Origin of the sequence: Flavonifractor hominis, from assembly GCF_040095835.1 — a bacterium.
Taxonomy (GTDB): domain Bacteria; phylum Bacillota; class Clostridia; order Oscillospirales; family Oscillospiraceae; genus Flavonifractor; species Flavonifractor hominis.
Genome location: NZ_JBBMFT010000004.1, coordinates 1 through 57,671, shown reverse-complemented (window position 1 = coordinate 57,671; position 57,671 = coordinate 1). Strand labels below are relative to the sequence as shown.

General features: G+C 59.6%; 48 protein-coding genes and 1 tRNA gene (1 of these 49 running past the window's edge). 35 read left to right on the top strand and 14 right to left on the bottom strand.

Annotated features, from left to right (window positions below; translation table 11 throughout):
• A protein-coding gene (locus WMO45_RS07905) for a cation:proton antiporter (RefSeq protein ID WP_349140090.1) crosses the window boundary here: on the top strand, positions 1-783 show its 3' portion. Its footprint begins 402 nt before the window's first position; the window shows 783 of its 1,185 coding nt (coding positions 403-1,185); the start codon falls outside the window, past its left edge; its stop codon occupies positions 781-783.
• A 45-nt stretch (positions 784-828) separates the two neighbouring features.
• Here the strand turns inward: WMO45_RS07905 and metG are convergent, their stop codons facing one another.
• The 3 genes from metG to WMO45_RS07890 form a co-directional block, all read right to left on the bottom strand.
• Positions 829-2,799, bottom strand: coding sequence for a methionine--tRNA ligase (gene metG / locus WMO45_RS07900; RefSeq protein ID WP_349140089.1), 1,971 nt, complete (start codon positions 2,797-2,799; stop codon positions 829-831).
• Positions 2,789-3,610, bottom strand: coding sequence for a hypothetical protein (locus tag WMO45_RS07895; protein ID WP_349140088.1), 822 nt, complete (start codon positions 3,608-3,610; stop codon positions 2,789-2,791). The genes metG and WMO45_RS07895 overlap by 11 nt, the downstream gene beginning before the upstream one ends.
• Positions 3,611-3,742: 132 nt before the next feature.
• Entirely contained in the window at positions 3,743-5,344 is a 1,602-nt protein-coding gene (locus WMO45_RS07890; protein ID WP_349140087.1) for an ABC-F family ATP-binding cassette domain-containing protein, read from the bottom strand.
• Positions 5,345-5,506: 162 nt separating this feature from the next.
• Between WMO45_RS07890 and WMO45_RS07885 the strand changes: the two genes are divergently transcribed.
• From WMO45_RS07885 to WMO45_RS07825, 13 genes are all read left to right on the top strand, one after another.
• On the top strand, positions 5,507-6,364 hold the full coding sequence (locus tag WMO45_RS07885) for a putative RNA methyltransferase (RefSeq protein ID WP_349140086.1): 858 nt from the start codon (positions 5,507-5,509) through the stop codon (positions 6,362-6,364).
• 150 nt (positions 6,365-6,514) lie between these two features.
• Positions 6,515-7,699 (top strand): DEAD/DEAH box helicase, encoded by a 1,185-nt coding sequence (locus WMO45_RS07880; RefSeq protein ID WP_349140085.1) that lies wholly within the window; start codon positions 6,515-6,517, stop codon positions 7,697-7,699.
• Between the two features lie 90 nt (positions 7,700-7,789).
• Positions 7,790-8,002 carry a PspC domain-containing protein gene (locus WMO45_RS07875; RefSeq protein WP_349140084.1) on the top strand — a complete coding sequence of 71 codons (213 nt, stop codon included), beginning with the start codon at positions 7,790-7,792 and terminating at the stop codon, positions 8,000-8,002.
• A gap of 107 nt (positions 8,003-8,109) precedes the next feature.
• Positions 8,110-9,021 carry a DUF2156 domain-containing protein gene (locus WMO45_RS07870; RefSeq protein WP_349140083.1) on the top strand — a complete coding sequence of 304 codons (912 nt, stop codon included), beginning with the start codon at positions 8,110-8,112 and terminating at the stop codon, positions 9,019-9,021.
• Between the two features lie 43 nt (positions 9,022-9,064).
• Positions 9,065-9,943, top strand: a complete 879-nt coding sequence (locus WMO45_RS07865) for a GNAT family N-acetyltransferase (RefSeq protein ID WP_349140082.1) — start codon at positions 9,065-9,067, stop codon at positions 9,941-9,943.
• Between the two features lie 390 nt (positions 9,944-10,333).
• Positions 10,334-11,275 carry an ABC transporter permease gene (locus WMO45_RS07860; protein WP_349140081.1) on the top strand — a complete coding sequence of 314 codons (942 nt, stop codon included), beginning with the start codon at positions 10,334-10,336 and terminating at the stop codon, positions 11,273-11,275.
• Between the two features lie 3 nt (positions 11,276-11,278).
• Positions 11,279-12,586: an ABC transporter permease subunit gene (locus WMO45_RS07855; protein ID WP_349140080.1), complete on the top strand. Its 1,308-nt coding sequence runs from the start codon at positions 11,279-11,281 to the stop codon at positions 12,584-12,586.
• 19 nt (positions 12,587-12,605) lie between these two features.
• A complete protein-coding gene (locus WMO45_RS07850) occupies positions 12,606-13,661 on the top strand; it encodes an ABC transporter ATP-binding protein (RefSeq protein ID WP_349140078.1) in 1,056 nt (351 codons plus the stop codon).
• Positions 13,654-14,688 carry an ABC transporter ATP-binding protein gene (locus WMO45_RS07845; protein WP_349140076.1) on the top strand — a complete coding sequence of 345 codons (1,035 nt, stop codon included), beginning with the start codon at positions 13,654-13,656 and terminating at the stop codon, positions 14,686-14,688. The genes WMO45_RS07850 and WMO45_RS07845 overlap by 8 nt, the downstream gene beginning before the upstream one ends.
• A gap of 282 nt (positions 14,689-14,970) precedes the next feature.
• Positions 14,971-16,707, top strand: coding sequence for a peptide ABC transporter substrate-binding protein (locus WMO45_RS07840; protein WP_349140074.1), 1,737 nt, complete (start codon positions 14,971-14,973; stop codon positions 16,705-16,707).
• 171 nt (positions 16,708-16,878) lie between these two features.
• A complete protein-coding gene (locus tag WMO45_RS07835) occupies positions 16,879-17,742 on the top strand; it encodes an ABC transporter substrate-binding protein (protein WP_494337558.1) in 864 nt (287 codons plus the stop codon).
• Positions 17,743-17,822: 80 nt separating this feature from the next.
• Positions 17,823-18,542: an amino acid ABC transporter permease gene (locus tag WMO45_RS07830; protein ID WP_349140070.1), complete on the top strand. Its 720-nt coding sequence runs from the start codon at positions 17,823-17,825 to the stop codon at positions 18,540-18,542.
• Positions 18,529-19,251, top strand: coding sequence for an amino acid ABC transporter ATP-binding protein (locus WMO45_RS07825; RefSeq protein ID WP_349140068.1), 723 nt, complete (start codon positions 18,529-18,531; stop codon positions 19,249-19,251). Before WMO45_RS07830 ends, WMO45_RS07825 begins: the two co-directional genes overlap by 14 nt.
• Positions 19,252-19,302: 51 nt before the next feature.
• Here the strand turns inward: WMO45_RS07825 and WMO45_RS07820 are convergent, their stop codons facing one another.
• On the bottom strand, positions 19,303-20,952 hold the full coding sequence (locus WMO45_RS07820) for a DAK2 domain-containing protein (RefSeq protein WP_349140066.1): 1,650 nt from the start codon (positions 20,950-20,952) through the stop codon (positions 19,303-19,305).
• A 35-nt stretch (positions 20,953-20,987) separates the two neighbouring features.
• Positions 20,988-21,338 (bottom strand): Asp23/Gls24 family envelope stress response protein, encoded by a 351-nt coding sequence (locus WMO45_RS07815; protein ID WP_349140064.1) that lies wholly within the window; start codon positions 21,336-21,338, stop codon positions 20,988-20,990.
• A gap of 220 nt (positions 21,339-21,558) precedes the next feature.
• Here WMO45_RS07815 and WMO45_RS07810 point away from each other — a divergent pair, with 220 nt between their 5' ends.
• Positions 21,559-21,756 carry a hypothetical protein gene (locus WMO45_RS07810; RefSeq protein WP_349140062.1) on the top strand — a complete coding sequence of 66 codons (198 nt, stop codon included), beginning with the start codon at positions 21,559-21,561 and terminating at the stop codon, positions 21,754-21,756.
• 44 nt (positions 21,757-21,800) lie between these two features.
• On the opposite strand, the gene WMO45_RS07805 is transcribed toward WMO45_RS07810, so the two are convergent.
• The 8 genes from WMO45_RS07805 to WMO45_RS07770 all read right to left on the bottom strand — a co-directional run bounded on the left by WMO45_RS07805 (position 21,801) and on the right by WMO45_RS07770 (position 31,742).
• Positions 21,801-23,438, bottom strand: a complete 1,638-nt coding sequence (locus WMO45_RS07805) for an acyl-CoA dehydratase activase (RefSeq protein WP_349140060.1) — start codon at positions 23,436-23,438, stop codon at positions 21,801-21,803.
• The gene (locus tag WMO45_RS07800) at positions 23,435-24,709 is read right to left on the bottom strand and encodes a 2-hydroxyacyl-CoA dehydratase subunit D (protein WP_349140058.1); all 1,275 of its coding nucleotides are present in this window, start codon (positions 24,707-24,709) and stop codon (positions 23,435-23,437) included. The genes WMO45_RS07805 and WMO45_RS07800 overlap by 4 nt, the downstream gene beginning before the upstream one ends.
• A gap of 70 nt (positions 24,710-24,779) precedes the next feature.
• Positions 24,780-24,855, bottom strand: a tRNA-Gly gene (locus WMO45_RS07795).
• A 58-nt stretch (positions 24,856-24,913) separates the two neighbouring features.
• On the bottom strand, positions 24,914-25,978 hold the full coding sequence (locus WMO45_RS07790) for a hypothetical protein (protein WP_349140056.1): 1,065 nt from the start codon (positions 25,976-25,978) through the stop codon (positions 24,914-24,916).
• Between the two features lie 11 nt (positions 25,979-25,989).
• Positions 25,990-26,580, bottom strand: coding sequence for a lactate utilization protein (locus tag WMO45_RS07785; RefSeq protein ID WP_349140054.1), 591 nt, complete (start codon positions 26,578-26,580; stop codon positions 25,990-25,992).
• A gap of 21 nt (positions 26,581-26,601) precedes the next feature.
• Entirely contained in the window at positions 26,602-27,468 is an 867-nt protein-coding gene (locus WMO45_RS07780) for a YitT family protein (RefSeq protein ID WP_349140053.1), read from the bottom strand.
• Positions 27,469-27,495: 27 nt separating this feature from the next.
• Positions 27,496-29,739, bottom strand: a complete 2,244-nt coding sequence (locus tag WMO45_RS07775) for a DNA gyrase subunit A (RefSeq protein WP_349140051.1) — start codon at positions 29,737-29,739, stop codon at positions 27,496-27,498.
• 14 nt (positions 29,740-29,753) lie between these two features.
• The gene (locus tag WMO45_RS07770) at positions 29,754-31,742 is read right to left on the bottom strand and encodes a DNA gyrase/topoisomerase IV subunit B (RefSeq protein WP_349140049.1); all 1,989 of its coding nucleotides are present in this window, start codon (positions 31,740-31,742) and stop codon (positions 29,754-29,756) included.
• A gap of 374 nt (positions 31,743-32,116) precedes the next feature.
• On the opposite strand from WMO45_RS07770, the gene WMO45_RS07765 reads away from it, so the two are divergent.
• From WMO45_RS07765 to WMO45_RS07700, 14 genes are all read left to right on the top strand, one after another.
• A complete protein-coding gene (locus WMO45_RS07765; RefSeq protein ID WP_349140047.1) occupies positions 32,117-32,368 on the top strand; it encodes a DUF2508 family protein in 252 nt (83 codons plus the stop codon).
• A 38-nt stretch (positions 32,369-32,406) separates the two neighbouring features.
• Complete coding sequence (locus WMO45_RS07760) at positions 32,407-32,697, top strand: pro-sigmaK processing inhibitor BofA family protein (protein ID WP_349140045.1); 291 nt, start codon at positions 32,407-32,409, stop codon at positions 32,695-32,697.
• A gap of 118 nt (positions 32,698-32,815) precedes the next feature.
• Positions 32,816-33,436 carry an S-layer homology domain-containing protein gene (locus WMO45_RS07755; RefSeq protein ID WP_435387683.1) on the top strand — a complete coding sequence of 207 codons (621 nt, stop codon included), beginning with the start codon at positions 32,816-32,818 and terminating at the stop codon, positions 33,434-33,436.
• 31 nt (positions 33,437-33,467) lie between these two features.
• On the top strand, positions 33,468-33,923 hold the full coding sequence (locus tag WMO45_RS07750) for a MarR family winged helix-turn-helix transcriptional regulator (protein WP_349140041.1): 456 nt from the start codon (positions 33,468-33,470) through the stop codon (positions 33,921-33,923).
• A gap of 8 nt (positions 33,924-33,931) precedes the next feature.
• Positions 33,932-34,978, top strand: a complete 1,047-nt coding sequence (locus WMO45_RS07745) for a putative glycoside hydrolase (RefSeq protein WP_349140039.1) — start codon at positions 33,932-33,934, stop codon at positions 34,976-34,978.
• Positions 34,979-35,246: 268 nt separating this feature from the next.
• Positions 35,247-35,561 carry a hypothetical protein gene (locus WMO45_RS07740; RefSeq protein ID WP_349140038.1) on the top strand — a complete coding sequence of 105 codons (315 nt, stop codon included), beginning with the start codon at positions 35,247-35,249 and terminating at the stop codon, positions 35,559-35,561.
• Positions 35,561-37,567 (top strand): V-type ATP synthase subunit I, encoded by a 2,007-nt coding sequence (locus WMO45_RS07735; protein ID WP_349140036.1) that lies wholly within the window; start codon positions 35,561-35,563, stop codon positions 37,565-37,567. Before WMO45_RS07740 ends, WMO45_RS07735 begins: the two co-directional genes overlap by 1 nt.
• A 1-nt stretch (position 37,568) precedes the next feature.
• A complete protein-coding gene (locus WMO45_RS07730; protein ID WP_349140034.1) occupies positions 37,569-38,063 on the top strand; it encodes a V-type ATP synthase subunit K in 495 nt (164 codons plus the stop codon).
• A 16-nt stretch (positions 38,064-38,079) separates the two neighbouring features.
• Positions 38,080-38,667 (top strand): V-type ATP synthase subunit E, encoded by a 588-nt coding sequence (locus WMO45_RS07725; RefSeq protein WP_349140032.1) that lies wholly within the window; start codon positions 38,080-38,082, stop codon positions 38,665-38,667.
• Positions 38,668-38,697: 30 nt separating this feature from the next.
• Positions 38,698-39,696: a V-type ATPase subunit gene (locus WMO45_RS07720; RefSeq protein ID WP_349140031.1), complete on the top strand. Its 999-nt coding sequence runs from the start codon at positions 38,698-38,700 to the stop codon at positions 39,694-39,696.
• Positions 39,689-40,003: a V-type ATP synthase subunit F gene (locus WMO45_RS07715; protein ID WP_349140030.1), complete on the top strand. Its 315-nt coding sequence runs from the start codon at positions 39,689-39,691 to the stop codon at positions 40,001-40,003. The genes WMO45_RS07720 and WMO45_RS07715 overlap by 8 nt, the downstream gene beginning before the upstream one ends.
• A gap of 61 nt (positions 40,004-40,064) precedes the next feature.
• A complete protein-coding gene (locus tag WMO45_RS07710) occupies positions 40,065-41,843 on the top strand; it encodes a V-type ATP synthase subunit A (RefSeq protein ID WP_349140028.1) in 1,779 nt (592 codons plus the stop codon).
• A complete protein-coding gene (locus tag WMO45_RS07705) occupies positions 41,840-43,222 on the top strand; it encodes a V-type ATP synthase subunit B (RefSeq protein WP_349140027.1) in 1,383 nt (460 codons plus the stop codon). The genes WMO45_RS07710 and WMO45_RS07705 overlap by 4 nt, the downstream gene beginning before the upstream one ends.
• A gap of 3 nt (positions 43,223-43,225) precedes the next feature.
• Positions 43,226-43,939, top strand: a complete 714-nt coding sequence (locus tag WMO45_RS07700) for a V-type ATP synthase subunit D (protein ID WP_349140025.1) — start codon at positions 43,226-43,228, stop codon at positions 43,937-43,939.
• Between the two features lie 204 nt (positions 43,940-44,143).
• Here the strand turns inward: WMO45_RS07700 and WMO45_RS07695 are convergent, their stop codons facing one another.
• Positions 44,144-45,229, bottom strand: a complete 1,086-nt coding sequence (locus tag WMO45_RS07695; RefSeq protein ID WP_349140023.1) for a substrate-binding domain-containing protein — start codon at positions 45,227-45,229, stop codon at positions 44,144-44,146.
• Between the two features lie 299 nt (positions 45,230-45,528).
• Here WMO45_RS07695 and WMO45_RS07690 point away from each other — a divergent pair, with 299 nt between their 5' ends.
• The 6 genes from WMO45_RS07690 to WMO45_RS07665 all read left to right on the top strand — a co-directional run.
• Positions 45,529-50,937: a polysaccharide lyase family 8 super-sandwich domain-containing protein gene (locus WMO45_RS07690; protein ID WP_349140377.1), complete on the top strand. Its 5,409-nt coding sequence runs from the start codon at positions 45,529-45,531 to the stop codon at positions 50,935-50,937.
• 409 nt (positions 50,938-51,346) lie between these two features.
• Entirely contained in the window at positions 51,347-51,646 is a 300-nt protein-coding gene (locus tag WMO45_RS07685) for a toxin-antitoxin system toxin subunit (RefSeq protein ID WP_349140022.1), read from the top strand.
• Position 51,647: 1 nt separating this feature from the next.
• The gene (locus WMO45_RS07680; protein WP_349140021.1) at positions 51,648-51,785 is read left to right on the top strand and encodes a hypothetical protein; all 138 of its coding nucleotides are present in this window, start codon (positions 51,648-51,650) and stop codon (positions 51,783-51,785) included.
• A gap of 34 nt (positions 51,786-51,819) precedes the next feature.
• On the top strand, positions 51,820-52,449 hold the full coding sequence (locus tag WMO45_RS07675) for a M15 family metallopeptidase (RefSeq protein WP_349140019.1): 630 nt from the start codon (positions 51,820-51,822) through the stop codon (positions 52,447-52,449).
• Complete coding sequence (locus tag WMO45_RS07670; protein ID WP_349140017.1) at positions 52,446-52,649, top strand: hypothetical protein; 204 nt, start codon at positions 52,446-52,448, stop codon at positions 52,647-52,649. Before WMO45_RS07675 ends, WMO45_RS07670 begins: the two co-directional genes overlap by 4 nt.
• 280 nt (positions 52,650-52,929) lie before the next feature.
• Positions 52,930-57,671 (top strand): Ig-like domain-containing protein (locus WMO45_RS07665; RefSeq protein ID WP_349140015.1); only part of this gene is annotated, 4,742 nt, incomplete at its 3' end.

Below are 57,671 nucleotides of genomic sequence, written 5' to 3'. Positions count from 1 at the left end.
CGGCTCATGGAAGAGGGATACGGAGTAAAAAAAGGCATCCCGCAGATGATTTTGGCAGGGGCATCGGTGGACGATGTGTTCGTCATTGTTCTCTTTACATCCTTTACCTCCATGGCCCAGGGCGGCTCCTTCTCCCCCGCCGCCCTGGTGGGGGTGCCGGTGTCCATCGTCCTGGGGGCAGCCTTGGGGCTGGCCGTTGGCTTTTTGCTGGCCCGGTTCTTTGAGACCCTCCACATGCGGGATTCGGTAAAGGTGGTCATTTTGCTGGCCCTGGCCTTTCTGCTGGTGGCGCTGGAGGATGCGGTGGAAGCCTATGTCCCCTTCTCCGGCCTGCTGGCAGTACTGGGCATGGGCCTGGGCCTGCGCCGGTGGCGGCTGCCGGTGGCTCAGCGGCTCACGGCCAAGTTCGGCAAGCTTTGGGTGTGGGCGGAAGTTATGCTGTTTGTGCTGGTAGGGGCCGAGGTGGATCTGGGCTATGCCGCGGCGGCGGGACTGGCTGCTGTGGTTACCGTGCTGGGTGTGCTGTGCTTCCGGGCGCTGGGGGTACTCCTGTGTGTGGCGGGGAGCAAGCTCACCAAAAAGGAGCGGCTCTTCGCTGTGCTGGCCTATCTGCCAAAGGCTACGGTCCAGGCGGCGATCGGCGGCGTGCCGCTGGCCATGGGGCTTGCCTGCGGGCAGGTGGTACTCACCGTGGCGGTCATTGCCATTCTGGTCACTGCTCCCCTTGGGGCGCTGGCCATCGATGCCAGTTACAAAAGACTGCTGGAACGGACCGGGGAATAAAAAGAGAGGCGCTGCAATGCAGCGCCTCTCTTTTTTTGTTTTTACTCAGCACAGGCCGTAACCAGCGGGGACTTTGTCGTCCAGCATGATGAGGTGGAGCTTCTCGGAGCCATCGGGTTCCTCCTTGACAGCCGAGATGAGCATGCCGTTGGACTCCAGACCCATCATCTTCCGGGGGGCCAGGTTGGTGCAGGCTACTACCGTCTTGCCCACCAGCTCCTCGGGCTCGTAATATTCATGGATGCCGGAGAGGATCTGCCGGGGGGTGCCCTCTCCGCAGTCCAGGGTGAAGCGGAGCAGCTTCTTGCTCTTCTTCACCGGCTCACAGGCCAGGATCTTGGCGGTGACGAAGTGGACCTTGTTGAAGTCGTCAATGGTGATATACTCGGGGGCCTTGGGCTCCTCGGGAGCGGGCTCCGCGGCAGCTTTGGCGGCCGCCTCCAGGGCGGCGAGCTCCTCCAGCTCCTTGGCGGCGTCGATGCGGGGGAAGAGATTCTCGCCCTTGTTCACTGCCGCGTCCATGGGCAGCAGACCCCACTGCCCGGCGGAGTCCCAGGTGCGCAGCTCTTCGCCGGCACCGATCTGCCCAAAGATCTTCTCGCAGGTGTCGGGCATAAAGGGGGTGAGCAGCACGGCGGAGATGCGCACGCACTCCAGCAGGTTGTACAGCACCTGGGCCAGGCGAGCCTTCTGGGTCTCGTCCTTGGCCAGCAGCCAGGGCTTGTTCTCGTCGATATACTTGTTGGCCCGGCCGATGAGTTTAAAGACCTCCATCAGGGCGTTTTGGAAGGCATAGTGTTCCATCTGCTCCTCGTAGACGTCCCGCAGACCCTTTGCCAGATGGAGCAGCTCATCATCCAGGGCGGAGTCGGCAGCCTCGGTCACCGGCAGATGAGCGCCAAAGTACTTGCCCACCATGGCGGTGGTGCGGCTGACCAGGTTGCCCAGGTCGTTGGCCAGGTCGGTGTTGATCCGGCCGATGAGTGCCTCGTTGGAGAAGTTGCCGTCGGTGCCGAAGGGGAACTCCCGCAGCAGGAAGTAGCGCAGCGCATCCACGCCATAGCGCTCAGCCAGCAGATAGGGGTCCACCACGTTGCCCTTGGACTTGCTCATCTTGCCGCCGTCCAGCAGCAGCCAGCCGTGGCCGAACACCTTCTTGGGCAGGGGCATGTCCATGCTCATGAGCATGGCGGGCCAGATAATGGAGTGGAAACGGACAATTTCCTTGCCGATAAAGTGGACGTCGGCAGGCCAGTACTTGTCGTAGTCGTTGTGCTTGTCGTTCATAAAGCCCAGGGCGGTGGTATAGTTGAACAGTGCGTCGATCCACACATAGACCACGTGACCCGGATCAAAGTCCACCGGAATGCCCCACTTGAAGCTGGTGCGGGACACACACAGATCCTCCAGGCCGGGCTTGATGAAGTTGTTCACCATCTCGTTGACCCGGCTGCGGGGCTCCAGGAAGTCGGTATCTTCCAGCAGATGCTGGATGCGGTCGGCGTACTTGCTCAGACGGAAGAAGTAGGCCTCCTCCTCAGCATCCTGCACCTCACGGCCGCAGTCGGGGCACTTGCCGTCCTTGAGCTGGCTCTCGGTCCAGAAGGACTCGCAGGGCTTGCAGTACTTGCCCACATACTTGCCCTTGTAGATATCTCCCTTGTCGTACATGGCCTTGAAGATCTTCTGGATAGCAGCGACATGGTAGTCGTCCGTGGTGCGGATGAACCGGTCGTTGGAGATGTTCATCAGCTTCCACAGATCCTTGACCCCCTGAGGACCCTCCACGATGCGGTCCACATATTCCTTGGGGGATACCCCGGCCTCCTTGGCCTTGTCCTCGATCTTCTGGCCGTGCTCATCAGTGCCGGTGAGGAACATGACGTCATAGCCGGTGAGGCGCTTGTAGCGGGCCATGGTGTCGGTAGCCACGGTGCAGTAGGCGTGGCCGATGTGGAGCTTGTCCGAGGGATAGTAGATGGGGGTGGTAATGTAGAATTTCTTGTCAGGATTCATCGGGTATTCCCTCCGTCGTATCGTTTTCGGCCCGGACCGGCGGTTCCGGCCGGCCGGCGTTGTACAGAAGCGCCCAGACGGACGCCAGCAGATAGAGGATCGTAAAGCCGTAGAGCAGCCGGGTGGCCAGATCATGGCTGTCGGCCATGGTCACCAGGGAGAAGTAGATCCCCAGCAGAGAGAACAGGCTGGCCCGGAAGGGCTTGGCCCGCTCAAAGGAGAAGCCGGCGGTGAAATAGAACCCCAGCAGGCTGGCAATGATGGCAAACAGCTCGTATACATAGTCCAGCTGCACCGGGTCTCCGGCCCGCACCTGGTAGGCGGCGATGAGCCACACGCAGCAGGTGTATGCCGGCATGAGCAGCAGGAAGTTATACTTCCCCTGGCCCTGTCCCCGGTAGTTGCCCTGGACCGTGCGCAGCACACACACGCCCGACACCACCGCCAGCACGGCCACCAGCAGGCGGGTATACACCTGGTTTTCCCCCTGAAGGAAACTTACCACTATGGCCACCGCTCCGGCCAGCAGCAGCAGGGCCGCCGCGGTGCCCACTCCGGCGTAGAGGGTGCAGCCCCGGGCGGCAAAGGCCTGGTCATAGCCGGAGAACGCGGGATAATGTCCCCGGCACAGCAGCGCCAGCACCGCGACCATCACCACGGAAAACAGAATGAGAGCCAGGGTAGCGGGTGCTCCGGAGATGGGCAGGCCGGTGTCGGCTTCAAACGCGGTGGCCAGCTCCCAGCGGCGCAGGGCGAAGCCTACCGCGCCCCCCGCGACGGCCGCCGCGGGCAAAACAAATTCTTTTCGCATGATCGGCATCCTTTCCGGATGAAGAATAATACCAATATATGATTATACCACGTACTGGAAGAAAACGCACGGGATTTTTCAGGAAAAAGCAGGGGCGGGCGGCCTTCCGGCCGTCCGCCCCGAGCGGCTCATTCAGTTGGCCCCGGCGGCCTGGCTCTCCAGGTACTCGTCGTAGGTCATCTTCCGGTCGATGAGCTTGCCGTCGGAAGTGAAGTCAAACACCCGGTTGGCCACGGTCTGAACCAGCTGGTGGTCGTGGGAGGCGAAGAGCACGTTGCACTTGACCGCCTCCAGGCCGTTGTTCAGGGCGGCGATGGACTCCAGGTCCAGGTGGTTGGTGGGCTGGTCCAGCAGCAGCACGTTGGCCCCCGAGAGCATCATCCGGGACAGCATGCACCGCACCTTTTCACCGCCGGAGAGGACCTTTACGGGCTTGTAGACCTCGTCGCCTGAGAAGAGCATCCGGCCCAAAAAGCCCCGCAGGTAGGCCTCGTGGGGGTCGCTGGACCACTGGCGCAGCCACTCCACCAGGTTGTCGTCACAGTCCTTGAAGAACTTGGTGTTGTCCTTGGGGAAATAGGAGAAGGTGGCCGTCTGACCCCACTTCACGGTGCCCTCGTCGGGCTCCATCTCCCCGGTGAGGATCTGGAACAGAGCGGTCTGGGCGTTCTCATTGTCGCCCACAAAGGCAATCTTGTCGCCGTGGCCCACGATGAAGCTCACCTTGTCCAGCACCTTCACCCCGTCGATGGTCTTGCTCACGTCGGTGACGAACAGGATGTCCTTGCCTACCTCACGGTCGGGGGAGAAGGCCACCCAGGGATAGCGGCGGGAGGAGGCGGGGATCTCCTCCAGGGTGATCTTTTCCAGCAGCTTGCGCCGGGCGGTGGCCTGCTTGCTCTTGGACTTGTTGGCCGAGAAGCGGGAGATGAACTCCTTGAGTTCCTGAGCCTTCTCCTCGTTCTTCTTGTTCTGATTCTTCATCAGGTTCTGCATCAGCTGGGAGGCATCGTACCAGAAGTCGTAGTTGCCCACGTACATCTTGATCTTGTTGTAGTCGATGTCCACAATGTGGGTGCAGATGGTGTTGAGGAAGTGCCGGTCGTGGCTGACGACGATAACGGTGCCCTCAAAGTCCAGCAGGAAGTCCTCCAGCCAGTTCACCGCGTTGATGTCCAGGTTGTTGGTGGGCTCGTCCATCATCAGGATGTCCGGGTTGCCGAACAGAGCCTGGGCCAGCAGCACCTTCACCTTCAGGCGGGGGTCCAGGGTGGCCATGTCGTTGTAGTGGTACTCGGTGCCAACGCCCAGACCCTGGAGGATCCGGGAGGCGTCGCTCTCGGCCTCCCAGCCGCCCAGCTCGGCAAACTCCTCCTCCAGCTCACAGGCGCGGATGCCGTCTTCCTCGGTCATCTCCTCCTTGGCGTAGAGGGCTTCCTTCTCCTTGCCGATGTCATACAGACGCTGGTTGCCCATGATGACGGTGTCCATTACGTTGTAGGCGTTGTAGGCGTTCTGGTCCTGCTTGAGCACCGACATGCGGGTCTTGGGCAGAATGGACACCTCGCCGGAGGTGGGCTCCAGATCGCCGGAGAGAATCTTCAGAAAGGTGGACTTGCCAGCGCCGTTGGCGCCGATGATGCCATAGCAATTGCCCTTGGTGAACTGCAGGTCCACATGGGAAAAGAGAGGCTGGCCGCTGTAGGCCAGGCCCAGGTCGGAAACTGTGATCATGTCGTACTCCTTCTAGCGGATAATCATTATACGCACGGCATTATATCATAAATCCACCGGCGCGCCTAGAGAAAAATGGACGAGTTGCAGCCCGAAATGTCCGGGGCTTGTTTCCGGAGACGGGGTGCGGTATGATAAAACAAATACACAGGAAAGGACGGGATGAGCATGAGTCTGTTTTGCTGTCCCCTCTGCGCCGCGCCTCTGGAGCGGGGCCAGAGCGCCTACACCTGCCCCAACGGGCACTGCTTTGATATTGCCCGGGAGGGGTATGTCCATCTGCTGCCCGCCAACCGCAAGCATTCCAAAGCGCCCGGCGATGACAAGGGGATGGTGGCGGCCCGCAACCGCTTTCTGGACAAAGGCTACTATGCGCCGCTGCGGCAGGCCCTGTGCCGGCTTGCCCTGGAACGGGTGGGGCCGGGGGCGGCCCTGCTGGACTCGGGCTGCGGCGAGGGATATTACACCGCCGGGCTCTGGGGGGCGCTGGGAGTAGCCGGGCGGGAGCCCCGCCTGGCAGGCATTGATTTGTCCAAGCCCTCGGTACGTCTGGCGGCCCGGCGTATCCCCCACGGGGAGTTCGCTGTGGCCTCGGCCTATCACCTGCCGGTGGCGGACGGGAGCATCGATCTGCTGCTCAACTGCTTTTCTCCCCTGGCGCTGGAGGAGTTTCGGCGGGTGCTGCGCCCCGGCGGATGGTTTTTCTATGTAGTGCCGGCGGCTGACCACCTGTGGCAGCTCAAGCAGGTGCTCTACGACACCCCCTATCCCAACCAGGAGCAGGAGATCCCCTACGAGGGGTTTGTCTATGAGGATGTGGTGCCGGTGGAACACTGGATGGAGGTGCCCGGGGCCGACCTGGCCGACCTGTTCCAGATGACTCCCTATTACTGGAAGACCCCCCGGGAGGGGGCGCAGCGGCTGGCCGGTCTGGACGGGCTGCGGGTAAAGGCGGCGTTTCGTATCCACGTGTTCCGGCGGGAGGGACAGGCTTGCGCATCGGGGCGGGCTATGATATAGTAGTTGCGCAAAACAGGCCGGGTCCGCCCGGCAGTTGGATTTGAGGTCGCGCCCCCGAAGGGAGGAGGGCGTCTGGGTACGAAAGGGAGTTTCGCTGCCTGTGGGGACCTTGAATCAGGCAGATTGAAACGGAAAGGAAGTTTTGTACCCATGGAAATCAACGGCGAGCAGGTCAACGAGATCGTCAACTACGCCGAACTGGGCCTGTCCCCCGCGGTGATGAAGGCCATCGAGAAGAAGGGCTATGTGCGTGCTACTCCGGTGCAGGCCGGGGCCATCCCCTACTTCATGCAGTGGAAGGACGTCATTGCCAAGGCCCCCACCGGTACCGGCAAGACCTTTGCCTTCGGCATCCCCATGGTGGAACATGTGGATCCGCAGAGCAGCGATGTGCAGGCGCTGGTACTGGCTCCCACACGGGAGCTGGCGGTGCAGATCCAGGAGGAACTGCGGGATCTGTGTGAATTTAAAGAAGGGGTGCGCACCGTCTGCCTCTACGGCGGGGCCCCCATCGACAAGCAGATCAACACCCTGAAGAAAAAGCCCCAGATCGTGGTGGCCACCCCCGGGCGGCTGATGGATCATATGAAGCGGCGCACCGTCCGTTTGGACAAGGTGGAGACCGTGGTATTGGATGAGGCCGACCGGATGCTGGACATGGGCTTTGTGCGGGACGTGACCCGTATCCTGGACCAGCTCAAGCACCGGCGCAACCTGGGCATGTTCTCGGCCACCATCAGCCGGGAGGTGATGGACATCTCCTGGGTGTACCAGCGGGACCCGGTGGAGATCACCGTCCGCCCGGTGGAGGAGTCCAAGCCCGACATCACCCAGTACCGCATTGACCTGGACGGGCGCGAGCAGAAGCTGGACACCCTGGTGGCCCTGCTGGAGCACGGCGGATACGAGCGTGCCATTGCCTTTTGCAACACCAAGCTGATGACCGACCGGCTGGCCGGGCTGCTGCAGATGCGGGGCATCTCCTGCCAGGCCATCCACGGCGACATCCAGCAGCGGGTGCGGGAAAAGACCCTGGAGAAATTCAAGCAGGGAGAGCTGCGGGTGCTGGTGGCCACCGATGTGGCTGCCCGGGGACTGGACATCGACGATGTGGATGTGGTGTTTAACTACGACGTGCCCGACGAACTGGAAAACTACACCCACCGCATTGGCCGCACCGGCCGGGCCAAACGCCATGGCGTGGCCTATACCTTTATTGCCACAGTTACCGAGAGCATCCGTATGGACGAGATCATCCGCAATACCCGCGCAGAGGTCCAGCGGCTCAAGTACGACCAGGACGGCTGCCTCATGCTGGTGGAGGACAAGGGCTGAACGATTTTCATCGGATTTTAAGGAAGCTGTAAGGACTTTTTGAGGGGATGTATGGCATACTGTCTCCAGGATCAAAAAGGAGGGACAGCGATGAATGAGATCAAGCGCCTGTACCGTGTGGAGCAGGGGGCCAAGCTGGCGGGAGTCTGCGGCGGCATCGCCGAGTATTTTAATCTGGACCCCAGTGTAGTCCGTCTGCTGTGGGCGGCGGTCACCCTGTTTTCCGTTGGGGTGGGCTTTATCCTATATATCATTGCCGCCTGCATCCTGCCGAAGAAAAGCGATGTATACCCCGGCTATTAAAGAAAAAAAGCGGGCGCCCTCCGGGGCGCCCGCTTTTTTCTTGCCATTTGTGTATGAGCATGATATCATGTCGCCATACTAGGAAATGGTAAGGAGACGAGACCTGCATGATCGATTTTCAAACCCCCGCCCCGGTGGACAAGGCCTGGGTGGACGAGCTGCTTGCCCGGGGCAATTACCGGGGGTGCGATTATAATTTTACCAATCTGTATGTGTGGGAGAAAGCCTACGGCATTGAAATCGGCCGGGTGGGCGATTTCCTGGTGACACACCTGTGTGGCCGAGTGGGGTGCAGTTATATGTACCCCGCAGGCTCGGGGGACATTGCCGGCGTGGTGCGTGCCCTGCAGGAGGATGCCGCCCGTCGGGGGCAGCCCCTGCGTCTGGTATGTCTGACCCGGCCTCAGATGGCGGAACTGGAGGAATTTTTCCCAGGGGAATTTGATTACTTTCCTGACCGGGACGGTTTTGATTATCTCTACGAGATCGACCGGCTGGCCGATCTGGGAGGGAAAAAGCTCCATGCCAAGCGCAATCATATTAACCGCTTCATTGAGAACAACCCCACCTGGGTCTATGAGCCCATCACCCGGGAAAGCCTGCCGGAGTGTCTGGAAATGGACCGGGAGTGGTATCGCCGTTCCCTCCAGCGAGAGGGAGATGCCGAGGAGCGGGACCTGGGAGACGAGGGAATCGCCCTGCGCACGGCGATGGAGCACTATGACCAGCTGGGGCTGGAGGGCGGCCTCATCCGGGTATACGGCGAGGTGGTGGCCTTTACCATGGGGGACCGGCTCTCCCGTGATACCTATGATGTGCACTTTGAAAAAGCCTATGGTGAGCTGCAGGGCGCTTACGCCATGATTAACCGGGAGTTTGCCCGCTGGGTCCGCGCCCACCATCCCGAGGTCCGCTACCTCAACCGGGAGGACGACATGGGAGTGGAGGGGCTGCGCAAGGCGAAGCTATCCTATTATCCTGATGCTATGGTGGAAAAATTTACGGCGGTCATGAAATAAGCTGCCCATCCAAGCGCACGTAAAGAAAAGGAGGTACAGACCGATGGTAGAGATCCGCCCATCCCGTCCGGAGGAGATCCCGGCCCAAAAACGCCTGTGGAAGCTGGCTTTTGGTGACGAGGAGAAATATATCGACTGGTTCTACCGCTGCTGCGGTCAGCCGGAGAATATGCTCCTGCTGCTGGAGGAGGGACAGCTTGCCTCCATGCTGGCGTTGCTGCCTCAGGAGGTAGTGCTGCCCGGAGGCGAGGCCGCACAGGCCGGATACATCTATGCTTTGGCCACTGATCCGGCCTTCCGCAGCCATGGGTTTGGCCGGCAGCTGCTGCACTACGCTGATTTTCATCTGCGGGCACGGGGAGCGGACTGCGTTACCACCGTGCCGGCCCAGCCAAGCCTGTTCAAATTTTTTGCCACAGTGGGCTTTACCTCCGGCTTCTCCATGCGGGAGACCGAACTGCTGCGGGATGGATGCCCCCCTGCCGCACCGGGAGACCAGGTACGGCCGGTGGAGGCGGAGGAGTACAACGCCATACGGGAGCGGCTGCTGGAGGGGGTGCCCCACATCCGCTATGGAGAGGAGCTCATCCGCTATCAGCAGGGGCTGGGACGGTTGAGCGGCGGCGGTCTCTACCGGGTGGAAGCCGGCGGTGCGGTAGGCTGTGCCGCGGCGGAGTATGTGGATGAGGAAAGCCTCCTGTTCAAAGAACTGCTCCTTCCGCCTGAGCAGATGAGTGCGGGCCTTGCTGCACTGGCCTGCGCGCTGCCTGCCGTCCGTTGCCATGTACGTACTCCTGCAGCCTGGGAGGGACTAAAGGGCAGCTATCTGCAGCCGTTTGCCATGATAAAATGGTACCGTCCCGAATTTCAGCAGCTATGGCAGCAGAATCTTCATGGCTATATGGGGCTTGGTTTTGACTGAATGGCTGGCCCACTCCGTCTGGAGTGGGCCGGCATTTTTGCAACTCGGCGACTCAAAAATTTCAAACGGAAAACGAAAAAATTTTAACTGACCATGAATATTATGCAATATGTTGCGAATATATGTAAAAATACTTTAATACACTAGCAGAAAAAAGTAACAAAAAGGGAGGGAAACAGGGAAAATAAGCAACTAAATCCGAAATATTGAACGGACAAAGCAGTGGAAAAATGTCCTTATATGAAAGACAAGTGCAAGGACGACACAGAATTCCATCAAATTCACACCCCTTCACTCTTGACGCAAAGCGGCTTTTACGGTAAAATAAAAAAACGTTTAAGATGGGACAAATGCATTGAACGAACAGAGATTGGTATAGGAAGTGAAAAAATGGCAAAATATACCTTGAAAAGAGTGCTCATGGCGGTACTGACGCTATTTGTGGTCGCCTGCATCACTTTTTTCCTCATGCACGCCATTCCGGGCAACCCGTGGCTGTCTGAAAAGACTCCTTCTCAGGCTACCATTGATGCTCTGAATGAAAAGTATGGCCTGGATCAGCCGCTGGTGGTACAGTTGGGCAAGTATCTGGGCAATCTGCTCCAGGGTGACCTGGGTGTGTCTATCAAGATGCAGAAGAACCGTCCGGTGCTGGATATCATTACCGAGATGTTCCCTGTCTCCGCCAAGGTGGGCATCATTGCCATCGTCTGGGCTGTGCTGGTAGGTGTCCCGTTGGGATGTCTGGCTGCCTATAAGCGAGGAACCTGGGTGGACAGCTTGTTGCGGGTTATCTGCACCATTGGTATTTCCATGCCGGGATTCGTGGTGGCAACCATATTGTTGCATACCTTGACCGGCGGCATTGAAGGGATCAAGATATTCCCGACGATGTTTGACGGCACATGGAAGAGCTATATTTTGCCCTGTGCTTCCCTGGGATTCTATCCGATGTGTTATTTGTCCCGCCAGACTCGTACAGCCATGTTGGACTCCATCAATCAGGAGTACATCAAGACGGCTCGCGCCAAGGGCCTGAAGAATAAGAAGATTATCTTCAAGCACGCCCTGCGCAATGCATTGATTCCCGTCATCACCTATCTGGGTCCCCAGATCGCCTTTACTCTGTGCGGCGGCTTTGTGGTGGAGAAGGTCTTCTCTATCCCCGGCCTGGGCCGCTACTTTGTGCAGTCCATCCAGAACCGCGACTACCCGCTGATTATGGGTACCACGATTTTCCTGGCGGCGTTCATCATCATTATGAACCTCCTGGTGGACCTGGCCTATAAGCTGGTCGATCCGCGCATCAATCTGTCGAAGGGAGGAAACTGACCGATGGCCGAAAAGAAAATGAAGCGTACCTTCGGCTCTCTCCAGCCTCAGATTGACGACATTCTGGATTGGAACAATTTGCCCGAAAACGCATTTGACCCCGCCACCAGTCAGGAGCGGGAGAACTTTATCCAGGATCGCAAGAGCGTTTCCTACTGGAAAGATGCCTGGCGGCGTCTGCGCAAGAACAAAGTGGCCATGGTGGCCATGTTCATCATCATCCTCATTGCGATATTTGCCTTTGTGGGCCCCCTGGTGGTGCCCTATGGCTATGACCAGCAGATCCGTGGTGCAGAGAATCTGGACCCCTGGCATTATTCTCTGGAGGATCAGGAGAAGCTGGCCGAGGCGCAGATGACGCCTGATGAAGCAGTGGAGCAGGCCCGGGCCGAGGCGGAGGCCAATGGCGAGACCCTCTCCCGCGTGGAAGAAGCCAAGATCCGCGCCGCAGCCAAGGCCAACAGCGGAAACAGCGATGTGGACAGCCTGCGCAAGGAACTGGGTATCCACGCCAAGCTGGGCGGCTATTCCAATGCTGAGCTGCAGGCCAAGGCCAACGGGGAGGACGTGTTCCCCCATCTGTTTGGCACGGATAAATTTGGCCGTGACATCATGGTGCGTACCATGATGGGCGCCCGCGTGTCCATGATCGTGGGCGTGTGCGCGGCGGTTCTGGTGCTTATTATCGGTGCCCTGTACGGCTCCATCTCCGGCTATTTTGGCGGCAAGGTGGACGCGGTTATGCAGCGTATTGTGGAATTGATCTACTCCATTCCCGAGGTGCTGGTCATCCTGTTGCTGTCGGCTACCCTGAAGGAAGGGCTGTCTGAATTCCAGAACTCAGGTGACGGGATACTGCAGAACCTGGTGACCATTCTTGGCCCGAACCTGATCTCTATGTTTATCGCGTTCGGCCTGCTGTACTGGGTTACCATGTCCCGTATCATCCGCGGCCAGATCCTTCAGCTCAAGCAGCAGGAATATGTCACCGCAGCCCGGGCGCTGGGCGCCAAGGGCGGGCGTATTATCAAGCGCCACCTGCTGCCCAACTGCGTGGGTCAGATCGTGACCACTACGTTCCTGCAGATTCCCTCCGCCATCTTCCTGGAGTCCTTCCTGTCCTTCCTGGGCGTGGGCGTGTCCGCGCCTCTGACCAGCCTGGGCTCCATGTGTTCGGATGCACTGGGCGGCCTGAGCACTTACCCCTACCGTTTGTTTATCCCGGCCATCATCCTGAGTGTGATGATCCTGTCCCTGAACCTGTTCGGCGACGGTCTGCGCGACGCGCTGGATCCGCGCCTGAAGAAATAAGAAAGGAGGAGACACTACAATGGAAGAAAACCAGAAAAGCGGCAAGCTGCTGGAAGTCAAGGATCTGCATGTCTCCTTCTTCACCCCCGCTGGCGAAGTCAAGGCAGTGGGCGGCATCAGCTATGATTTGAACTACGGCGAGGTCATGGGTATCGTGGGTGAGTCCGGCTCGGGCAAGAGCGTGGAGGCCTACTCCATCATTGGACTGCTCCAGTCTCCCGGTAAGGTCATCGGCGGCTCCATTACCTTTGAGGGGGAGGACGTGCTGGCCAAGTCCAAGGAAGAGATGATTGACTTCCGAGGCAACAAGGTGGCCATGATTTTCCAGAACCCCATGACCTGTCTGAACCCTGTATACACCATTGGCAACCAGCTCATTGAGGCATTGAAGGCTCACGACAAGAAGGTTAGCAAGGAAGAGGCTGCCAAGCGGGCCATGGAAATGCTGGAGATGGTGGGCATCAACAACGTGGCCAAGCGGATGAAGCAGTATCCGCATGAGCTCTCCGGCGGTATGCGCCAGCGTGTCATGATCGCCATGGGCCTGATCTGTCATCCCCAGCTGCTCATTGCCGACGAACCGACCACGGCTCTGGATGTGACCATTCAGGCCCAGATCCTGGAGCTGATGAAGGATCTGCAGAAGAAGACCCAGATGGGTATTATCTTCATTACTCATAACCTGGGTGTCGTGGCTGAGATCTGCGATAAAGTCAGCGTCATGTATGCCGGCAAGATGGTAGAGCAGGGGCCTGTGGACGACATCTTCTATAAGCCTGGTCATCCCTATACCATAGGCCTGCTGCGCTCCATGCCCCGTGTGGACGCGGAGAGCTATGAGCGGCTGATCCCCATTGAGGGTACTCCCGTAGATATGCTCAATCCCCCCGAAGGCTGCCCCTTCGCACCCCGGTGCGAACACGCCATGAAGATCTGCCTGCAGAAGATGCCCCCCTATGTGGAGCTGGGTGAGGGCCATCGCTCGGCCTGCTGGCTGCGGGTGCAGGAGCAGATGCAGCAGCAGAAAAATGGTCCCAAGCTGGAGAAGGAACAGGAGGTGAGCGACCATGAGTGAGAAGAATGATATCCTCGTTCAGGTCGACCACCTGAAGAAGTATTTCCCGGTCAAAGGTGTCAAGGGGCCCGGTGTTCAGGCGGTAGAGGATGTGTCCCTGTTCATTAAGCGGGGCGAGACTCTGGGCCTGGTGGGTGAGTCTGGCTGCGGCAAGACCACTCTGGGCCGTACGATCCTGCAGCTGCACGCCCCCACTTCCGGCAAGATTGTCTATGACGGCAAGCCTATTTTTGAGGGAAAAGATCCCTGGCAGCGGGAGGCCGGCGGCCAGATGGTCCGGGTGAAAGTTCCCCGCCCCAAGGCAGTGGATATGCTACCCTATCGCCGGAAAATGCAGATCATTTTCCAGGACCCCTCTGCCTCTCTGGACCCCCGTATGACGGTGGGCGAGATCATTGGCGAGGCGCTGGATATCCATAAGCTCTGCCCCAACAAGAAGGACCGCACCGACCGTATCAAGGAACTTTTGAGCATGGTGGGTCTGAATACCGAGCATGCCAACCGCTATCCCCACGAGTTCTCTGGCGGTCAGCAGCAGCGCGTGGGTATCGCCCGCGCCCTGGCGGTACGGCCTGAATTCATCGTCTGTGACGAGCCCATCTCTGCACTGGACGTATCCATCCAGTCTCAGGTGGTTAATATGCTGGAGGATATGCAGCAGGAGCTGGGATTGACGTATCTCTTCATTGCCCACGACCTGTCCGTGGTGCGTCACATCTCCAACCGCATCGGCGTGATGTATCTGGGTTCCCTGGTGGAGCTGGCCGAGAGCTATGAGCTGAATAAGAATCCCATCCATCCCTATACCAAGACACTGCTCTCTGCCGTACCAGTGCCCGATCCGGAGGTAAGCCGTTCCCGCCAGCGGATTGTATTGGAAGGCGATATCCCCTCCCCCATGAATCCGCCTACGGGCTGCCGGTTCCATACCCGGTGTCCCTATGCCACTGACAAGTGTAAAGAAGCTGCACCCGAGTTCAAGGAGCATGCGCCCGGCCACTGGGCTGCCTGCCACCTGCTGGGTTGAGTCAAAGACGACTCCCGACCTTTCTCAAGGAAAGGCCGGGAGTTGTTGTAAGCAAGACTATGCCTAAAAATGACCGCCACAGACGGACGTTTTTCTTTTGTTCAATTTTATGTAATAAATTCTCAATAATTACTTTACACTGCGATAGCACATATGGTATAATGCTTCTATTCAATAAAGTGATGACAGGGAAAAGGGAACGACTCCTTTTCCTAGTCCCACGGTTGTGTGTATCACGCCCAACGGCGTAGCGATACAAAAAACAAAAATGGAGGTCCAATCATGAAAAAGACGAAGCTTTTGTCTCTGCTTCTGTCCGGGGCCCTCGTGTTCGGCCTGGCGGCCGGCTGCAGCAGCACGCAGCCCACTGGCGAAACCACTCCGGCTGACACCACCGAGAGCACTGCTCCCACTGAGAGTTCTACCGGCGCGTTTGAGATGACGGTGAACATTGCTTCCGAGCCCCAGTCCATTGACCCCGCTCTGAACAGCGCAGTGGACGGCGCCATCATGCTCAGCCATATGTTTGAAGGTCTGATGCGCTGGTCCGACTCCGGCACCGAGACCACTGGTTCTGACGGTACCTGCAACAACGCCAGCCTGGACTACGGCCAGGCTGAGAGCTATGAGAAGACCACCAACGATGACGGCACTGTGACCTACACCTTCACCCTGCGTGACGATGCTAAGTGGTCCGACGGCCAGCCTGTCACCGCTCAGGACTTCGTGTACTCCTGGCAGCGCCTGGTGAATCCCAGCACCGCCGCTGACTACAACTACATGATCGACTGCGTGGTCAACGCCAACGAGATCATGGCCGGCGAGAAGGATCCCTCCGAGCTGGGTGTTTCCGCTCCCGACGACAAGACCTTCGTGGTCACCATCACCTCTGATCTGCCCTACTTCACCGAGATCTGCGCCTTCCCCGCCACCTTCCCCGTGCGGCAGGACATCATCGAGCAGTACGGCGATCAGTGGACCTTTACCGACGGCGCTTACATCTCCAACGGCGCCTACAAGCTGGACAGCTGGGAGCACAACTCTCAGATCGTGATGGTTCCCAACGAGAACTACTACGGTGTGGCTGATCTGGGTCCCGACAAGATCACCTTCAAGCTGATGGACGACAACAACGCTATGCTGTCCGGCTTCAACTCCGGCGAGCTGGACTTCATCGAGTCCATGCCCACCGATGAGATTGCCACCCTGCTGTCCAACGGCGATCTGAAGATCGTGGACTACATCGGCACCTACTATGTCTGCTTCCAGACTCAGAAGGCTCCCTTTGATGATCCCAAGGTCCGCGAGGCCTTTACTCTGGCCGTTGATCGTACCTACATCGTGGAGAACGTGACCCAGACCGGTCAGGTCGAGGCTGGCGGCTTCGTGCCCGCTGGCGTGTATGACGCTGAGGGCGCCACCGGTGACGACTTCCGCACCGTGGGCGGCGACTACTATGCTCCTACCGATGCTGACTACGAGGCCAACTGCGAGCGTGCCCGTGAGCTGCTGGCCGAGGCCGGCTACCCCAACGGCGAGGGCTTCCCCGTTGTTGAGTATCTGTACAACACCGACGATGCTCACAAGGCTGTTGCCGAGGCTCTGCAGAACATGTGGCAGACCGAGCTGGGCGTGACCGTTACCCTGAACAACCAGGAGTGGGCTACCTTCCTGCAGACCCGTAAGGATGGCGATTACTCCATCGCCCGTAACGGCTGGATTGCCGACTACAACGATCCCATGTCCTTCCTGGATATGTGGCTCACCGGCGGCGGCAACAACGACGCTCAGTACGCCAACCCCGAGTATGATGCTCTGATCAACCAGGCCAAGGCTGAGACCGATCCTGCTGCCCGTATGGATCTGATGCATCAGGCTGAGGATATGATCATTGGTCAGGACTATGCTCTGTGCCCCCTGTACTTCTACACCCAGAAGTACATGCTGGCGGACGATATTCAGGGCATGTACTACACGCCTCTGGGCTACTTCTTCTTCGATCACTGCACCCAGGGCTAATTCCCCAATCGCCAAAAGGGCGGAGCCAAGCGGCTCCGCCCTTTTCTTTTTTGGCTGTTTTGACGAGTGAATAAATATTGACTTATTATGAATATGCTGTATAATAACACTATCAAAATCAAGGTGTCTAAGCGAGACACAGTGAATGGGAGAGAATGAGTTATGAAGCATATGAAGAAGATCGCGGCCCTTGGCCTGACAGCCGTTATGTCCCTGTCCCTGCTGAGCGCCTGCTCCTCTGGTACTGATTCCACGGGCACTGCAGACAGCCCCGCGCCGGCAGATGAGAGCACCGCCCCCGCGGGCGAGAGCACGGCTCCCGCAGGAGAGGAGGCCGCCTCCTTTACTACTGTCGAGGATGGAAAGCTGACTATGGCGACCAATGCCCAGTTCCCACCCTATGAGCTGGTTTCCGACGGCGAGGGCTATGAGGGTACCGGCTTTGAGGGCATCGATGTGGAGCTGGCCTACGCCCTGGCTCAGAAGCTGGGCCTGGAGCTGCAGATCGATGATATGGACTTTGACGGTGCTCTGGTGGCTGTGCAGAACGGCAAGTGCGACGTGGTCCTGGCTGGTCTGACCTACAATGAGGAGCGCGACCTGGTGATGGACTTCACCGATACCTATGCCAACGGCGTGCAGGTGGTCATCGTGCCTGAGGACTCCGATATCACCACTCTGGATGACCTGGCCGGTAAGAAGATCGGCACCCAGCGGGGCACCACGGGTTACATCTACACCAGCGATGAGTTCGGTGATGACGCGGTGAGCGCCTATGACGACGGCGCCACGGCGGTTCAGGCCCTAATGAACGGTCAGGTGGACTGCGTGGTTATCGACAACGCCCCCGCTCAGGAGTATGTGAAGGCCAATGAAGGACTGAAGATCCTGGATACCGAGTATGCCAACGAGGACTACTGCATTGCCGTGGACGAGGGTAACACCGCCCTGCTGGACGCGCTGAACACTGCACTGGATGAGCTGCAGGCCGACGGCACCGTGCAGGCGATCCTGGATAAGTACATCCAGGAGTAAGAATTTCAGATCGATATGCCGAAAGGGCGGCTTGCGGGCCGCCCTTTCTGTCACGGAAAGAAAGGAGAGTGTGAGCGCATATGGGGAGCTTCTGGAATGACCTCTCGCTCCAGTTTTACAATGCTTTTTTGTATAAAGATCGCTGGACACAGTATTTGGAGGGCCTGGGCCGCACCCTGCAGGTAACGGTAATGGCGCTGATCCTTGGTGTGATTCTGGGAGTAACGGTGGCAGTGCTGCGCAGCGCTCACGACCAGCAGCGGATCGGCCGGCACAATCCGGTACTGGGTGTCATCAACGCTGTGTGCCTGGTCTATACCACCGTCATCCGCGGCACTCCCATGATGGTGCAGCTGCTCATTATGGGCAGCGTCATCTTTGCCAGCAGCCGGAATTTTACTATGGTAGGTGCGCTGACCCTGGGTATCAACTCGGGTGCCTACGTAGCGGAGATTGTGCGCAGCGGTCTGATGAGCGTGGATCCCGGCCAGATGGAGGCCGGGCGCAGCCTGGGGCTGGGATACGCCACCACCATGCGGGATATTGTCATTCCACAGGCGCTGAAGAACATCCTGCCCGCCCTGGGCAACGAATTTATTACGCTGCTGAAGGATACTTCCCTCATCACCGTGATCGCGGGCAAGGAACTGCTCTACGCTGCCCAGGCCATCTATGCCAAGACTTATGCGCCCATGGTTCCCCTGCTCATTACTGCTGCCATGTATCTGGTCGTGGTGCTGCTCTTTACTTGGCTGCTGGGGATGCTGGAAAGGAGGATGCGTCAAAGTGATAAGCGTTAAACACCTGAGTAAGGCGTTTGGAAAACATCTGGTGCTGGACGACATCAGCGAAACGATCCACGAGGGGGAAAAGGTGGTCATCATCGGCCCCTCCGGCTCGGGCAAGTCCACCTTCCTGCGCTGCTTGAACCTGTTGGAGACGCCCACAAAAGGCACCATTACGTTTGATGGGACCGATATTACCGACCCAAAGACCAATATCGATGCGGTCCGCCGCCAGATGGGGATGGTGTTCCAGCACTTCAACCTCTTCCCCAACATGACTATTCGGAAAAACATCACTCTGGCTCCGGTGCGCACCGGGCTCATGAGCCAGGCTGAGGCCGATGAGACCGCCCTAAAGCTGCTGGACCGGGTGGGGCTGCGGGATCGGGCCGATGCCTATCCCGCTCAGCTCTCCGGCGGACAGAAGCAGCGCATCGCCATTGTTCGCGCTCTGGCCATGAAGCCGAAGGTGATGCTCTTTGACGAGCCTACTTCTGCTTTGGACCCGGAGATGGTGGGCGAGGTGCTGGAGGTCATGAAGCAGCTGGCCGACGAGGGCATGACCATGGTGGTTGTCACGCACGAGATGGGGTTTGCCCGGGAAGTGGGCACCCGAGTGCTGTTCATGGACGGGGGCCACATTTTGGAGCAGAACGAGCCCCACGCCTTTTTTGCCAATCCAAAGGAAGAACGCACCAGGGAATTTCTCTCCAAGGTACTCTAAACAACGAAAAAGAGCCCGCCCGGCATTGCCGGACGGGCTCTTTTCTTTCTTTTATTCCGCAGAGATCATATAGTAGTAGACAGGCTGGCCGCCAGAGAGCAGGGTGATCTCCGCATTGGGACAGTGCTCGGTAAAGAGCTTGAGGGCCTTCTGGGCGTCCTTCTCGGAAACATCCTCTCCATAGAAGATGTTGATAAATTCCGCATTCTGCTGAGCGTCGGCTTCCGCCAGGCGGAGCAGCAGCTTTTCCAGCTTGCGGTCGGTGCCGAAGAGCTGGTGTTCCGACAGGGCCAAATAGTCGCCCCGCTTGATGGCAAAGCCGCCGAAATCGGAATCACGGGCGGCATAGGTCACCTCGGAGGTGTGTACCCGGCCGATGGCCTCGGTCATGGCGGCGGTGTTGTCCGCCTCGGATGCCTCGGGGTCCATGACCATCAGGGCAGAAATACCTTGGGGCACCGTCTTGGTGGGCAGGACTACGACCTTCTTCCCCTCAGCCAGGGGAATACACTGCTCGGCGGCCATGATGATGTTCTTGTTGTTGGGCAGCACGTAGACAATCTCCGCCGGGGTGCGGTCGATCTCTCGCAGGATGTCGTCGGTAGAGGGGTTCATGGTCTGACCGCCGCTGATGACACCGTCGGCCCCCAGATCCCGGAACACCGCAGCCAACCCTTCGCCTGCCGCCACGGCCACCACGCCGTAGGTCTTTTCCGGAGGAACTACCTTGCGCTCCTGGGGGTGGGCCTCGCCGGCCTCTTCCAGGATCTCGGTGTGCTGGTTGCGCATGTTCTCAATCTTCACCGTCTGGAGCGCGCCGTAGGTCAGCGCCTCCTCCAACACCCGGCCGGGATGGTTGGTGTGGACGTGGACCTTAATGATGTCGTCGTCGTCCACCAGCACCAGACTGTCGCCCAGGGCGTTCAGGAAACCGCGCAGAGCCTCCGGGTCCTTCTTGGTGTCCCGGGAGCAGATGAACTCCGTGCAGTAGCCAAATTTGATCTCTTCCGTGGAGAAGGCACCGAACTCCGCTTTCTCTTTGGGAGCGGCAGTCCCCTCCTCTTCTGCGCCCTCGGGCAGAGCCTCACCACGCAGGGAATCCAGCATGCCCTGCAGGATAATGAGGAAACCCTTGCCGCCGGCATCCACCACGCCGGCCTTCTTGAGCACCGGGTTCATCTCAATGGTGTGCTCCAGAGCCACATGGCCCTCCTTGATGGCGGCCTCCAGCACGGCCTCGGGATCGTCGGGATGCTCCCGGGCGGCGGAAGCGGCCCGGGCGGCAGCCAGGCGGGAAACGGTGAGGATGGTGCCCTCAGCGGGCTTCATAACCGCCTTGTAGGCGGCCGCCACGCCGAAATCCAGGGCGATGGCCAGGTCCCGGCCGTCAATGGTGTCCTTATCCTTGACTGCCTTGGCAAAGCCGCGGAACAGCAGGGACAGGATGACGCCCGAGTTGCCGCGGGCGCCCCGCAGCAGGGCGGAGGCGTTGACGGAGGCGGCCTCCCCCACCGTCTTGGGCTGCTTTTTGCGCAGCTCGGCGGCGGCGGTACCGATGGTAAGGCTCATATTGGTGCCGGTATCGCCGTCCGGCACGGGGAAAACGTTCAGCTCGTTGATCTGCTGTTTCTGTAGATTGATAGAGGCGGACGCGTGGACAATGGCCTGAGCGAACGACACTCCGTCAATGCTCTGTCTCATGTTTGTGTTCCTTCCTTTCGATGGGCGGGCCCGATTCAGCCGATGACCATGGAGTCAATGCACACATCCACGTTGCGCACCTCGGCGCCGGTGGTGCGGTGCACGATATAGCGGACCTCGCTCATGATGGAGCGGCTGACCGCCATCAGGTTTACGCCGTTGTCCACAATGATATGCAGCTCAATGGAGACGGAGGAGTCCTCATTGTAGGTGATCTTAACACCCTTCCCCATGGATTCCCGACGCAGCAGATGCACCAGACCGTCCGTCTTGGAGCGCACGGCCATGCCCTTCACGCCGTAGCAGTTGGTGGCGGCGGCGCCGGTGATGTTGGTAAACACCTCGCTGCTGATGGTGATCTCGCCCTGTTCCGTTTGAAGTTTCATTGACGTATCCCTTCCTTTCCCGGGAGAATACAAGCGGACAACCCGCCTGAGCGGGGGTAATGAATCGTCTTATTCATTACCTATTGTATTCTATTTTAGGCCAAATTACAAGGGAAAAAAGTTGCAAGAAAGTGGGATGGGACACTTGTATTTTGACCTGGAAACGTGTACACTGAGACCATCCAGCGAATTGGAGTTTGAAAAAGGAGGCTGTCCGCGTATGAAAAAGTTCTTCTGCGCCCTGGTGAAGCTTGTCACCGTACTGGCACTGCTGGGGGCGCTGCTCTATGCCGCCGTCACCTATTGGGACAAAATTATGGAGTTCGTGGCCAAGGTGCGGAGCCTGCTGCCCTGCCGGGACGGCGGGTGTGTCTGCGCGCCGGCGGAGAGCGACGACTATGCCGATTGGGAGATGTAAGCTCCTGGAAAACGGGCCGGCCCCTGGTGGGGCCGGCCCGTTTGTTATGCCTGGGGTGCAGACAGGCTGTCCAGGGCAAAGAGGGCCGCGCCCAGCGCGCCGCACAGGTCGGGGTCGGAGGCGATCCAGAGCGGAGCACCCAGCCGGGCTTCCAGAGCCTCCACCACGCCACGGTTGCGGGCCACGCCTCCGGTCATCATATAGGGAGCCTTGGCGCCGGCCCGGGCGGCCAGAGCGGCGGTCTTGGCTGCCACCGACTGGTTCAGACCGTGGACAATGTCGGCAGTGGAGTGGTTGTCGGCGATGAGAGAGACCACCTCCGACTCGGCAAAGACGGTACACATGCTGGAAATGGTCAGCTCCTGCTCCCACTGCAGGCCCACACGGGCCATCTCATCCAGCTCCAGCTCCAGGGTGCGGGCCATGAGCTCCAGGAAGCGGCCGGTACCCGCGGCGCATTTGTCGTTCATGACAAAGCCGGTCACGCTGCCGGATTCGTCCAGACAGATGACCTTGCTGTCCTGCCCGCCGATGTCCACAATGGAGCGGGCTTGGGGATACAACCGGTGGGCGCCCCGGGCATGGCAGGTGATCTCGGTGACCTGACCGGTGGCAAAGGGGATGTTGCCCCGGCCGTAGCCGGTGGCCACGATGGCGGCCATGTCCTCCGGTCGGAAGCCGCCCAGGGCGGCAAAGGCCTTCTCTGCGCCCTGGCTGGCCCGGGGGCCGGTGCGGACGATGGCGCTGGCGGCCAGATTGCCCTCCAGGTCCAGTACCACCACGTTGGTGGTGGTGGAGCCGCTGTCGATGCCCGCCACGTACTGACCCGCCCTGCGGGGCGCGGCAGGGGCGCCGCGCAGGTCCAGCTCCTCCAGGAAAGCCTCCAGACGGGTGGAGAGCTGACCGCTGGACTGGGGTGTGAAATCGGTCTCCACCTTCAGAATGGGCAGCGGGGAGTGCTTGCGCAGACGCTCATACTCAAAGGAGTAGAAGTCGCAGAATTTGACCGTGTGATACACCACGCCCCGGAGGTTGGGATGGTCCAGCAGCTCCTCCCGCCGGCCCACCGCCTCCATGCGCAGGCAGGGGATCTGGCCCAGCAGCGCCCCGGCATACCAGTCCAGCAATGCGTCGGTATCCCCCTCCGGCGGCGGGGGCAGGCTGCGGTTGCCTCCGCAGGTAAAGTCGGCCACCGGCAGGGGGCTAACCCGCCGCAGCGCCTCCAGCAGGCTGCTGCCTGCCCGGGCACCCAGCACGGCCAGGAAGGGCCCGGAAGGAACCGCCGGAGCGGGCGAAACGGCGGCCCGGAAGCGGGCGGGGTCGAAACGAGTCCCGCGGTAGGCGCTGTATTCCGCAATGAGCCGGTCCAGCTCGGCCCGCAGGCGGGCCCGGGCGCAGGAGTCGTCCCGCCGGGGCAGATCCATCAGAAAGAGAAAGTCCATCTGCCCGGCCAGCACGTCCCGGCAGCGGCGGATGCTGTCGCAGCAGTTGACCAGCACCAGCTCCCGGATCCCCTGCCCCAGGCACTGCTCCAGCAGGGCCTTGGCGTGGCAGCAGAAGTGGTTGTGGGTCAGGGCCTCGGCCCGGGTGAAGTCCTCCGCCTCCCGTTCCAGCAGCACCGGCTCGCCCCCCAGGGCGGCCAGCAGCTCCACGGGGGTGTATTTGCAGGTATATCCGATCATCTGTTTCCCTCCAGCAGCTCCAGAAAGGCCTGCAGCCGCGTCACCATCTGTCCGTCGTTTACGTTGCCGCTGTCGCAGCCGTCTCCGTCCAGCACCAGGGTGGGAAAGCCGGCGGCCTCCAGATGCTGACGGGCGTACTGGGCCGCGCCTGAGGTCTGCTTGCACCCCCAGTGGCAAAACCACACCGCGCCGTCGGCCCGGAGCAGCTTGGCCAGCTCCACGGCCCGGGCCACCCGGCGCTCGGCGCTGCCGTTAAAGGAGTTGTACACCAGCCGCCGGGCCATGGACTCATAGGGGTGGTCCGGGTCGGGCAGCTCCGGGGCGTCAAAGGACATGTCGCACCCTACGATCTCCACCCGGGGACTGAAATTCAGAATCTCCCGCAGGGCGTCCTGCCAGTGGGGCAGGGTGTGCAGCCACAGGATGCGCTTGCCCCGCCGGCCCTCGGGCAGGGCGGCAGTCTGGGCGCACAGGCGCTCGGTGTAGCGCTGGGCCTGGGGCGAACCCAGCATGGAGTGGGTGGCAAAGACCGAAAGCATCTCGGAGGTCATCTCGTCGGACAGGGAGCGGCTGGCCCGCAGCTGCAGATACCGGCGGTAGTTCTCCAGTGTGGCCCGGGAGCGCCCCACCGCCTGGCGCAACGCATCCTCCTCCAGATGCCGGCCCGTATGCTGCTGGAGAAAATCGGTCATGGCCCGCAGCTGGTCGGCCAGCCAGGCTACCGATGCCTCCGTGGGGGCGTAGGGCACATCCAGCGTAAAGTGAGGGACATCCCAGAACTCCGCCAGCCGACGGAAGGTGAGCTGGTTGGCATCGCAGGCCAGAGAGGTGTTCAGGATAAAGCGGGGGCGGGACATGACTCCGCTCTCGGCCAGGCCCAGCAGGATTTTATGGTAGGAGCAATAGCTCTCCGGCACGCCCCGCTCCTCCGCCGCCTCCACAAATACCCGGTCGGCCGCGGTGGAGACCAGATAGCAGGACAGCCCTTCGGGCAGCACGGCAGGAATACCCATGGCGTGGAGAGGCTCACAGGGCAGAAAAATATTGACGCAGGCGGTCCGATCCGCCCGGCCCAGGGCGGCGGCCATGGTGCGGGCGGTGGCCCCTTGCATATAGCACCGGGCGGGCAGCACCTGCCGGGGCGGAAACAGGCGCATCTGTACCCCGACCAGCGTATAGGCGGCGTGGAGCAGGGCCCGGGTCCGGCGGGGGTGCTCCGGTACCTGCCGGGAGAGAAAGCGGCCCAGCGATTCAATGGTGGGACTCGGCATGGCGTATCTCCTTTCACACACAGACAAATAAGAAAAGAGGATGGCCAATGGCCATCCTCTTTTCTTATTCTGGAGCAGGTGACGAGGCTCGAACTCGCTACCTCCACCTTGGCAAGGTGGCGCTCTACCAGATGAGCTACACCTGCAAGCGACGAAGGTTATTATAGCGAAAGGGGGCGAGCTTGTCAACCCTTTTTTTAAAAATTATTCGATTTCTTCGCTGCCGGCCCAGACATAGCCCAAAGCGATCAGATCTTCCGCCGACCAGGTGGTGCCGTCGGTGCTGCGAGTGAGATCCACGTAATGAGTGCCGCCGTTGTCGGTGAGCTGATTCCAGAAGTGGGGCTGCCCGTTCAGGGTGCCCTCAATAAGGGTAGAGCCGATGTCCATCTCGTCGCACAGCAGTTGAAAAGCCAGCGCCAGCCCCTCGCTGTCGGCACCGTCACCCAAAATGGCATCCCAGGCGGTAGAGCCGGTGCCGCTGGTGTGTACCGCATCGGGAAGCAGTTGGAACAGTAAGGAAAGCCGTTCCGCGGAGGTGTGCTGACTGGGGTGCAGGGGAAGCACCATCTGCTCCACGGTGGAGAGCAGATCCTCCTTTTTGTGAGCCAGCAGCTCGGCGGATTCCGGATAAATCAGCAGGATCTCCACGATGCGTTGATTGCCTGTATCAGGGTAGAGGTTGATCTCCCAAAGCGGCATGCCCAGAGCAGAGGCCGGATCGTCATAGTAGGCCTGACGGATGAGGGAGTCCAGGTCGGCCATCTCCTCGGTGAAATAGCCCACCCGCAGGGCCAACTCCGGCTGGAAAGCGGCCAGGGCCTGCCCTACCTCCTCCCGGATGGCACTGGAGCCGGTGACGTTGACCAGGCTGTTGATCTGCTCCTGGGTGCGGCGGTAGGAAATGGTAATGGTGGCCTCATAGGTGGTGAGTACCCGGGTATAGTCGTTTTTGATGAAGTCCACGGCGTAGGCGCCAAGGGGATCGTCCTTGGCCACCTCCAGGCAGGCCTGGTTCAGGTCGGCCTCCACATCCCCCTCGTAGCCTGTCAGCTGCACGACGCCCTCTTCCATCCCCTGAGAGACAAAAAAGAGTATGGCGTTGACCAGTTCGGAATAGGTATCCGCCTTGATGGTAGATGTGTCGCTGCCTGAAACGGTGTGCTCCGTATGAGGCTCCACAGAGGTATAAGTGCGCTCCAGCAAAGAGGTACAGCCGGAGAGCAGCAGGGCGCAGCACAGGGCCAGCGCGGGCAGGATACGCTTCATCTCCGCCCTCCTCAAAAGCCCAGAGGCTCTCCGATAAGGACCACCTCGGTGCGGCCCACACCGCCTGGCGGCGCCCACAGTACGTTCAGTGCCCGACAGATCCGCTGGGGGCTGTTGCAGTCATAGCAGCGGTCGCCCCGCAGGGCGCAGGGGGTCTTTTTCTTCAGACGCATGGCATTTTTGGGGGCGGCCACATTGCGTGCCCTCCATAGGGCGGTGTCATAGTCCGGGCAGAGCTTGTTGCACCCCACCAGAAAATAGACCTCCTCATGGCCGAAAAGCGTGGAGGCCACCCGGTTGCCGGTGCCGTCGATGTTGAGGATCTCCCCGGTCTCGGCCAGGGCATTGCAGGAGGTGAGATAGACCGAGGCGGCGGCAGCGTCCGAAAGAGTGCCATCCAGCCAGTGCCAGAGGATCTGGTTATGTGTTCCCAGCCGCTGAGCCAGCCCCATGTCCCGGACGGTCACTGAGCCGCCGATGCCGATGCTCCGGCCATCCAGTTTTCCGTCCATATAGTCTGCGGCCTCTGCGGCGGTGGCAAAGCAGGATACGGCAAAACCGCGCTGTTTCAAATGGGCGGTGACCTTAGTAAAGACGGTCATGAAGCTGCCTCCTTTCCGACATTAGATGTCATTCTTGCTATAAGTGCGGAATCCCTCACCCAGTACGTCATGGGCGTCGCATACGATGAGGAAGGCGTGGGGATCGATCTGATTGACCATCTCTTTGAGGGGGACGATCTCCTTTTGCTTGAAGGCCACCATCAGCACTTTTTTCTCATCACCGGAGTAGGCACCCTCCCCGTGGAGAATGGTGGCGCCCCGGTCCATGGCCATAACGGCGTCGGCAATGGCACGGCAGGAATCGCTGATGATATAGGCCACCTTGGAACTGTCCAGGCCATAGAGGACGGTGTCCATCACCTTGGTGGTGACGAAGAGAGAGACAATGCCGTACAGGGCGCTCTCCACCTTGCCAAATGCAATGGCAGCCAGGGCGATGACAATAAAGTCGGGAATGAGTACCAGGGTGCCCATGGGCAGCCAGGCGAATTTCAGCTTGAGCAGCCGGGCGATCAGGTCGGTGCCGCCGGTGGTGGCACCCTTGGAAAAGACCAGTCCAATGCCAAGGCCCAGCAGGGCCCCGCCAAAAATGCTGGCCAGCATGGGATCCATGGGCTGGAACTGATATACCATGTTCATCAGGTCAATGGCAAAGGAGCTGAGGGTCATGGCGTAGAGGGAGGACACCAGCAGGTGGCCGCCGATAAACTTCCACCCCATAAAAAACAGGGGGACGTTCATGACAAAAACGGTGGTGCCCACCGGCAGCACAGGGATCAGGGCGTTGAGCACCTGGCCCAGGCCGGTAAGACCTCCCATGGCCACCAGGTTGGGGGCGTAGAAAATGTTATAGGCCAGGGCGTAGAGCAGGGACCCCAGGGTGATGATGGCATAGCTTTTGACGTACTGGTACACGGAGTGTTTCAACAGGCATACCTCTTTTCTACGGCAGAATCACAGCAGGCTGATCTGAACCTCGCCCCGGTCTTCCTCCTTAAGCAGAGCGCCCGCCGCCGGCAAAGAGCGGGCCCGGTACCGGGCGGCGTTGACGATGGTGGTATCGGACAGGGGGCAGGCGCGCTCCACCTTCCACTTGGGCTTGAGGGTCATCACATTGACCCCCTGGGTGGAGCGGGTGGCCTTGGGAGCCAGGGCCGAGGTGTGGAACACCAGCGCCCGGCCCTCGGTGGAGCGGATGGCCACCTCCAGATCTTCTTGGATCAGCAGAGCGGCGGCCAGGGGAGATTTGTCCGAGTAGGCGCCGGTCAAACGGCGGCGTTTGGTCTGGGTGCGGTAGGCGGACAGCTCCACCCGGGCTACCTTGCCGTTTTCGAAGAAGAAGAGCAGGTTGCCTGCGTAGTCGGCGGTGATGCAGGCCCACACCATGCTCTCCCCCGGGTCCATGCCCAGCTTGGTGGGCAAAAAGTCGCCCAGCAGGCTGGCCTTGGAGTCGTCGAAGTCGCTGAGCCGGGCCTTGTAGCACTGCTGGTGGTCGGTAAAGACCAGCAGCTCGTCCCGGTTGTTCCCCTCCCACTGGAGGAAGGGGCCGTCCCCCTCCTTGTACTTCTGTTCATTGCTCATACGCAGGGATTGGGGAGTGATCTTTTTGAAATAGCCCTCCTGCGAGCAGAATACGTGCACCGGGTAGTCCGGCGTCTCGTCTTCGGCCTCCTCAGCGGTGGCATTCTGATATTCGTAGATGATCTCGGTGCGCCGGGGCAGGGCGTATTTTTTCTTGACGGCCTGCAGCTCGCCGGTGATGATCTTCTTCACCCGGCCCGGGTTGTCCAGCACGTCCTGCAGATCGGCGATCTCCGCCTCTAATCCGGATACTTCCTCAATGCGCTTGAGGATATATTCCTTGTTGATGTTGCGCAGCTTGATATCCGCCACATATTCGGCCTGTACCTCGTCGATGCCGAAGCCGATCATCAGGTTGGGCACCACCTCGGCGTCCTCCTCGGTCTCCCGGATGATCTGGATGGCCCGGTCGATGTCCAGCAGGATCTTTTTCAGGCCCTTGAGCAGATGGAGCTTATCCTGCTTCTTCTTCAGCACATAGTAGGTCCGCCGGCGCACTCCGTCCATCCGCCAGGCGGTCCACTCCTCCAGGATCTCCCGTACTCCCATTACCCGGGGCATGCCGGCGATGAGAATATTGAAGTTGCAGGAGAAGGAGTCCTGCAGGGTGGTGGAGCGGAAGAGCCGGGCCATCAGCTTGTCCGGGTCGGCTCCCCGCTTCAGGTCGATGGTGATCTTCAGACCGTTCAGGTCGGTCTCGTCCCGCATGTCGGCGATTTCTTTGATCTTCCCGCTCTTGATGAGCTCGGCCACCTTATCCATGATGGCCTCCACCGTGGTGGTGTAGGGAATTTCATAGATCTCGATGAGGTTCTCGCCCTTCAGATAGCGCCACTTGGCCCGCACCTGGACCGAGCCCCGGCCGGTCTCGTAGATCTGCCGCAGGGCGGCCTCATCGTACAGAAGCTCCCCGCCGGTGGGGAAATCGGGGGCTTTCAGCACGTCCAGCAGGTTGACCTTGGGGTTTTTCAGGTAGGCTGCCGCCGCGTCGCACACCTCCGAGAGGTTGAAGCCGCACAGGTTGGAGGCCATGCCCACGGCGATGCCCTGGTTGGCACTCACCAGCACGTTGGGGAAGGTGGTGGGCAGCAGAGTGGGCTCCTGCATGGAGCCGTCGTAGTTGTCTACAAAATCCACTGTGTCCTGGTCAATGTCCCGGAACAGCTCTGCGCAGATGGGGTCCAGGCGCACCTCAGTGTACCGGCTGGCCGCCCAGGCCATGTCCCGGGAATAGACCTTACCGAAGTTGCCCTTGGAGTCCACCAGGGGGTGGAGCAGGGCTCCGTAGCCACGGGACAGGCGCACCATGGTGTCATAGATGGCGGCGTCGCCGTGGGGATTGAGTTTCATGGTCTGGCCCACCACGTTGGCGCTCTTGGTGCGGGCCCCCCCCAGCAGGTGCATCTGGTACATGGTGTACAGAAGCTTGCGGTGAGAGGGCTTGAACCCGTCGATCTCCGGAATGGCCCGGGAGACAATGACGCTCATGGCGTAGGGCATGTAGTTGACTTCCAGCGTCTCGGTGATGGGCTGCTCCAGCACCTCGGGCCGCAGGCCCATCACGTTGGGGTTGTTGACTTTTTTCGCCCCCTCCTCGGGGACCTTTTTCTTAGCCATTTGGTTCCATCCTTTTACGAAATATCCGCCAGCTCCAGATATTTATATCCGTTTTCTGCAATGTGGTCTTTCCGGCCCTGAAGATTGTCCCCCAGCAGCAGGTCAAACACCCGGGCGGTGTTTTCCACATCCTCGGGCATGACCTTGATGAGCCGCCGGGTCTCCGGGTTCATGGTGGTGAGCCACATCATGTCCGGCTCGTTCTCACCCAGACCCTTGGAGCGGTTGATGGAGCACTTCTTCCCCGCCAGCTCACCATTGACGATGTCGTTTTTCTCGGCATCGGAATAGGCGAACCAGGTCTTTTCCTTATAATTGATCTCATAAAGAGGGGACTCGGCGATATACACATAGCCCCGCTGTATGAGCGTAGGAGTAAGGCGGTAGAGCATGGTCAGGATGAGCGTGCGGATCTGGAAACCGTCCACATCGGCATCGGTACAGATGACGATCTTGTTCCAGCGCAGGTTCATCAGATCGAAGGCGGCCAGGTCCTTGGCGTGTTTGTCATTGACCTCTACCCCGCAGCCCAGCACTTTCAAAAGGTCGGTGATGATCTCACTTTTGAAGATCTTGGCGTAGTCGGCCTTCAGACAGTTGAGGATCTTGCCCCGCACGGGCATGATCCCCTGGAATTCCGCGTCCCGGCTGAGCTTGACGCTGCCCAGAGCCGAGTCGCCCTCCACAATGTAGAGTTCCCGCCGGGTGGTGTCCTTGGTGCGGCAGTCCACAAATTTCTGCACCCGGTTGGAAATGTCCATGGCCCCGGTGAGCTTCTTTTTGATGTTCAGTCGGGTGCGCTCGGCGTTCTCCCGGCTGCGCTTGTTGATGAGCACCTGCTCGGCGATCTTTCCCGCGTCGAAGGGGTTTTCAATAAAATAGACCTCCAGCTGGGAACGGAGGAACTCGGTCATGGCTTCCTGGACAAACTTGTTGGTAATGGCCTTTTTGGTCTGGTTCTCATAGGAAGTCTGGGTGGAGAAGTTATTGCTCACCAATACCAGGCAATCCTCCACATCGGCCCAGGTGATTTTGCTCTCGCTCTTCTGGTATTTGCCCTGAGCCTTCAGATAGGCGTCGATGCCCCCTACAAAGGCGGATTTTACCGCCTTTTCCGGAGAGCCGCCGTGCTCCAACCAGGAGGAGTTGTGGTAGTGCTCGATGACCTGTACAGTATTGGAGAAGCAGAAGGAAACCGAAAGCTTTACCTTATACTCATCCTTGTCCGCACGGTCCCGGCCCCGGCGCTCGGTCTGCCAGAACACCGGCTGGGTCAGAGGGTTCTCCCCTGCCAGCTCCTTTACATAGTCCTCGATGCCGTGTTCATACTTAAAATCGGTCGTTTCAAATTTGCTGCCGACCTGATTGCGGAAACGGAACGTCACCCCGGCGTTGACCACGGCCTGCCGCTTGAGTACATCCAGGTAATATTCCACCGGGATATCGATGTCGGTAAACACGTCCAGGTCGGGCAGCCACCGGAATTTGGAGCCGGTCTTTTTCCCGGCATAGGGCTCCTTTTTCAGCCCGCCTACGTTTTCGCCCCGTTCAAAGTGCAGGGTATATTCAAACCCGTCCCGGTGGATCACCGCGTCAAAGTAGGCGCTGGCATACTGGGTGGCACAGGAGCCCAGGCCGTTGAGGCCCAGAGAGTATTCATAATTATCGCCGGAATTGTTGTTGTATTTGCCGCCGGCGTACAGCTCGCAGAATACCAGCTCCCAGTTGTATTTCTGCTCTTTTTCATTCCAGTCCACGGGGCAGCCCCGGCCGAAGTCCTCCACCTCGATGGATTTGTCCTCATACCGGGTAACGGTGATCAGGCTGCCGTGCCCCTCCCGAGCTTCGTCAATGGCGTTGGACAGGATCTCAAAAACGGCATGTTCACAGCCCTCCAGCCCGTCGGAGCCAAAAATAACCGCCGGGCGCTTGCGGACCCGGTCGGCCCCCTTCAGGGAGGAAATGGAGTCGTTTCCGTAATTTTTGGGGGTGCTTTTTGCCATGAATGTCTCCTCACTCTAACCAAAATCAACAATGATACAGTTTCTTCTTATCTTACCCCAATTTTAAGGGAAGTGTCAAGAAAACCAGGGCGTACAGCACAAAAAGGGAGCGCGGTGCTGCTGCACCACGCCCCCTCTGGACAAAGCTGGAGCCCTGCTCCGCGCTCCTTTCGCCTTTCGCCAGAGGGTGAGCTCACCCGGCACCGGCTTAAAAGGAGATGCGGAAGGACGGGTCCCTGTTCCGTCCAAAGCTAGTATGTCCCCCGGCTGCATGGACATGCGCGGAAAAAAACGGTATAAAACGTGGCATATTTGTCCAGACTGGACATAGCATAAAACCGCAGGAAGCAACGACAAAAGAAGGAGGTCCGTCTATGACCGAAACAGTCAACCCCTTTGTCCACCGCAGAAAACGGGTGAACGATCCGGCCCGGCAAACGCTGCTGGACGGCCTGGCCCAGACCCGTTTGCTCATCGCCCAGGCCTATGCCGGCTTCAACAGTGCGGAAGATCCGGACCTCATTGAATCCTATGTCTTTGAGATCAATGCCCTGCAGGCCCGCTATTCTTACCTGCTCCGGCAGGTAAAGGGACTGGAGGACGACCCGACCGCACAGCTGAGATAACCGCGGGCCCTGCCCCGCCGCCAAGGTGCTGGCACATCATGGAAAAGGTGGTGGCGGCGGTGGAAGCGCTGTTGAATGCCCTGCCCTGGATTGTGGGCGGGCTGATCCTGGTGGTATTGCTGGCGGCTCTTCGCCGGCCATTGGAGTGGCTGGTGCGCCTGGTGGCCCGGACAGGGATAGGCCTGATGGTGCTCTGGGGCCTGAGCGGTGTGGGTGGTCTCGTAGGAGTACACCTGGGAGTAAACCTGCTCAATGCTCTGGTGCTGGCTCTGCTGGGCGTACCCGGTTTCGGCCTGCTGCTGATGCTGAACTGGGTCCTGGCGGTGTGACATGCGGGAGCGCCACCTCCCGCATGTTTTTCTGCTCCATTTCTTTCGTATTGTTCATAGTTTTTTAAAATCCGTGTCGTAAAATGGGACACAACCTGAAAAAAAGGATGTGGACCCTTTGAAACAGAAATTTGCGGCGCTGGCCTGCGCCGTTTGCCTGTGTGCCGGACTGTGTATACCTGCTGCGGCTGCGGGCGTATACAGCGATGTCCCGGGCGGGGCTTGGTATGAGAGTGCGGTGGAGAGCGTAACAGAGGACGGCTATATGACCGGTGTGGATGAGACCCATTTTGCGCCCACCGCCAATGTTACCCGGGCTACCGTGGTGATGGTGCTGTGGCGGATGGAGGGGTGCCCCGAGGGAAACACGCCCGCTACCTTTTCGGATGTGCCTGCCGGAGCCTGGTATGCCCAGGCGGTAGCCTGGGCCCAGGGGGCAGCGATTGCCCAGGGAGACGATGCCGGCCGTTTTCAGCCCAACGCCTATGTGACCCGGCAGGAACTGGCGGTCCTGCTGACCCGCTATGACCGCTACAAGGGTGTGACACTGGCCGAGGGGGCGCTTAACCTCTATTCCGATGCATCCAAAATTGGTGTCTGGGCTGTGGATGGGATGAAGCATGCCGTTGGCATGGGCTGGCTGGAAGGTTCCGCCGGGCTGATCAATCCGGGGGGACTGGCCTCCCGGGCCCAGCTGGCGGTCATTCTGCAACGGATGACCACCCCGGCCAACGGATGAGACAAAACAAACAGAAAGGAGCGGCAAAAGAATGGAACAGCCCGATCTGTTTCTTTGTTATCTGCGTGTGACCCAGCGCATCTCCCAACAGTTTCGCATCCACTTTGGACGTCTGGATCTGACCTTTCCGCAGGCGTTGGTACTTACGGTTCTGGGAGAAGAGGGGCCGGTGCCCATCAGTGTTCTGGCGGAGCGCACGGGCAGTGCCAACAGTACGGTTTCAGGTATCGTGGACCGGCTGGAGAAACTGGGGCTGGCCCAACGTAAGCGTAGTGAGACCGACCGGCGGGTGATCTACGTCTGTGCTACGGACAAATACCGCCAGCTGCGCGACCGGGCGGCCACTGATGTCAGCGGCTATTTTGGCTCGCTGATGAGCAGTATGACAGAGCAGGACCAGGCCATGGTGGCTGCGGCCCTGCAGAAGCTGGACGAGGCCCTTGCCCGTGCAGATGAGCGGGAGGGGCGCACAGAAGAACAAGGGTGAGGTAACAGGTGAGGAGATATAAGGGATACGGTTCCTACCGGGGGCGCAACCGTGGCAGGAACGTACTCATCGTTCTGATCGTGGTGCTGCTGGTATTGCTGGCGCTGGGCATTGGGGCACTGATCTGGCTGGACGGACATGTGGTATACTCCGCCGACGGTGTGACCATCGACCTGCCCTTCCTGCATGGACAGCAGCCCGAAGAGGACGACACACCAGTGACCGTGACGACACCTCCGCCTGCCACGCCCAGCCCCACCCCCACACCGGAGCCGGAAGAACCCTTCCGGGGTATGATGCTGCCCACCTCTGCTCTGACCGATGGAACGGCTGCGGCCCAGGTGGAGGCAGCGGGGGCCAATGCGGCCATTTTTGACATGAAGACCGACGGCGGACAGCTGAACTATGCCTCCAGCCTGCCTCTGGCCGTCCAAACCGGTGCTTCGGCCACTGACGAGAGCCTTAACGACGCCATCCGACAGCTCAACGACGGGGATGTGTATACCGTAGCCCGCATTTCCTGCCTGCGGGACAATATCGTTCCCCGGGCGGAAATGCCGCTGGCGCTGCACACCAGTGCCGGCAACTGGCGGGACTGGGGGGATTACCGGTGGCTGAGTCCCTTTAATGAGCAGGCGGTGGACTATGTCTGCGGCGTGTGCCGGGAACTGGCGGAACTGGGGTTTGACGAGATCCTGCTGGACAACTGGGCCTTTCCCACACAGGGAGAACTGAGCTGGCTTCAGGAGGATGACAATTACGATGCCGAAGGCGTAAGCCAGGCCCTGGAAGAGTTTTTGCAGCAGATCGACGCTCAACTGGACGCCTTCCCGGAGGTAACGCTTTCTCTGGTGACCACTCCGACCGTACTGGAGGGAGGCACAGAGGGCGGACAGACGCTGGAACTGCTGAGCACCTATGCCGACCGCGTACTGGCCGCACCTGAGGAGGGAACCGCCCTGCCCCAGAATGGGACGCTGGAGGTGGTATCCATCGTGGAGCAGCCGGGAGAAACGCAGGAGAGCTGGGCTGTGCTCTCCGTCACAGGTGAATAGCGCCCAAATTAGGCGCAGGGATCGCTCCCTGCGCCCATTTTTTTACAAAGGGCGTGATGAGGAAAAACACCTAAAATTTGTGGAAAATTGGCAAAATATCGCTTATAATAAAAAGGAGATTAGCACAGTATGGCAAATGATACGAATATCAAAAAACTAAACTGATAATTTTAAACTTGCAATTCTTTTCGAATTGAAGTATCATAGTCCTATCCTTGGGAATGTTGATAGGATGAGAGATCAACAGATGCGGAAAGGCGGTGAAAGCATGTCATTGGAAGCGATCAAACAGGTGACGGAAGCGGAAGAGGTGAACCGCACCAAAAAGGCCCAGGCCCAGGCCGAAGCCAAGCGGCTGGTCGCCGAAGCGGAGCGGGCCGGGAAGGCCAGGTTGGCCGAGGCGAGAGCCAAGGCGGAGGAACAGGTGCGTGGATACCTGAAGCAGGCTGAGGAAACGGCGGCCAAGCACGCCGCGGAGGTGACGGCGCAGACGCAAACGTCCTGCGACGCCCTGCGGGCCAAGGCGGAAGGACGCCTGGCGGACGCCGCTGCCAGCATCGTGAGAAGGGTAGTGAAGAACTGATGTCCATTGTCAAAATGAAGCGGCTGCGGCTTATCGGCATGCAGGACCAACGTCCGGCCCTGCTGCGGTTGCTTCAGCATATGGGCTGCGTGGAGATCGATGAGCCGGAGGATTTACGGGATGATCCGGCGTGGGCGCTCCTCACGCGGCCGGACACCGGGGCGCTGAACCAGGCCAGGGATGCCCGGTCCAGCGTGGAGGGCGCCCTTAAGGCCCTGAAAAAATATGGTCCCAAGCAGAAGGGGGGACTTTTGACCCCGCGTCCTGTGATCACCGAGGGTGAGCTGTTTGACGATGCGGCCTATCAGGCCGGCCTGGCCGACGCTAGACACCTGGTGGAGCTGGAGCGGCAGATCACCGGACTGTATGCCGAGCAGAACAAACTGCGCACGCAGCGGCTGTCGCTGGTGCCCTGGTTGCCGCTGGACATTCCGCTGGAGACGGTTTCGACCCAGGAAGTGGTGGTGTCCTTTGGTACGGTGACTGGCACCACCGATCTGGACGCGTTGGAGCGGGCACTGGAAGAGCAGACCGATCTGGCTCAGATCCTGCGGGCCGGATCGGACGCGCAGCTGCAGTATCTGGTATTCCTTTGCCACCGCAGTGCGGAGGAGGCGTGCCAGCAGATCCTGAAGGATTACGGCTTCTCAAGGGCAGCTCTGCGGGGCTGGACCGGAACGGCGAAGGAGAACGACGCCCGTCTGGAGAGCGAACTGGCCGACGCTGAGCGCCGGCTGGAGGCCACCATCAAGGAAGTTGGATCTTATGCCGGGAAGAAAGGCGAACTGGAGCGGTGTCAAGACCGGGCAGATCAGGAGATCGCCCGGGAGGAGGCCCGCTGCCGCCTGCTGGATACGGGGACGGCCTTCTTCCTGGAGGGCTGGGTGCCCGCACCAGAGGAAGAGAAGCTGCTGGAGAAGCTGCGGGAGTTCACCTGTTGTTGGGAGACCCGGGACCCGGAGCCGGAGGAGTATCCTCAGGTGCCCGTTAAGCTCAAGAGCAACGTCATTACCGAGCCGTTGACCACCATCACCGAGATGTATTCCCTGCCTGCCTATGACGGGGTGGACCCGAACGGTTTGATGGCTCCCTTTTATATCTTTTTCTTCGGCTTCATGTTCGCCGATCTGGGCTACGGCCTGATTTTGGCGGGGGCATGCCTGTTCATTCAGCTGAAGGTCAGGCCCAAGGGCGGCTTTGGTCAGCTCATCCGCCTGATGATCATGTGCGGTATCTCCTCGGCGGTGATCGGACTGTTGACCGGAGGTTTCTTCTCCGACTTTTTGGTACAGTTTACCGATATGCTGGGCCTGCCCCAGCCGGCCATCCCCTTCCTGTCGGTACCGGAGGGCAGCGGTGTACCCGCTCCGCTCCTCAACGTGATGGAAGACCCCATGACCGTACTGGTCTTCGCGCTTGCGGTCGGCTTTGTACAGATTGTGGTGGGCATGATCGTCAAGTTCTGGATGCTTTGCCGGGACGGCCAGGTGGTGGATGCCATCCTGGACATTGGTACCTGGTGGGTTATCTTTGCAGGTATTGGCCTGTTCGCTCTGGGTGTGGGTAATGTGGCCGGCTATCCGGTGGTGCTCATCATCGGCTGCCTGATGCTGCTGGGCCAGGGACGAAATGCCAAGGGATTTGGCAAGGTGACAGCCGTTGTCGGCGCCGTGTACAACGGAGTCACCGGCTACTTCGGCGACATTCTGTCCTACTCCCGCCTGATGGTCATGATGCTGGCCGGCTCGGTCATCGGCCAGGTGTTCAACATCCTGGGCGCTATGCCCGGCGGCGGACTGCCCCCCGCCATCGGCATCCCGATCTTTTTCCTCATCTTTATCATCGGGCATGCCTTTAACATCGGGCTGAACGTGATCGGCACCTACGTGCACACGTCCCGCCTGCAGTATCTGGAGTTTTTCAAGCAGTTCTACAAGGAGGGCGGACGCCCCTGGCGGCCCCTCAAGATTGCCACGACGTTTGTCGATATTAAGGAGGAAGAGTAACATGACATTCGGTGAATTTCTGACTACCTACGCCGGCCCCTTCTTTGGTTTCCTGGGCGCCGCCCTGGCCGCAGGCCTGGCCTGTGTGGGCTCTGCAAAAGGTACTGGCCTGGCTGGTGAAGCGGGCGCCGGCCTGCTGGCTGAGGACCCCTCTCAGTTCTCCAAGTGCATGATTCTGCAGGTTATCCCTGGTACTCAGGGCCTGTATGGCCTGGTCATCGGCTTTTTGGCACTGATGAAGATGGGCCTGTTTGATGGAAGCGTGGCCAACCTGAGCGTGGCCAACGGCCTGCTGATCCTGGCTGCCTGCCTGCCCATGGCCATCGGCGGTTTGCTTTCCGGCATCGCTCAGGGCCGCGTGGCTGCCGCTTCCGTCAACATCGTGGCCAAGAACCCCAACGACTGGTCCAAGGGCATGGTGCTGTGTATCATCGTTGAGTTCTACGCCATCCTGTCCCTGCTGATCTCCTTCCTGATGATCATGTTCGGCTTCTAAGAAGAGGAGCGAGTATATGGACGGAATTGAAAAAATCACCGGGCGGATTGCCGCCGACGGCGCCCAGGAGACCGAGGCCATCCTGGCCGAAGCCCGGGCCCAGGCCGACGCCATCGCCGCGCGCTATGACCAGCAGGCTGCGCGGGAGAGCGAGGAGATTCTCGCCCGTGGCCGCCGCAACGCCCAGGAGCGGGTGGAGCGGCTGGCCAGCGTGGCCCAGCTGGACGCCCGCAAGATGGAATTGTCCGCCAAGCAGGAGATGCTCTCCAAAGCCTATGACCAGGCGCTGGAGCAGCTGTTGAACCTGCCGGAGCAGCAGTATGTGACCCTGCTGGCCGATCTGGCGGCCCATGCCTCCTCCACCGGACGGGAGGCGGTTATCTTCTCTCAGAAAGACCGCACTCGTTACGGTAAGGCGGCGGTGACCCAGGCCAACGAGCGGCTGGGCGATGGACACCTGACCTTGTCTGAGCAGACCAGGCCCATCCGGGGAGGACTCATCCTCAGCGACGGGGACGTGGAGGTCAACTGCACCTTTGAGACTCTGGTGCGCCTCCAGCGGGGCGAGCTGGACCGAGAGGTCGCCAAGGTGCTCTTCGACTGATGCGCTCCTTGCAAGTAAGGAGGCAGAACGTTGTCTAAGATCAAAGATACCGACTATCTGACTATATCTGCCCGCATCCGCGCCATGGAGAACCGTCTGGTGACCCGGGAACGGATGGAGCGGATGCTGGAGGCCCGCAGCGATGACGAGGCGCTGAAGGTCCTTGCCGAGTGCGGCTATGAAGAGCTGCCCGCTCTGACCAACCGAGGGCTGGACGAGATGCTCTCCAAGGCCCGGCAGGCCCTCTACCGGGAGCTCAAGGGCGCGGTGCCCGACCGGCGTCTGGTGGAAGTGTTCCAGATAAAATATGATTATCACAATGCCAAGACCCTGGTGAAGGCTGCCGCCCTTGGGATCGAAGCCGATCGGCTGTTGATGGATGGTGGACGCTGGTCCGCCGCCCAGATCCACGAGGCATTTCAGAGAGACAGTCTGCGGGACTTCACCGATCCCTTCCGCAGAGCGGTGGTTCAGGCCAAGGAGGTGCTCAGCGCCGGAGGAGACCCACAGCTGGCTGATTTCGTGCTGGATGCGGCCTGCTATGAGGAGATGCGCGCGGCGGCCGAAGGCACCGGCAGCGCGTTCCTGCAGGGCTATGTGCGTCTGCTTATCGACGCCACCAACCTGCGCTCGGCCGTCCGGGCCGCCCGGATGGGCAAAGGCAGCGAGTTTCTCAGCCAGGTGCTTCTGCCCGGCGGCAATGTGGAGGTGCGTACCCTGACCGACCGGCGGGGCGGCGATCTGGCCACGGTGTTCCGGGGCGGACCGCTGAGCGAGGCAGCTGCCGCAGGTGCTGCCCTGACTGCCCCTGGCAGCGGGGAGCTCACTGGGTTTGAACGCATGTGCGACGACGCCGTCATGGCCTACCTGACCCAAGCCCGCCGTATCCCCTTCGGGGAGCAGGCGGTGGCTGGTTACCTGTACGCCAGGGAGACCGAGGCTACGGCCATCCGCACCATCCTGTCCGGCCGTATGGCGGGACTGGATGCGGATATCATCCGGGAAAGGCTGCGTGAAGCCTATGTCTAATTATCGTATTGCCGTGCTGGGCGACAAGGACAGTGTACTGGGGTTCAAGGCCCTGGGGCTGGATGTGTTCCCGGCAGAGGACGTGGAGGAGGCCAGACGTACCCTCCACGCACTGGCCAAAGAGAATTACGCGGTGATCTATCTCACCGAGCAGTATGCCGCCCACATGGAGGCGGAGCTGGAGCGCTACAAGGATGAGCTGACCCCTGCGATCATTCTGATCCCGGGTAAGGACGGCTCTCTGGGCATCGGCATGGCCAACGTCAAGCGGGCCGTGGAGCGGGCCGTGGGCGCGGATATTCTGTAAGAGCCGTAAGGGGCGGCGTGTTTCGGCGCCCCATGCCCCGACGAGAAAGAAGGTTGAAACATTGAGCGGAAAAATTGTTAAGGTCTCCGGTCCGCTGGTGGTAGCTACCGGGCTGACCGACGCCAATATGGCCGACGTGGTCCGGGTGGGTGAGCAGCGCCTGATCGGTGAGATCCTCACCATGAACGGCGACGCTGCCTCCATCCAGGTGTATGAGGAGACCTCTGGCCTGGGTCCCGGCGCAGTGGTGGAGACCACGGGCGCCCCCCTGTCTGTGGAGCTGGGCCCTGGTATCATTGAGAATATCTACGACGGTATCCAGCGTCCCCTGGAGGAGATCATGAAGAAGACCGGGGGCAACAACCTGCCCCGCGGCGTGGAAGTGCCTGCCCTGGACCGGGAGAAGAAATGGGAATTTACTCCCGTGGCCAAGCCGGGCGACAAGGTTTCCGGCGGCGATGTGATTGGAACCGTGCAGGAGACCAGCGTGGTGCTCCACAAGATCATGGTGCCTCCCACCCTGAAGGGTACCATCGAGTCGGTACAGGCCGGTTCTTTCACCGTGCTGGACACGGTGGCGGTACTGGTGGATGAGCGAGGGGTGCGCCATGAGCTGACCATGGTGCAGAAGTGGCCTGTGCGTGTAGGCCGACCCTATAAGCACAAATATCCCCCCAAGACCCCCCTGCTCTCCGGTCAGCGGATCGTGGACGCCATGTTCCCCGTGGCCAAGGGCGGCACTGCCGCCATCCCCGGCCCCTTCGGCTCGGGCAAGACGGTCATGCAGCACCAGCTGGCCAAGTGGTCCGACGTGGATATCGTGGTCTACATCGGCTGCGGCGAACGCGGCAACGAGATGACCGACGTGCTGCGGGAGTTCCCTGAACTGGTGGACCCCCGTACCGGCGAATCCCTGATGAAGCGCACGGTGCTCATCGCCAACACCTCCGACATGCCGGTGGCCGCCCGTGAGGCATCCATCTACACCGGTATTACCATTGCTGAGTATTTCCGTGATATGGGCTACGATGTGGCCGTCATTGCCGACTCCACCTCACGCTGGGCCGAAGCTCTGCGTGAGATGTCCGGTCGTCTGGAAGAGATGCCCGGCGAGGAAGGCTACCCTGCCTACCTCTCCTCCCGCCTGGCCCAGTTCTACGAGCGGGCAGGCATGGTGGAGTGTATTTGCTCTGAAGGGGATCGGCGCGGCTCCCTCACCGCTGTGGGCGCGGTATCTCCTCCCGGCGGCGACCTGTCTGAGCCTGTCAGCCAGGCTACGATGCGTATTGTCAAGGTGTTCTGGGCGCTGGACGCTTCCCTGGCCTACCGCCGCCACTTCCCCGCCATCAACTGGCTCAACTCCCACTCCCTGTACCTGGACTCCCTCAAGCCTTGGTATGACGAGAATCTGGGGCCCCAGTTCATGGTCAACCGGGATAAGTCCATGTCGATCCTTCAGGAGGAGGCCAGCCTGAACGAGATCGTTCAGCTGGTGGGCAAGGACTCCCTCTCCCCCGCTGACCAGCTCACTCTGGAGACGGCTAAGATGCTGCGGGAGGATTTCCTGCAGCAGAACGGCTTCATGGAGGTGGACTGGTACTCCAGCTATGAGCGCCAGGATAAGATGCTCTCCATGATCCTGGATTACGATAAGCTCTGCCGAGTGGCCATTGAGAAGGGGGCTGTGGCGTCCGAGCTCTTTACCATCCCCTTCCGGGAGAAGATGGGCCGGGCCAAGAGCGTACCCGATGATCAGTTTGTCGCCGTCTATGCTGATATGGCCCGGGAGATGGAGGAAGAAATTGAGGCGGTCATCGCCAAGGGAGGTGCTGAGGAATGATTCGTGAATATCGCACGATCCAGGAGATCAACGGCCCTCTGATGGTGGTGCGCAAGGTACAGGACGTTACCTACGACGAACTGGCGGAGATCGAGCTGCCCGACGGCAGTATTCGCCGCTGCAAGGTGCTGGAGGTCAACGGAGACAACGCAGTGGTGCAGCTTTTTGAGTCCTCTGCCGGTATCAATCTGGCCCAGTCCAAGGTACGGTTTTTGGGCCATCCCCTCCAGCTCCCTGTGTCCGGGGATATGCTGGGCCGGGTGTTCAACGGCATGGGCCGGCCCATCGACGGCGGGCCGGAGATCCTGGCGGAAGAGTACCGGGATATCAACGGTATGCCTATGAACCCCGCCGCCCGGGACTACCCCAACGAGTTTATTCAGACGGGTATCTCCACCATTGACGGGCTTAACACCCTGGTCCGCGGTCAGAAGCTGCCCATTTTCTCCGGTTCCGGTCTGCCTCACGCCGCACTGGCTGCCCAGATTGCACGCCAGGCCAAGGTGCTGGGGGACGACGCCGGCAACTTTGCCGTGGTGTTTGCTGCCATCGGTATCACGTTCGAGGAATCCGACTTCTTCGTGCAGGAGTTCCGCCGTACCGGCGCGATCGACCGCACGGTGCTCTTCACCAACCTGGCCAACGACCCGGCGGTAGAGCGTATTGCCACTCCGCGTATGGCGCTTACTGCCGCGGAATACCTGGCCTTTGAGAAGGATATGCACGTGCTGGTCATCCTCACCGACATCACCAACTACGCCGAGGCCCTCCGCGAGGTGTCTGCGGCCAAGAAGGAAGTCCCCGGCCGCCGTGGTTACCCGGGCTATCTGTACACCGACCTGGCCACCATGTACGAACGGGCCGGCCGTCAGCTGGGCAAGAAGGGGTCCATCACCATGATCCCCATTCTCACCATGCCCGAGGATGACAAGACTCACCCCATTCCCGACCTGACCGGCTATATCACGGAGGGACAGATCATCCTTTCCCGTGAACTTTACCGCAAAGGCGTTATCCCGCCGGTGGACGTGCTGCCCTCCCTGTCCCGTCTGAAGGATAAGGGCGTGGGTCCCGGCAAGACCCGTGAGGATCATGCTGGCACCATGAACCAGCTGTTTGCCGCCTATTCCACCGGTAAGGAGAACAAGGAGCTGATGAGCATCCTGGGTGAGGCCGCTCTGTCTCCCACCGATCTGCAGTACGCTAAGTTCGCTGATGAATTTGAAAAGCGCTATGTCTCCCAAGGCAACGATGAAAACCGCTCCATCGAGGAGACGCTGGATCTGGGCTGGGAGCTGCTGAGCCTGCTGCCCAAGGCGGAACTGAAGCGGATCAAGCCGGAATATATCGAGAAATACCTCCCCAAAAAGGAGGGATGATCCATGCCCGCGATTAACGTGAATCCCACCCGGCAGGAGCTGACGAGGCTGAAGGGACGGCTGCGTACTTCCATCCGGGGCCACAAGCTGCTCAAGGATAAACGGGATGAGCTGATGAAACAGTTCATGGATGTGGTGCGGGAGAACCGGGCACTGCGGAAAAAGGTGGAGGAGGGCCTGGCTCGCGCGCATGGTTCCTTCACCGTGGCCTCTGCGCTCATGTCCACCGAGATGCTGGAGCAGTCCCTCATGTATCCCAAGCAGAGCGTGGAACTGGATATGACCTTCCAGAATATCATGAGCGTCAATGTGCCCCAGTACCACTTCAAGACCCGCAGCGAGGAGCCTGGAGAGATCTACCCCTATGGCTTTGCTGCGACCTCCGGCGAGCTGGATGGTGCGGTGGAGGCCCTGTCCGGAGTCTTTCAGGATATGCTGAAGCTGGCCGAGATCGAAAAAACCTCCCAGCTGCTGGCTGAGGAGATCGAAAAAACCCGCCGCCGGGTCAATGCCCTGGAGTATGTCAAGATCCCTCAGATGGAGGAGGCGATCAAGTATATCTCCATGAAGCTGGACGAAAACGAGCGTTCCAACACCATCCGTCTGATGAAGGTGAAGGATATGCTCCTTAAGGAGGCTATCGAGGAGAAGCGGGAGGCCGACGCCCGTGCGGTGGAAGCCTTCGGCGGTCACCCGGACGACCCGGGAGAGCTGTAAACGCGGCGGCAGGTACGCTGCTTCCGCAAGGATGGGGAAAAGAAAAAGGTACTGCCCGGATGTTCTCCGGGCAGTACCTTAATTTTTTGACAATCTGTTTTCGGAAGGAAAAGACAGTGAATGGGACGCCTTCTCCCAGAGAAGTGCTGGAGATCACAGGGGGAAAACGGGCGGGCATGCGGCCGTTTTTGCCCGGTGTGGGACTCAGCGGAGAAATGCCTGAGAGGCATCGGCCGAGCCGTTGCTGTGCAGCAGCACAGAAGGGGGAATGAAAATGGTCCCGCTGGGTGGATAGGCCCCTTTGATGACATGGTCAAACAGATATTGGGCCGCCCGATAGCTCTGGAGAGGGACTTTTTTATCCACAATCGCGGTCAGAGTACCGCTCTCCAGTGCCTCCAGACTTTCCGGGAAGAGATCGCTGCCAATGAGGCGAACCTTGCCCTGAAGACCCAACTCCTCCACCAGAAGGCTCATCATCACAGTGTGCCGGGCGCTGGTGGAATAAATGGCGAGAACTTCCGGGTCCTGGGTCAGCAGGGTGCGCAGCTGCTGCTCGGAGACATGCACATCGGAATGGTAGGTCGTCTGAAGGGTCACACCCGGCGCATGGGCGCGCAGGTAACTCTCAAACCCCGTCATGTTGTAATACTGATCCAGCATGGCAAAGGAGCCAACGGGGTTGCCGGTTACCAGTACCCGGGCGGAGAGGTCTTTGGGCTGGAACGCGGTGAGCAGTTCAGCAGCCAGACTGCCTGCCATTTCATCGTAGGCCTTGACGCAGCACAGGCGCTGTTCGGAGTAGAGATCGGCGCCTACCAGCGTAATAGGGATCCCTTTTGCTGCTAGTTTCTCTAGAAAATACGAGGACTGAGGATGGTCGGTGGCAATGGTAATGAGCCCGGCGATCTCACCGGCATAGTGCTCATAGATTTCCCGTAGAATGGCGCCATTGCTCCCTGGCGCCAGTGGGTAATAAAATTCCATGGGTTCCACATGAAACTCGGAAACCTCACGAAAAAATTTTCGTACTCCTCGCCACAGACTCATATAGTAATAGCGGTTGTCCAGGGTAGGTTCCGGGAAGGCGATGGCCAGCTTTTGTGCTTTACGTTTGAGGGAGGAGGCCATGTAATTGGTTCGGTAACCCATTTCCATGGCACGCCGCCGGATCTCCTCACTCATCAGGGCGCTGACCCCTTCCTTTCCCTGGAGCGCCCGGTGCACCGTGGTGGCGCTGACGCCCAGTGACTGGGCAATATCCTTAAGCGTAGGCCGCTGTTTGGACATGGAAATCCTCCTTTTTCTTGCGGTTGTTTCTATGATAAAATAAGAAAAGAAAAATGTCAATGGATTTTACGAAAAATGCGAAAACGTTTACGGCTACAACAATGATACAAAGACAAAAATATGTCAAAATAATAAAAGATAATAAACCGGCATTATCATAAATTGGGTTGACAGAAAAGGAATGGGTCTATATAATTAAGTAAACGTTAACGGAAAACAGGAAGAAGGAAAACCAAGACGACGCCCTAGTTTATGGCGTGGCCGCGACCGGAAAAGGAGGAGAAATGAACGTGAAACAGATGAAACGAATGCTGGCGGCAGTGCTGTGCCTGCTGCTGGTCCTGCCTCTGGCAGCTCCCTGCGGGCTGGCAGCGGAGGATCCGGAGGAAAAACCGGCTGTGACCGTAGTTTCCGATGAACCGGAGGTGTCGGTACAGGCATCAGAGGAGCCCAGCCTGGACTTTGAACAGGATGCCGTGGGCGAGGTGCCGGCCGGATGGACAGCGGGCGGTACCGGTACCGATCCGGAGACATCCTGGGTAAAAGTGATGGAGGAAGAGGATGGGAATCACTTCCTGGCGGTCTCGGCCACGGAATACAAGAAGGATGCCCATGCTACTCTGACTTTGCCGCAGAGCATTGAAGGAGAGGCGTTGGTGAGCCTGCGGGTACAGTTCCCGGATGATGCGGCTCTCAATCCGGATGGACTGCCCAATTCTGCGGGCGTGCATCTTTATAAGGGCACAACTACCACGCCTTCTGTGAGCATCATGAACACCTCCAGCGAGCTGGGCCACCGGCCCGGCACCTCTTCCGGCAGCACCATTGGCCTGGCAAAACTGGAGCTTGGCCGTTGGTATGAGCTGGAGATCCGGGTGGATACTGCCGCGCAGACCTATTCCCTGTGGCTGGATGGTGAGGAACTGGTCACAGATGCTACATTCCGCAACAGCGGCAGTGAGGCCATTGGCAGCATCCGTGTGGCGGCGCCCAGCGGCTACAACGGCACGATCTGTGTGGATGATCTGGCCATCGAGCCGGGTGCGGCCCGGAAAATCACCGGTGTGACCCAACCGGCCCCCATGGAAGTGCCTTATGGTACTGCGTTTGAAGAGCTGGGTCTGCCGGAGACGGTTCAGGTCACCCTGGAGGATGGGCAGAGCGCTGAACTGGCAGTGGACTGGTCCTCGGAGAGCTACCTCTCCGGTCAGGAAGGCGAGCAGACTGTGACCGGTACGCTGCGTACCGGCGGAGCTTATTTGAACGACCAGGCGCTTACCGCCTCGGTGCAGGTCACGGTACAGGCCGATGCGGTGGTGCGCGACGTGCTGTCCGTAACGGAACCGGAGGACGTTCAGGTAGAGCTTGGCACCACGGCGGACCAGTTGTCTCTGCCTGCTCAGGTAGAGGTAACCCTGACCGGAGATGTGACCCGCAATCTGAGCGTGGAGCAGTGGAACTGTGAAACTTACGATCCCAATGAGGCGGGAGAGTACGTATTTTACGGCGATCTGGTGCTGGGAGCGTCGGTGACGAACACCCAGCAGCTGCGGGCCGAAATCCATGTCTGGGTCGGCATGGATGAGTTTGATATGCTGCGGGGCAAGTGGTATTACCAGATTGCCGGCAATAATGACTTCGATGAGACGGACCCCGACATCGCCGCTTACATTGACACTCTGGATACCAATGCCAACGATATTATGGAAAAGCTGGTACCGGTGAGCGGGACCAGCTATGAGGACTATTACAACGCCTTTATGACGGCCCACATGGTCTTTACCGACTACCCCATGACAGCCCAGAACAAGACCGGCTCCAGCCAGCGCACGCTGACCTATGACCGGCTCAAGAGCCTGGCGCTGGCCTATCGCACCAAGGGGTGCGAGCGCTTTGAGGACCAGCAGACCCGGGATCTTATCGTGGCGGCCATGGACTTCATGTATGATGACAATAAGTACAGCACCACCAGCGGAAGCGTGGGCAACTGGTACGATTGGGAAATCGGTACCCCCTTGCGGTATCTGGATCTGCTGGTGCTGATGTATGACGAACTGGACGCAGAGCAGATCGAGAACTTTACGGCCTCGGTGGACCACTATTCCCCCAAGGCGGACGATATGACCGGCGCCAACCGCATCTGGAAGTGCAGCGTGGTGGCTGAAAACTCCATCCTGCGCAAGGATGCCGAGAAACTGGCCAGCGTGGCTCCCGCAGTGAAGAAGGAACTGGGGTATGTCACCTCCAGCGACGGCTTCTATGAGGACGGCTCCTACATCCAGCATACCTACTACCCCTATACCGGCGGCTACGGCAAGGCGTTTATCGTCACCATGGCTCCCATGGTGGCGGTGCTGGCCGGTACCGATTATGCCATCCAGTATGAGGACGGAGCGGAAAAGATGTTCTTTAACGCCGTCTTCGACTCCTATGAGCCCTTCCTCTACAACACCGGCATGATGGACATGGTGCGCAACCGTGAAATCTCCCGGGCCGGCGGTCAGGATCACATTGCCGGCCGGCAGGTCATTCGTGCCATTATTACCCTGACCGACGCGATGGAAGGCGAGCAGAAGGCACGGGCGCTGTCCATGGTGAAGTATTTCCTGGAGCAGGATGATCGGGGATACATCTTTAAGGATGACACCGGGTTCTTCCTGGAGTACTATGTGGCTCTGCCCCATATCCTGATGGGCAAGGAGATCCTGGCTGACAACAGCATTCAGCCCCGTGGTCCGCTGGTGGGCTACTACAAGTTCCCCAGCATGGACCGGGTAGTGCAGCACACGGAGAACTATGCGTTCGGCCTGGCCATGTGCGGCTGGAACGCCCGGACTTATGAGGTGGTCAACGAAGAGGGCAAGAACATGTGGCATACCGCTGACGGCATGCTCTACCTCTACAACACCGACGAGGAAAAATACGCCGACAACTTCTGGGGCACGGTGGACCACCAGCGCCTGCCGGGCACCACGGTGGACCGGTACAACAAGTCCTCCAACTTCCGCAGCGGCGCCACCAACGGCTCGGACATTGTAGGCGGCACCGACCTGTTTGACCTGTACGGTGCCACCGCCTTTGAGATCAGCAACGGTGCCCACTCCAAGAAGTCCTACTTCTTCTTTGACGATGAAGCGGTGCTTCTGGGCTCCGATATCTCCTCCACCAGCGGCAATCCGGTGGAAACTATTGTGGAAAACTACAAAGCAAATCTGGACCTGAGCAACACCGTCACCGTGGACGGAAAGGTACAACAGCTGGGCGAGGCCCCTGAGCAGCCTGACCCGGTGGAGTACAAGACTCTGATGATTGCATCCAATACGGCGGGGAAAAATACCTCCGCCACCCGGAGCTTTGCTGAGCAGAGCAGCGGCACTCTGACCCTGGAGTACGACGCGTACTTCCCTGATAATGCAAACTTCCTGTCGGTCTCCCTCGTCTCGGGAGATCAGCTGGTCACCCAGCTGATCGTGCGGGATAACACGCTGGCCTACCGGGTCTCTACCAGCGGCAGCGGCCAGGATGGCGTGTCCAATCAGGCAGCGCTGACGGCGGGCCAGTGGCACCATGTGAAGCTGGTGGTGGATCTGGACGCCCAGCAGGCTCACTATTACCTGGACGGCAAGCAGATCACCAATGCCACCAACCATATCACTGGTGAGCCGGTGGATCTGACCAACGCAGCTTTGCTGATGGCGGACGCCAAGATCGATGGAATTCTGCTGGGTACGCCCAACGGCGGCACCGGTACCGGTTACTATGACAACCTGGTCCTTACTGCCGGCGAGCAGGTGCTGCTGAGCGAGGACTTTGACAGCGGTGTGAGCGGCGAGGCTCCCGATGGCTGGACCCGCGGCGGCAACGATACCGCCGGTAAGCTGGAATACGCTGTGCTGACCGTGCAGCCTGAGACCCCTGCCCGGGAGGATGAGTTTACCGGCGTGCATGAGGATGTAAATTACATCCACATGCAGGGCAACGTGGAAGGGGCCGATGTGGGCTACGTGTTCCCCGGTGGGGCGGATGTGACCGGCCTGCGGGAGACCCGTACCCAGAAGTGGACCCTCATGAACACCTACGAGAAGTTCTACTACGATGAGGACGTGACCAACAGCTTTATCACCATTTACCTGGAGCACGGAACCAATCCCGAGGGGGCGTCCTATCAGTACGTGATCCTGCCCGGCAAGAGCGAGGAAGAGACGGCAGCCTACAGCGCGTCCCCCGATGTGGAGATCCTCGCCAACACGGAGACGATCCATGCCGTGCGGGAGACGACTCTGGACATCACTGCGGCCAACTTCTTTGCAGCCGGGTCCTGCCCGGAGGCGCAGGTTTCCGCCGATCGTCCGGCCAGCGTGATGTTTGGGCCGGATGACGACGGCAATCTGGTGGTGTCGGTGACCGACGTGACCAACAAGGCGGAAGGAGCCATCACCATCACGCTGGACTTCCCGACAGGCGAAGTGCTGACGGGCGATGATACCATCCGCGTGGAGCAGACCGAGACGTCCACCGTATTGACGGTAGATGTGACCGGCAGCCGCGGCCAGTCCCGCATCATTACCTTTGCCGGTTTGGAAAAGCCCCCTGTGGTCACCGGCGTGACCGTCTCCCCCGCTACTGCCAGCGTGCAGGTGGGTACCACCCAGCAGTTCACCGCCGTGGTGGAGGGTGAGAACGAGCCCGACCAGACCGTGACCTGGAGCGTGGAGGGCGCTCAGTCTGAGACCACTTCCATCTCCGACACCGGTCTGCTGACCGTGGCTGAGGATGAGACCGCCGAGACCCTTACCGTCATTGCCACCTCGGCAGAAGATCCCACTGTCTCCGGCGCGGCCCAGGTTGCCGTGACCGCTGCACCGGTGAAGGTCTCCGGCGTGAAGCTGAATGTGGAGAGTGTGTACCTCTACTCCAACTTCGGGCCCCGGGGCGAGCAGCTCATCGCCACCGTAGAGCCCGGCGATGCCACCGATAAGGGCGTCACCTGGACGAGTGCCGATGAGAATGTGGTCACCGTCAACGACATGGGCTACATCACCGTAGTGGGCGAGGGCATGACCACCGTCACCGTGACCACCAACGACGGCGGCTACACCGCCGAGTGCCTGGTGCAGGTTGGTTCCTACAACGATGGCAGCGATGCCGAGGACGAGAACACCACGCCTCCCACCGAGCCCACCGATCCCGGTGAGCCCACGGAGCCTGAGAACCCGACCTTCTCCGACGTGCCTGCCACCCACTGGGCCAGCGAGGCTGTGGAGTATGTGGTGAGCGAGGGCCTGTTCAACGGCACCTCTGATACTACCTTCTCCCCTGAAATGCCGATGACCCGCGCCATGTTCTTCACCGTTCTGGCCCGCCTGGATGGCGTGGATACCACCGGCGGGGCCACCTGGTATGAGAAGGCCATGGCCTGGGCGGTAGCCGAGGGCATCACCGACGGCACCAACCCCGAGGCCACCATCACCCGGGAGCAGCTGGCTGTCATGCTCTACCGCTACGCCGGCTCCCCCGCCACTGAGGGCAGTCTGACCGGCTTTGCCGATGCCGCTTCCGTGTCCGCCTGGGCACAGGAGGGCATGGAGTGGGCGGTGGCTGAGGGCATCCTCACCGGCAAGAACGGCTCTGTTCTGGATCCCCAGGGCACTGCTAGCCGCGCTGAGGTAGCCATGATGCTCATGCGCTTTACCCAGAACCAGGAATAATTGATTTTGCGTTCTTCCTTTCCTTTTCTTCAGAACGGCCGCCGGAACTTCCGGCGGCCGTTCGTTTGCGAATGAAGCAGGAATACAGACCAGATGCCACATGTAAGAAACGAAAAGGAAGCATCTTTTCCAAAAATGTTGAATTTCTTTATAATACTTTTATTTCTTGTTCACAATCCGTTCACCATTGGACACAGAGATGCGAGTAGAATAAACATCGTCAGGAAGACCAATACACGACAAACCTTTTTCATTTCTCTCTTCTCTCTGTTCACACACCGAAAGACGGGGATGCTGGACCGGCATCCCCGTCTTTCGGCGTTTTTATGCACGAAAACATGCAACATGGCCCCCATTTCCCAGAAAGGTACAGTGGCGCAGTTGTAGCGCGCCGGAAAGGAGGAGGCATATGTTGAGCATTATGGAAATAGCAGCCCAGCCGGATGGCGGGCACCGACTCCAGGCGCAAAGTCATCGGACGGAGTGCTGGTTGGAAGGCTGGGTTGCGGTCCCGCCGGACCTGGAGGAAACCATATGGGCCTGCGGTGGGTATGGTACGCCAGAGATACTGGATGGCGTACTGACCGGTTTTACACCTGGCCAATCACCCCAGCCCGTCCAACCCGAGCATACGCTGCAGGATGATGTGGACGCTATGCTGGTGGACCACGAATACCGTCTGACACTACTGGAATTGGGGGTAAATTGACATGCTGTATCGGACACTCAAGCGGATGATCGAGCGGGGCAACACCGAGGGGATGGAGGAAAAGCTGGACATCTTCTTTGCTGCCGACAAACTCACACGGGAGGAATATACTGAATTGACCGGGCTTTTGACGGCGTAAGCCGGGGCCCGGTCTGCAAAGGAGGCGATCCAATATGCGAAACAGCCGGGATATTGATGCCCTGCGGAGCGATGTGGCGGCCAACTGCCGTGCCTGGTTGGAGCTGTGCAAAGCTGCCGGACTGGCCGTGCTGGTGACAGGCACAGTGCGAGACGAGGAGTACCAGAGGTACTGCTACGAGCAGGGTACCGCCGCCACCCCGATTCCCAGCTTTCATGGTGAGAAAGCGGGGCTGGCCTTTGACTTCTGCCAGAATGTCAAAGGAAAGGAGTATTCCGATCTGACCTTTTTCCAAAAGGCCGGAGAGCTGGGAGAATTGGTGGGATTTGAGTGGGGCGGCCGTTGGAAGAGTTTCCCTGACCGGCCTCATCTCCAGTGGAGCCAGGGCGGCAAATATACCAGCGCCATGATCCGCGCAGGGAACTATCCGCCGGATATGCCGCTGTATCAACTTCACAGCGAGGAGGAAGAGGAAGTGCAGATTTATCACTGGTTTAAGGATATGCCTGACTGGGCCCGGCCCAGCGCCGAAAAGGCGTATCATAAGGGTTTGATCCAGGCTGACCCGGAAACTGGAGCGGTCAGCGTCTATGATGTTAACCTCCAGGCCATCGTGTGGCTGGACCGCCTGGGGCTGCTGGAAGAAAAGGAAGGTACGGTATGAAGGCACGATTGGCACGGCTGATAGATGTAAAGAGCATCGTGACCATCGTCCTCACTGCCGTCTTCTCCTATTTGGCTGTGGCGGGACGGGTCCAGGTGGACCAGTTTCTTACAGTGTTTACTGTAATTATCGCGTTCTATTTTGGCACCCAGGTGCAGAAGACCGCCGCAGACAAGGGAAACGGCCAGGACGGAACGTAACACACGGCAGAACAGGTGTTAACAGCGGACCGCCCCCTTTGGGGCGGTCCGCTGTTTTATTTTGCGATTTAAACAAAAATAGAAAGAAACTATTGACGTGTTTTGATAGGAATGGTAGAATTCCAGTAGAGAGTGCACAGAAAACCAAATAGTCTATGGGCAAAAATTTGACAATTATATAAAACAGGAGTGTGATGAACCGCGAAACTTTTGTTGTCCCGCAAATGGAAATACCTGCATAATACGCCCCGGCAAAATGTGGTTTGAAGGAGGATTCTCAATGAAGCATCCCATCCGGCGTACCCTGGCAATTCTGCTTGCACTGGCGTTGCAGCTTTCCCTGGTGCTCCCCGCAGCGGGGGCCGCTCCGGCAGAAGCAGCGGACGAGATTACCCGTACCGATCTGTTTACCCATGACATGGTGACCGATAATCCGGGCGAGGTGGGTTATCAGTCCATGTACAACGATCCGGCGTTCATGACCGCCCGTGGTTACGACGGCATGACCTTCTCGCTGTTTGAGGCCGCCCAGTACGGCCTGTTGTGGGATACGTACGACAAAGAAGTTAACGGCATCACGCTTACTCAGGAGGAATATGAGGCTGCCCCGGATGATCCGGAGGTACAGGCCCAGAATGAAAAAAAGGTCTTCCCCTTTGGCAGCGAGTCCCGTGCCTGGGTGGAGCAGAAGCGGGCCGACCTGATCCGCCTGTATACGGCGGCCAAGGAAGGCGGCCAGAAGGTCTACTTCATGCAGGACATCATTGTGCTGCCCAATAAGCTCAAGACCGACCGCCCTGATATCCTGACTGACGGTAAGATCGACATCCGCAAGGCCGAGACCCAGACAGTCATGGATTACATGTATGAGGAGATGTTCACGGAACTGGTGGACGCGGAGGGCAACTCCCTGGTGGACGGCATCTACGTCCGCTATGGCGAGACCTATACCGGCGCCGGCTGGGGCATCCCCTATCACAGCGGCAACAACCCCATCATGGGGGATGAAGCGTCCACGCACCTGATTCTGATGAAGTACCTGCGGGATGAGATCTGCGAGAAGCTGGACAAGGAAATCATCTACCGCACCTGGGGGTTCGGCGCATTTCAGAACAACCCTGCTACCTACCTGGCCATCAGTAATCAGCTGGAGCCGCATGAGAATTTTTACTTTGCGGTCAAACATACAGCAGGCGATTTTCACCGCACCATTGCCTTCAACCAGTGCCTGAACATCGGCAAGCATCAGCAGATTGTAGAAGTACAGGCAGCCCGGGAATATGAGGGTAAGGGCGCCTATCCCAACTACATCGGCGACGGCGTCATCAACGGTTACGAGGAATACGAGTGGTCCATGAGCCCTGACCAGAACCAGTCCCTGCGGGACGTGGTCAACGTGGAAGGCAGCCTCATCAAGGGCGTGTGGACCTGGTCCCGGGGCGGCGGCTGGGCCGGTCCCTATATCAACGGTCCCGGCTACCCCAACGACAACGAGGACGACCCCTACCATGACCGCACCGACAAGTCCATCGCCGTGCCCAATGGCAGCGAGATGTGGGATGACCTGAACGCCTACGTCGTCACCCAGTGGGCCAAAGACACCTCCAAGACCGACAAGGAACTGGTGCTCCAGTACGCCAAGGACGTGCTTGGCATGGGCGATAAGGACGCGGAAAGTTTCTACACTCTGTGCCTCAAGTCCGCCCGTGCGGTGCTGCTGGGCCGTGCCCGGGATACCAGCGCCTACAATGTGGACGTGTGGTGGACCCGGGACGACGGCATCAACCCCACCACGTTCTGGAACAACATCAACTCTGCCTATAAAAACGACGCCATCGATGAGATGCTGGCCGAAAAGGCCGAGTGCGTCCAGCTGTGGAACGAGATGGTGGAGATCGCCGAGAATTTGGACGACAGCCTGTATGAGCAAAAGCTCATCGATTCGGATACCTCGGTGAAGGACTACATCATCATGACCACCCAGTACGGCCGCTATCTCTTCAGTATTTTTGAGCAGATGCACATCGCCGCCGCCGCCAAGAAGGTGGCTGACGAGACCGGTACCGCTTATCCTCCGGAGATGAAGCAGGCGGTGGACGAGTATGAGCGGCTGTGGGCGGAGTGGCAGCAGTTCTATGAGGACAACAAGGATAAGGGCTGCCCCACCCTCTATGCCAAGACCCGGGACTCCCTCTCCAACGGCCTGGTCTACTGCTCTCCGCTGGACGACGCCATGAAGGACATGCGCTACAGCATCACTGCCACCGACCTGCTCCAGATCGGCGTGGGTGAGACCGGTACCATCAGCTGCGCCGTCAGCCCCTATGACGTCTCGGAACTCACCTACCGCAGTGCTGACGAAGCTATCGCCACCGTAGATGAGAATGGCACGGTCACCGGCGTATCCGCCGGCACCACCCGCATCCTTGTGGAGACTGCCGACAAGGTGCTCTCCGCCGCTACCATCGTAAAAGTGGCCGAGAGCAGCTCTCAGACGGAACTGCTGTGGAGCGAGGACTTCTCCACCGACGTCTCCTCCGGCTGGAGCGGCGCCACCTGGAACGAAGAAGCGCAGAATCTCTCCGTCTCGGGAAGCAACGGCGACTCCACCCATACCCTGTCGGAGCCCGTCACCGCCGGCCAGATGATCCTGGAGGCCGACCTGACCCTGGCTGCGGCCAACCAACGCTGCTTCTTCATCGTGCAGGACGGCAGTGCCATCCTCTGTCAACTGGACTTCCGCGACACGGGTATCCTGGCCATGGACCAGGGCAACAACAACATGATCACCGTGCTGGAAAACTATGAAGCAGGCCGCACCTACCACATTACCCTGACGCTGGACACCATCACCCAGCAGTATACCGTCCAGGTGGACGACAATGCTCCCATCACCCTGGACTTCCGCAACCAGGGCGACGCGGTCACCGCTCTCCGGGCCGGTACCCGCGCCTCCGGCCAGACCCTGACTCTGGACAACCTGAGCATCCACGGCACGGTTGCTCCTGAGGAGCCTACCGCTCAGGAGGTGGCCGATACCATTACCGCTGTGGATCCCATCGGCGATACCGATTTGACCCTGTCCCTGCCTCAGGTGGGTGCGCTTTATGCAGTCACCATTGCTGAGAGCTCCAATCCCGACGTCATCGCCCTGGACGGCACCATCACCCGCACAAAGGAAGACCAGAGCGTGACCCTTACTTTCCAGGTGGAACGTCTTTCCGATGGCACGACTGCTCGTACTGCACCTTTGACTGTCACGGTACCCGCCGGCTATTCCGCTCAGGATGTGGCCGACAGCATCACCCAGGTGGACGCTCCCGCCCGGGGTGCCACGGAGCTAACATTGCCCCAGGTACCGGAAGGATTCCGTATCAGCATTACCTCCAGCTCCCTGCCCGAAGTGATCGCGCTGGACGGAACCATTCAGATTCCTGACGCGGACACAGAGGTTACCCTGGTCTTCCAGGTGGAGAAACGCTTTGCCGAGGAGGGCACGGCGGTCACTACGGCTCTGAATGTGACCGTGCCGGGCTATTCTGCCCAGGACGCTGCGGATGAGCTTGTTCTGGACGACATTTCCGTGGGCGATCTCTTCCTGACCCTGCCCGAGATGCCGACTGGCTTTAGCGTGGAGATCGAGGACGGCGGCAGCATCATTGCCCAAGACGGCCGTATCTCCCCCACCGGTCGGGAGGAGTCGGTGGATATCACCCTGCTGGTGAAAAAGCAGACCAGCGATACTGTGGGCCGCGTTACCCTCAGTGTGACCGTGCCTGCCTACCGGCTGGAGAGTTACCTGGCCGATACCTTTGAGGACCTCTCCGCCGGCACGGACCTGAAAGATACCTATGTGCCCAACCGCAACCCCGACGCCATTACCCTTACCGCGGAATCCAGCGGGGATGGGATGGCTGCCAAGCTGGTGCAGGCATCCAGCGTCTCGGGCGGTTCTGTCTTGCCCACCCGCACGCTGGCGACTCCCGCCGAGGGCCTGGTCCACTTCTCCGGCCGGATAAAAGTAGATGCCAGCACCGGTGCCTACTTTATCGCCTACAGTGCCGCAGGCAGCAAGGTGGCCCAGATCGACTTCCGTACCTCCGGCCAGGTGGAGCTGAACCAGACCGACACGCCCCTGCTGCTGCCCTCTTATGAGACAGGGCGCTGGTATACCTTTGACGTATATGTCGATTTTGCTGCGGGGAATATGGACGTGTCGGTGGACGGAACTCTGGTAGCCCAGGATATTCCCTTGGGAACTTCTGGTGTTCAGAACATTGGCCGGGTAACCTTGGGTATGCCCAATAGTAGTGCCAATACGGTCTGGTACGACGATATTTGTGTGGATGTGGTTAACACTGAGCCGGTGCCTCCCGAGCAGTACACCGTCACCGTAAAGACCCAGGGCGAGGGCGACGCATCCGCCGCGCCCACCGCGGCCGCCGAGGGGGACACTGTGACCCTGACCGCCCAGGCCGCTGAGGGCTGGCACTTTGTAAAGTGGACCAGCGAGGATGTGACGGTGTCCGAGGAAGGTACCTTCCAGATGCCCGCCAAGAACGTCACCGTCACCGCCGTGTTCGAGCAGGACGTGACCGACGTGAAGGTGGCGTCCATCACCGTCAGCGCACCGGCCGACGTCATTACCGAGGCCGGCGGCACCCTGCAGATGAGCGCCGCCGTACTGCCGGAGGACGCCACGGACAAGAACGTGACCTGGTCCGTGACCGCCGAGGACGGCAGCGACACCGCGCTGGCCAGCATCGACGGCAGCGGCCTGCTGACCGCCGGCGAGGCGGAGGGCGTGGTCAAGGTGGTAGCCACCGCCAACGACGGCTCCGGGGTCACCGGTGAGAAGTTGATCACCATCGACTTTGCCGATGAGCCCGTGGTCACCGGCGTGACCGTCTCCCCCGCCACCGCCAGCGTGCAGGTGGGTAAGGAGCAGCAGTTCAACGCCGTGGTGGAGGGCGAGAACGAGCCCGACCAGACCGTAACCTGGAGCGTGGAGGGCGCTCAGTC

Coding starts and splice junctions, on each gene's coding strand:
- WMO45_RS07670 (WP_349140017.1), top strand. CDS start 52,446: ATGAAGGCACGATTGGCACGGCTGATAGATGTAAAGAGCATCGTGACC.
- WMO45_RS07890 (WP_349140087.1), bottom strand. CDS start 5,344: ATGATCACAGTTTCCGACCTGGGCCTGGCCTACAGCGGCCAGCCTCTC.
- WMO45_RS07855 (WP_349140080.1), top strand. CDS start 11,279: ATGGCCGAAAAGAAAATGAAGCGTACCTTCGGCTCTCTCCAGCCTCAG.
- WMO45_RS07785 (WP_349140054.1), bottom strand. CDS start 26,580: ATGACCGTCTTTACTAAGGTCACCGCCCATTTGAAACAGCGCGGTTTT.
- WMO45_RS07685 (WP_349140022.1), top strand. CDS start 51,347: ATGTTGAGCATTATGGAAATAGCAGCCCAGCCGGATGGCGGGCACCGA.
- WMO45_RS07715 (WP_349140030.1), top strand. CDS start 39,689: ATGTCTAATTATCGTATTGCCGTGCTGGGCGACAAGGACAGTGTACTG.
- WMO45_RS07850 (WP_349140078.1), top strand. CDS start 12,606: ATGGAAGAAAACCAGAAAAGCGGCAAGCTGCTGGAAGTCAAGGATCTG.
- metG (WP_349140089.1), bottom strand. CDS start 2,799: ATGAATCCTGACAAGAAATTCTACATTACCACCCCCATCTACTATCCC.
- WMO45_RS07735 (WP_349140036.1), top strand. CDS start 35,561: ATGTCCATTGTCAAAATGAAGCGGCTGCGGCTTATCGGCATGCAGGAC.
- WMO45_RS07845 (WP_349140076.1), top strand. CDS start 13,654: ATGAGTGAGAAGAATGATATCCTCGTTCAGGTCGACCACCTGAAGAAG.
- WMO45_RS07750 (WP_349140041.1), top strand. CDS start 33,468: ATGGAACAGCCCGATCTGTTTCTTTGTTATCTGCGTGTGACCCAGCGC.
- WMO45_RS07800 (WP_349140058.1), bottom strand. CDS start 24,709: ATGCCGAGTCCCACCATTGAATCGCTGGGCCGCTTTCTCTCCCGGCAG.
- WMO45_RS07740 (WP_349140038.1), top strand. CDS start 35,247: ATGTCATTGGAAGCGATCAAACAGGTGACGGAAGCGGAAGAGGTGAAC.
- WMO45_RS07835 (WP_494337558.1), top strand. CDS start 16,879: ATGAAGAAGATCGCGGCCCTTGGCCTGACAGCCGTTATGTCCCTGTCC.
- WMO45_RS07680 (WP_349140021.1), top strand. CDS start 51,648: ATGCTGTATCGGACACTCAAGCGGATGATCGAGCGGGGCAACACCGAG.
- WMO45_RS07760 (WP_349140045.1), top strand. CDS start 32,407: ATGGAAAAGGTGGTGGCGGCGGTGGAAGCGCTGTTGAATGCCCTGCCC.
- WMO45_RS07815 (WP_349140064.1), bottom strand. CDS start 21,338: ATGAAACTTCAAACGGAACAGGGCGAGATCACCATCAGCAGCGAGGTG.
- WMO45_RS07725 (WP_349140032.1), top strand. CDS start 38,080: ATGGACGGAATTGAAAAAATCACCGGGCGGATTGCCGCCGACGGCGCC.
- WMO45_RS07790 (WP_349140056.1), bottom strand. CDS start 25,978: ATGAAGCGTATCCTGCCCGCGCTGGCCCTGTGCTGCGCCCTGCTGCTC.
- WMO45_RS07775 (WP_349140051.1), bottom strand. CDS start 29,739: ATGGCTAAGAAAAAGGTCCCCGAGGAGGGGGCGAAAAAAGTCAACAAC.
- WMO45_RS07860 (WP_349140081.1), top strand. CDS start 10,334: ATGGCAAAATATACCTTGAAAAGAGTGCTCATGGCGGTACTGACGCTA.
- WMO45_RS07830 (WP_349140070.1), top strand. CDS start 17,823: ATGGGGAGCTTCTGGAATGACCTCTCGCTCCAGTTTTACAATGCTTTT.
- WMO45_RS07810 (WP_349140062.1), top strand. CDS start 21,559: ATGAAAAAGTTCTTCTGCGCCCTGGTGAAGCTTGTCACCGTACTGGCA.
- WMO45_RS07690 (WP_349140377.1), top strand. CDS start 45,529: ATGAAACGAATGCTGGCGGCAGTGCTGTGCCTGCTGCTGGTCCTGCCT.
- WMO45_RS07770 (WP_349140049.1), bottom strand. CDS start 31,742: ATGGCAAAAAGCACCCCCAAAAATTACGGAAACGACTCCATTTCCTCC.
- WMO45_RS07675 (WP_349140019.1), top strand. CDS start 51,820: ATGCGAAACAGCCGGGATATTGATGCCCTGCGGAGCGATGTGGCGGCC.
- WMO45_RS07695 (WP_349140023.1), bottom strand. CDS start 45,229: ATGTCCAAACAGCGGCCTACGCTTAAGGATATTGCCCAGTCACTGGGC.
- WMO45_RS07880 (WP_349140085.1), top strand. CDS start 6,515: ATGGAAATCAACGGCGAGCAGGTCAACGAGATCGTCAACTACGCCGAA.
- WMO45_RS07840 (WP_349140074.1), top strand. CDS start 14,971: ATGAAAAAGACGAAGCTTTTGTCTCTGCTTCTGTCCGGGGCCCTCGTG.
- WMO45_RS07885 (WP_349140086.1), top strand. CDS start 5,507: ATGAGCATGAGTCTGTTTTGCTGTCCCCTCTGCGCCGCGCCTCTGGAG.
- WMO45_RS07705 (WP_349140027.1), top strand. CDS start 41,840: ATGATTCGTGAATATCGCACGATCCAGGAGATCAACGGCCCTCTGATG.
- WMO45_RS07895 (WP_349140088.1), bottom strand. CDS start 3,610: ATGCGAAAAGAATTTGTTTTGCCCGCGGCGGCCGTCGCGGGGGGCGCG.
- WMO45_RS07805 (WP_349140060.1), bottom strand. CDS start 23,438: ATGATCGGATATACCTGCAAATACACCCCCGTGGAGCTGCTGGCCGCC.
- WMO45_RS07870 (WP_349140083.1), top strand. CDS start 8,110: ATGATCGATTTTCAAACCCCCGCCCCGGTGGACAAGGCCTGGGTGGAC.
- WMO45_RS07820 (WP_349140066.1), bottom strand. CDS start 20,952: ATGAGACAGAGCATTGACGGAGTGTCGTTCGCTCAGGCCATTGTCCAC.
- WMO45_RS07875 (WP_349140084.1), top strand. CDS start 7,790: ATGAATGAGATCAAGCGCCTGTACCGTGTGGAGCAGGGGGCCAAGCTG.
- WMO45_RS07730 (WP_349140034.1), top strand. CDS start 37,569: ATGACATTCGGTGAATTTCTGACTACCTACGCCGGCCCCTTCTTTGGT.
- WMO45_RS07700 (WP_349140025.1), top strand. CDS start 43,226: ATGCCCGCGATTAACGTGAATCCCACCCGGCAGGAGCTGACGAGGCTG.
- WMO45_RS07865 (WP_349140082.1), top strand. CDS start 9,065: ATGGTAGAGATCCGCCCATCCCGTCCGGAGGAGATCCCGGCCCAAAAA.
- WMO45_RS07765 (WP_349140047.1), top strand. CDS start 32,117: ATGACCGAAACAGTCAACCCCTTTGTCCACCGCAGAAAACGGGTGAAC.